Source organism: Pseudomonas sp. BBP2017 (assembly GCF_003024385.1).
GTDB lineage: Bacteria > Pseudomonadota > Gammaproteobacteria > Pseudomonadales > Pseudomonadaceae > Aquipseudomonas.
Map to the genome: position 1 here is coordinate 1 of NZ_PVZN01000024.1, position 52,452 is coordinate 52,452.

The following is a 52,452-nucleotide window of genomic DNA, read 5'->3' on the forward strand; positions in this document are numbered from 1 at the left end:
GGCAAGAGCGCGAAAGTCGCGCTCATTGCCTGCATGCGGATACTGCTGATCAGGCTGAACGCCATGCTACGCGACGGTACCGAATGGCGGTGACGAATAGCATGGTGAAGACAGTTGCTCCCACAGGTTTGATGATTCCGGTGGGAGCGGGCTTGCCCCGCGATAAACGCATTACCATCCCATCGGGACAAATGCTTACTCGGTCTTCAAGCCATCAGCCGAAACGGCCTTCACACCTTCGATTTTCCTGGTGATCGCCACGGCCATATCTTTCTGTGAGGCAGTCAAGGCGACATCCGAAGACAGGGAAACCACACCTTTATTGGTCTCGACCTTGATGTCAGTGCCAGGTACGCCTTTCTCGGTCATCAGGTCAGCTTTGACCTTGGTGGTGATCCAGGTGTCAGTGGTCGCTTCTGTTGCTTTGTCTATTTCACCGGCAGCAACGGTCAGCGGCGTCTGAGCAGGCTGTTGGGCGAATGCCGCGTTAGCCAGGGTCAGCGTCAGGGTGGTGGCAGTAGCCGCAGCGATAGCGAACTTCTTCATACGAGACACTCCTGTTTTTCGAAAAGTCTGCGCCGTCAGTCCTGGCAGCAGGTGTATAACTACCGTAGCAGGGTCTGCGCCAGCTTTCTGAATTAATTATTTCCTTATAAATCAACAACTTGCTAACAACAGAAAAACCGCAATCGTGCAATTTGCAAGCCTCGGTAAAACTCTGCATGCAAGATGCAGGTCCGCAAGGCCATAGCTGCAGGCATAAAAAAAGGACCCCGGAGGGTCCTTCCTTTTTACGCTACGTTCTTAGACGCCGGATGCCTTGGCAGCAGCAACGTCCTTGATCGACAGCTTGATACGGCCGCGGTTGTCGACGTCCAGTACCAGTACTTCAACTTCCTGACCTTCTTTGAGGATGTCGGTCACTTTCTCGACGCGAGCATCGCTCAGCATGGAGATGTGAACCAGACCGTCCTTACCCGGCAGGATGTTGACGAAGGCACCGAAGTCGACGATGCGCTCAACCTTACCGACGTAGATCTTGCCGATCTCGGCTTCCGCGGTGATGCTCAGAACGCGCTGACGAGCAGCTTCAGCGGCGTCTTTGGTTTCACCGAAGATCTTGATCGAGCCGTCGTCTTCGATATCGATCGAAGCCTTGGTCTCTTCGCAGATGGCACGGATGGTCGCACCGCCTTTACCGATGACGTCACGGATCTTGTCGGTGTCGATCTTCATGGCGATCATGGTCGGAGCATTTTCCGACAGCTCGCTACGCGACTGACCGATGATCTGGTTCATCTGACCGAGGATGTTCAGGCGCGCTTCCAGGGCCTGGCCCAGGGCGATTTCCATGATCTCTTCGGTGATGCCGTTGATCTTGATGTCCATCTGCAGCGCGGTAACACCTTTGGCGGTACCAGCAACTTTGAAGTCCATGTCGCCCAGGTGGTCTTCGTCACCGAGGATGTCGGTCAGAACGGCAAACTTCTCGCCTTCTTTAACCAGGCCCATGGCGATACCGGCAACCGGCGCCTTCATCGGTACACCGGCATCCATCAGAGCCAGGGAAGCACCGCAGACCGAAGCCATCGAGCTGGAACCGTTGGATTCGGTGATTTCCGATACCACGCGGATGGTGTACGGGAACACGTCAGCGGCAGGCAGCATGGCCTGGACCGAACGACGGGCCAGACGACCGTGACCGATTTCACGACGGCCAGCACCGCCCATGCGACCACACTCGCCCACCGAGAACGGCGGGAAGTTGTAGTGCAGCATGAAGGGGTCTTTCTTCTCGCCTTCGAGGGTGTCCAGCAGCTGGGCGTCACGGGCAGTACCCAGGGTCGCAACGACCAGGGCCTGAGTTTCGCCACGGGTGAACAGGGCCGAACCGTGAGTTTTCGGCAGAACACCGACTTCGATGTTCAGCGGACGTACGGTCTTGGTGTCGCGGCCGTCGATACGTGGCTTGCCGTTAACGATGTTTTCGCGAACGGTGCGGTATTCGATTTCGCCGAAGATCTCTTTGACTTCGCCGGCCGATGGCTGACCTTCTTCACCGGAGAACCTGGCAATCGCCTGATCGCGCAGTTCGCCCAGGCGAGCGTAACGGTCGGCCTTGACGGTGATGGTGTAAGCCTGGGAAACCGCTTCGCCCAGTTCAGCGCGAATGGCGCTCAGCAGGGAAGTGTTCTCAGCCTTGGCAGTCCAGTCCCAAGTAGGCTTGGCAGCTTCGGCGGCCAGCTCTTTGACAGCCTGGATAACAGCCTGGAATTCGTCGTGGGCGAACAGTACGGCGCCCAGCATCTGGTCTTCGGTCAGCTCTTTGGCTTCCGATTCAACCATCAGCACGGCGTCGGAAGTGCCGGCAACGACCATGTCCAGGCTCGAGGCGGCCAGTTGCTCGTAGGTCGGGTTCAGCAGGTAGCCGGTGCTTTCATGGAAAGCAACGCGCGCGGCACCGATCGGGCCTTCGAATGGAATGCCGGAGATTGCCAGCGCAGCCGAGGTACCGATCATCGCAGCGATGTCCGGATCGGTCTTCTTGCTGGTGGAAACGACGGTGCAGACAACCTGCACTTCGTTCATGAAGCCTTCTGGGAACAGCGGACGGATCGGACGGTCGATCAGACGCGAGGTCAGGGTTTCTTTCTCGGAAGGACGGCCTTCACGCTTGAAGAAACCACCAGGGATCTTGCCGGCGGCGTAGGTCTTTTCCTGATAGTGAACGGACAGGGGGAAGAAGCCTTTGCCTGGATCGGCCTGTTTGGCACCGACCACGGTCACCAGTACGGTGACATCGTTGTCGACGGTGACCAATACGGCGCCGGACGCTTGACGAGCAATACGGCCCGTCTCGAGGGTAACGGTCGATTGACCGAACTGGAATTTCTTGATTACCGGGTTCACGGTTTCCTACCTTCTTCAGTGGCTCTGGGGGAACGGGTTCTTGCGAATTCTTGGGCAGCACAGGGAATCGGCCCTGAGCGCAGTCCAGATAAAACTAGAGGTTGGGAGCCTGCCCTGCCCTTGCGGAAAACCGCTCAGACGAGACAGACAGCCAACCTCATAGATACGCGCGGCGTGCTCATCGCTCCCGATGCCAGGCATCGGGAGCGAAGAATGCAACACGCCGTGCACACCACTGGTCAGGCCGCTATTAGCGACGCAGACCCAGACGACCGATCAGGGCGCTGTAACGAGTGGTGTCTTTGCCCTTCAGGTAGTCCAGCAGCTTACGACGCTGGTTAACCATGCGGATCAGACCACGACGGGAGTGGTGGTCTTTGCCGTTGGCCTTGAAGTGGCCTTGCAGCTTGTTGATGTTGGCGGTCAGCAGTGCAACTTGCACTTCTGGGCTACCGGTGTCACCGGCGGCTTGCTGGTATTCGCCAACGATCTTTGCTTTTTCTTCAACGCTGAGTGCCATCTGGCTTCTCCAAATCAAGGGAAACCGAACAAACGGTTTCCAATAGGCCAGGGACAAATCCCTGTATTTAAAAGTGAGGCGTAACCGTGCCTATTAACAGCCATCCTCTTTGCCACCAGTGCCAGGCTTTCACCTGACACTGAAGGTTTCGATCATTCCGACCGAATCAGTCGACGTGGCGCGATGCGCCCGTCTTCGCTCACTTCACCGATACCGATGAAACGACCGTTGTGATCCTGTACCCGGACCATGCCGAACTTCGGCGCGTCGGGGGCTCTGACCGGCTGACCATGCAGCCAGTAGAAAGCGCTATGCTCGGAGAATTGCAGCAGAGGCCAGTCTTGCAGGCCGCTGTCCGAAGGCATCAGGAAGCGATCAACCGCTTCGTTGCCACCTTCGGCGTGAACCGCTTCGAGTTCTTCGAGGGTCACCGTCTGCGCCAGTTCAAAGGGCCCGGCGTGCGTGCGACGCAGTTCGGCAACATAGGCGCCACAGCCAAGCATCTCGCCGATATCTTCGACCAGGGTGCGGATGTAGGTGCCTTTGCTGCAGCCGACTGACAGCCGAACACGGGTGCCTTCGCACTCGAGCAACTCCAAGCGGTTAATAGTAACAGAACGCGCCTCGCGCTCCACTACTTCACCTGCACGGGCGAGCTTGTACAGCGGCTGCCCGTCACGCTTGAGGGCCGAGTACATCGGCGGTATCTGACTGATTTCACCACGAAATTGTGGCAGGACGGCTTCAACATCGGCACGACCAACGGTCACTTCGCGGGTTTTCAGCACTTCACCTTCGGCATCGCCGGTGGTGGTGGTCTGCCCCAGCTGCATGACCGTCTCGTAACCTTTGTCGGAATCGAGCAGATACTGGGAAAACTTGGTGGCCTCACCGAAGCACAGCGGCAGCACGCCACTGGCCAACGGGTCGAGACTGCCAGTATGACCGGCCTTCTCGGCATTGAGCAGCCAGCGAACCTTCTGCAGAGCAGCGTTGGAGGTAAACCCCAACGGTTTGTCGAGCAGGATGATGCCACTGACGTTACGGCGAATACGTTTGACCTGGGCCACCGCTTACTCCTTGGTGTCCGCGGTATCAGCGGCCTGATGCTGGCTGTCTTCGGCAACAGCACGCTCGATCAGCGCCGACAGATGGGCGCCACGCGTCACGCTTTCGTCGTAGTGGAAATGCAGCTGCGGCACACTGCGCAGTTTCATTTCCTTGCCCAATTGCATGCGCAGGAAACCTGCGGCGCTATTGAGCACTTTAAGGCTTTGCTTGATGTCTTCAGCGCTGTCCTGCCCCATCACGGTGATATACACCTTGGCGTGGCCAACATCGCGGCTGACGTCGACGGCAGTGATGGTCACAAGGCCCACGCGTGGATCTTTGACTTCGCGACGAATCAGCTGCGCGAGCTCGCGCTGCATCTGATCGCCAATGCGTTGGGTACGGCTATATTCTTTGGCCATTTTTGCTACCTGTAACTAAAGCGGCAAACGCCCGACCAGGCTTGAGCCTGACCGGGCGTTGCGTTCAGAGGCGCTGGCGACCGCCTTGCGACGGGCGTTTCGCGCCTCCCATGCTCGATGCTTAGAGCGTACGAGCCACTTGGACTTTCTCGAAGACTTCGATCTTGTCGCCGACTTTGACGTCGTTGTAGCTCTTCACGCCGATACCGCATTCCATGCCGGCACGTACTTCGGACGCATCGTCCTTGAAGCGACGCAGCGATTCCAGCTCGCCTTCGAAGATCACCACGTCTTCGCGCAGAACGCGAATCGGACGGTTGCGGTAAACCACACCCTCGGTGACCATACAGCCAGCAATGGCGCCGAACTTCGGCGAACGGAACACATCACGCACTTCGGCGATACCCAGGATGTTCTCGCGAACATCGCTGCCGAGCATACCGGTCAGGGCTTTCTTGACGTCTTCAATGATGTCGTAGATCACGTTGTAGTAACGCATATCCAGACCTTCCTGCTCGACGATCTTGCGCGCACCGGCATCGGCACGCACGTTGAAGCCGAACAGTACTGCATTGGAAGCCAGGGCCAGGTTGGCGTCGCTCTCGGTGATACCACCGACACCGCCGCCGATAACACGAACCTGTACTTCGTCGTTGCCCAGGCCGCTCAGGGAGCCCTGCAGGGCCTCGAGAGAACCACGAACATCGGACTTGAGGACGATGTTGAGGGTCTTCTTCTCTTCCTGGCCCATGTTCTCGAAGATGTTTTCGAGCTTGCCGGCATGTGCGCGAGCCAGTTTGACTTCGCGGAACTTGCCTTGACGGAACAGCGCGACTTCACGGGCTTTCTTCTCGTCAGCCACTACCGACAGCTCGTCGCCAGCGTCCGGGGTACCGTCCAGGCCGAGGATCTCGACCGGGATAGCCGGACCGGCTTCTTTAACAGGCTTGCCGTTTTCGTCAAGCATGGCCCGTACTCGGCCGTAGTTAGAACCGCACAGGACCATATCGCCCTGACGCAGGGTACCGTCCTGAACCAGTACGGTAGCCACAGGGCCGCGGCCCTTGTCCAGACGCGACTCGACGACAACACCACGACCCGGGGCCGATGGCGTGGCCTTGAGCTCGAGGATCTCGGCTTGCAGCAGAACGGCTTCAAGCAGTTCGTCGACACCGGTACCCATCTTCGCGGAAACCTTGACGAACGGCGTGTCACCACCCCAATCCTCGGAGGTAACGCCTTCGACGGACAGCTCGTTACGGATGCGATCGAGGTCGGCACCCGGCTTGTCGATCTTGTTCACTGCAACAACCAGTGGAACGCCAGCAGCCTTGGCATGCTGAACGGCTTCACGGGTTTGCGGCATCACACCGTCGTCCGCCGCGACCACCAGGATCACGATGTCGGTAGCCTTGGCACCACGGGCACGCATGGCGGTAAACGCAGCGTGACCAGGAGTATCGAGGAAGGTGACCATACCGCGGTCGGTTTCCACGTGGTAGGCACCGATGTGCTGGGTGATACCACCGGCTTCGCCAGCAGCTACCTTGGCACGACGGATGTAGTCGAGCAGCGAGGTCTTACCGTGGTCAACGTGGCCCATTACGGTCACGACCGGCGCACGGGTCTCGGTCTCGCCTTCAAACTTCAACGATTCGGCCAGGGAGTCTTCCAGGGCAGTGTCGCTGATCAGAGTGACCTTGTGGCCCAGCTCTTCGGCGACCAGCTGAGCGGTCTCCTGATCGAGCACTTGGTTGATGGTCACCGGAGTGCCCAGCTTGAACATGAACTTGACCACTTCAGCGCCCTTGACGGACATCTGGTTGGCCAGGTCGGAAACCGTGATGGTCTCGCCGATCTGCACGTCACGGATAACCGGACCGGTCGGGCTCTGGAAACCATGGGCATTGCGCTTCTTCGGCTTGCCCTTGCCACGGCCACCACGACGGAAGCCATCGCTTTCTTCGTCGGTGGTACGCGGAGCGGCACGCGGGGTTGGCGCCTTTTCCTTTTCCTTGACCTTGACCGAAACGCGTGGCGCTTCGTTACGACGCTCACCGCCACGACGATCGTCGTCACGCGACTTGTCGTTGCGACGCACGTCATCTTTCTTGCGCTCGGCAACCGGTGCCGGAGCGGCGTCGGCAGACTCGATCACCGGGGCCGGAGCCGGGGCAACCGGGGCAGCGGCGGCAGGTGCTGCAGCTGGCTGGCGACGGGCTTCTTCCTCGGCACGCTGACGTGCTTCGGTGTTGGCCTTCTCACGGGCAGCGTTTTCGGCTGCGCGGCGCTCTTCCAGCTCGCGCTTCTGCTCGGCCTGGATTTCTTCCGGGCTGCGCTGAACGAATACTTTCTTCTTGCGTACTTCTACGCTGATGCTCTTGCTACCGGCAACACGCAGGGTGCTGGTGGTCTTGCGCTGCAAGGTTATCTTGCGCGGCTCTTCCACCTTCGCCTTGTGGCTGCTCTTCAAATGAGCCAGCAGAGCCTGCTTCTCATTATCGGTCACTACCTGACCGGCGTCGGTGTGCGGCAGACCTGCCTCACGCATCTGCTGCAGCAGGCGCTCTACCGGTGCAGCGACCTCTTGGGCCAATTCTTTCACCGTGACTTGCGTCATGCACTTCTCTCCTCAGGCCGCGCCTAATTACTCGAACCAGTGGGCTCGGGCGGCCATGATCAACTTGCCGGCACGCTCTTGGTCGATGCCGTCGATGTCGAGCAGGTCGTCAATCGACTGCTCGGCCAGGTCTTCGCGGGTAACTACGCCGCGCACCGCCAGTTCCATCGCCAAATCCTTGTCCATACCCTCAAGCGAGAGCAGGTCTTCGGCCGGATGGGCGTCTGCCAGCTTTTCCTCAGTAGCGATGGCTTTGGTCAACAAACGATCCTTGGCACGAGCACGAAGCTCATTGACGATGTCTTCGTCAAAGCCGTCGATGTTGAGCATTTCTTCCAACGGTACGTAGGCAATCTCTTCCAGGCTGGTGAAGCCTTCATCGACCAGCACCTGTGCCAGTTCTTCGTCGACTTCCAGCTCGTCGATGAAGTTGCGCAGGATGTCACCGGTTTCAGCTTGCTGCTTGGCCTGGATGTCCGATTCGGTCATCACGTTCAGGGTCCAGCCGGTCAACTGGCTGGCAAGACGCACGTTCTGGCCACCACGGCCAATCGCCTGGGCCAGATTGTCGGCACCCACAGCGATGTCCATGGCGTGGGCATCTTCATCGACGATAATCGCCGCGACTTCAGCCGGCGACATTGCGTTGATGACGAACTGTGCCGGGTTGTCGTCCCACAGGACGATGTCGACACGTTCGCCGCCCAGTTCACCGGACACCGCCTGGACACGCGAACCGCGCATGCCAATGCAGGCACCTTGCGGGTCAATGCGCTTGTCCTTGGAGCGTACGGCGATTTTGGCACGCGAGCCCGGATCACGGGACGCGGCCATGACTTCGATCAGGCCCTCGGCGATTTCCGGCACTTCGATGCGGAACAGTTCGATCAGCATCTGTGGCGCGGTACGCGACAGGATCAACTGTGGGCCGCGGTTCTCGGTGCGGATTTCCTTGAGCAGGGCGCGCAAGCGCACACCGACACGGAAAGTCTCGCGAGAGATGATGTCTTCACGGGCCAGCAACGCTTCGGCGTTGTTGCCCAGGTCGACGATGACGTTGTCACGGGTAACCTTCTTGACGGTACCGGAGATGATCTCGCCCAGACGCTCGCGGTAGGCATCTACCACCTGAGCGCGCTCGGCTTCACGGACCTTCTGGACGATGACTTGCTTGGCGGTCTGGGCGGCAATACGACCGAACTCGATCGACTCGATCTTTTCTTCGATCACGTCACCGACCTTCGCTTCAGGATGAGTGTCCTGAATTTTCGCCGGCCACACTTCGATCGCCGGATCGTCCAGATCCTTTTCTTCGACGACAGTCCAGCGACGGAAAGTTTCGTAGCTACCGGTGTGGCGATTGATTTCCACACGCAGGTCAACTTCGTCGTCAAAACGTTTTTTGGTTGCAGTGGCCAGAGCCACTTCCAGCGCTTCAAAAATTACGCTGGCCGGTACGCCCTTTTCGTTGGATACCGACTCAACAACCAGCAGTACTTCTTTGCTCATCGTACGCCTCGCCCTTCGCAAGCCATTGGATCCGCGCAGTCCGCGGGATCCGGCACGTCTCAGTCAAAACTGGGAATAATGTTGGCCTTGTCGATCGAATCGATCGGCAACAGGAATTCGTTGTTGTCTACCTGAACAACCACGTCCTGATCCTCCACGCCACGGAGAAGGCCCTGAAAGTTACGACGACCTTCAAAGGGCGTACGCAGCTTGATCTTCACTTGTTCGCCGGCATGCGAAGCAAACTGTTCCAAGGTGAACAGTGGGCGATCCATGCCAGGAGAGGACACTTCAAGGGTGTATTCGGAACTGATCGGATCTTCGACATCGAGGATCGCGCTAGCCTGGTGACTGACTTTTGCGCAGTCATCAACCAGTACGCCATCTTCTTTATCAATATAGATACGCAGGACCGAATGTTTGCCTTGAGAGATGAATTCGATCCCCCAGCATTGATAGCCAAGAGCCTCGACCACCGGGGCCAACAAGGCCTGCAACTGTTCTAGCTTGCTCGACACCTGAACCCCCTCGTGCATGCTATGCAAATAAAAAATGGGCAAAGCGCCCATCCCTGATACGCCGTTGAATACCGGCGTTATGACTGTTCAGCCAAGAAAAAGCCCCTGCAAAAGGGGCTCCGCTGAAACTGGTTGCGGGGGCTGGATTTGAACCAACGACCTTCGGGTTATGAGCCCGACGAGCTACCAGACTGCTCCACCCCGCGACAAAGCTGGGGCGAAAGTATACGACCGAACCCTGTTAGGGTCAATCTAACCTCCACCTACAAGAAAGCCCGCTGTAGCGGGCTGTCTTGTTTCAATTGGTACCGAGAAGGGGACTCGAACCCCTACACCCTATGGGCACAACCACCTCAAGGTTGCGTGTCTACCAATTCCACCACCTCGGCAATACTACTTTGAAACCCGTTACTTCTGCTCTTTAGCGGGAGGAACATCGCCAGTGTTAGTGGCTTCGCTCTTCTGCTCCTGGAGCACCGGTACATCATCTGTTGCCGGTTTTTGCTGCTTCACTTCAAGTACCGCTGGATCTGGCAACCCTACCTGAGTCAGCTCATGAGCTTTCTCTTTAGCAAAGTATCCTAACCCAAGAGCAGTTAAGAAGAAAGAGGCAGCTAGTATAGCAGTAAACTTACTCAGAAAGGTAGCAGAACCTTGGCTTCCGAACACAGTATTTGAAGCACCTGCGCCGAAAGATGCACCCGCTTCCGCACCTTTACCCTGTTGCAGCAACACCAGCACTACCAAACCCAGTGCGCCCAACAGATGCAAAACAACGATCACTGTTTCCAGCATTTTTCAGTTTCCTGCGGCGCGACAAATTGCACCGAATTCGTCTGCGTTCAGAGAAGCCCCACCAATCAGGCCCCCATCGATATCCGGCATGCCGAACAGTTCAGCCGCATTGGCCGCCTTCACGCTGCCGCCGTATAGAAGCCGCACATTCTTCGCGACTTCCGGGTTCTTTGCCGCAAGCTGCTCGCGAATGGCCTTATGCACATCCTGAGCCTGCTGTGGCGAGGCTGTCAGCCCTGTACCGATGGCCCATACAGGCTCATAAGCAATCACCGCACTGGCGAAGACATCAACACCGAACGCTTCGATGACGCTGTCCAGCTGACGCCCGACAATCTCAAGCGTTTTACCCGCTTCGCGCTCTTCGAGGGTTTCCCCTACACAGAGCACTGGCTTCAAACCACAAGCCTGTGCCGCAGCGAACTTGCGATTGAGGACTTCGTCGTTCTCGCCAATGATCTGGCGGCGCTCGGAGTGCCCAATCAGTACCAGCTCGCAACCTGCCTCAGCCAGCTGGCTCGGTGCAACTTCACCGGTCAGCGCGCCTTGCTCAGGCTGTACCGCAGAATTCTGAGCGCCAACGGCGATCGACTTACCCTGCAACCCATCAATCACCTGATTGATGTACAGCGAGGAAGGAAACACCGCGACCTCAACACCGCTCGGCAAGGCCTGACTACTCAAGTCCTTGATCAGCTCAGCGACGCTGGCGCGGGTACCGTGCATCTTCCAGTTACCAGCTACCATAGGGCGACGCATGCTGTACCTCGTCGGTCAAAGTGGGCGCAGATGTTACCCAACCCGATCACTGCTGGCAAGCGTATTTCAAACGCAAACTTCACTTACCAGTTTTGCCAGGGCTTCGGCGTGGGCGCGAACCTGACTTTCGTCATCGCCTTCGACCATTACTCGCACCAATGGCTCTGTTCCGGACTTGCGCAACAACACACGACCACGCCCGGCCATTTCCTCGGTTACCCGGGCAGAGGCCTCCTTGACTGCCGGATGCGCCAAAGGGTCGACCTTGCTGGCGCCAAAGCGCACATTGATCAACACCTGCGGGCATTTGCGCAGGGCCTGGCGAGCCTGAGCCAGGGTTTCGCCACGTCGCTTGAGCGCCATCAGCACCTGCAGCGCTGCGATGATTGCGTCCCCTGTGGTGGTATGGTTGCAGCACACCACATGGCCGGAGTTCTCACCACCGATGACCCAATCGCGCTCGAGCAGCTCAGCCATTACGTAACGGTCTCCGACCTTGGCGCGCACAAACGGAATGTCGAGATCCTTGAGTGCCAGCTCCAGACCGAGGTTACTCATCAGCGTACCAACGACCCCGCCCTGCAATTTGTCACGCTCATGCAGGTCTCGGGCGATGATGAACAGCAGTTCGTCACCATCTACGATCGCACCGGTATGGTCGACCATCAGCACCCTGTCACCGTCGCCGTCAAAGGCAATACCCAGGTCGGCATGACCGACCAGCACCGCCGCCTGCAGCGACTCGATATGGGTTGAACCGCAGTTTTCGTTGATATTCAGGCCGTCCGGCTGCGCCGAGAGCACCGTAACTTCGGCACCGAGCTCGCGAAACACGCTTGGCGCCACCTTGTAGGTCGCACCATGAGCGCAATCGATCACCAGTTTGAGGCCGGCAAAATCGGTACTGGTCGGCACGCTGCTCTTGCAAAATTCGATATAGCGCCCGGCAGCGTCATTGATTCGCGACACCTTGCCCAGCTTGCTCGACTCGACAACCGTCATAGGCTGATCAAGCAACTCTTCGATCATCAACTCGACTTCGTCGGGCAACTTGGTGCCCTGACCGGAGAAAAACTTGATGCCGTTGTCGTCATGCGGATTGTGCGAGGCACTGATAACAATACCTGCCTCGGCATGAAAAGTTCGGGTCAGGTAGGCAATGGCGGGGGTAGGCATTGGCCCGAGCAGCAGCACATCTGCGCCTGCGGCGGACAAGCCGGCCTCCAGGGCCGACTCGAACATGTAGCCAGAAATACGCGTGTCCTTGCCAACCAGAACCCGGCAGGCACCTTGCTTGCGAAAGGCCATGCCTGCCGCCCAGCCGAGCTTTAACATGAAGTCAGGGGTGATGGGGTACTCACCGACACGGCCACGAATACCGTCGGTACCAAAATATTTTCTGCTCATAGATGCTCCATCACGCTTATTCGGCGGCTTGAACCGCTGCAATCATCCGCACTACATCGGCGGTTTCGGCGACATCGTGAACACGCAGGATGCTCGCCCCCTTGGTCATCGCCAGTGCAGCCAGGGCAAGGCTGCCATAGAGCCGCTCTCCGACCGGACGCCCAAGGGCCAGGCCGATCATGCTCTTACGCGAAACACCCACCAGCAAGGGACGCCCCAGCCGATACAGCGCTTCCATGTGTTTGAACAGGCTAAGATTGTGCTCCAGCGTCTTGGCAAAGCCGAAACCCGGATCGAGGATAATCCGCCCGGCCTCGATACCGACTGCTGCACAAGCCCTGATCCGCTGTTCAAGATAGCTCGCTACCTCGGCGGTGACATCCTGATAATAGGGGTTGTCCTGCATGTCGCCCGGCTCGCCGCGCATATGCATCAGACACACCGGCAAACCGGTGGCTGCGGCGGCGTCCAGAGCGCCGTCACGACTGAGCGAGCGCACATCATTGATCAGCCCGGCACCGAGCCTGGCCGACTCGCGGATGACCGCTGGCGTCGAGGTATCAACCGAGATGATCACATCGAGCTCACGATTGATAGCTTCGACGATCGGCGCAACGCGCTCCAGCTCTTCAAGCGCAGACACCGCTCGAGCACCAGGGCGAGTGGACTCGCCACCGACATCGACCAGGGTCGCGCCGGCAGCCACCATCGCCTCGGCATGACGCAATGCCGCATCACGCTGGGTGAAACGACCGCCATCGGAGAAGGAATCGGGAGTGATATTGAGGATACCCATGACATGGGTACGGGACAAATCAAGAACCCGGTTGCCGCAAGGCAACCGGGTTGGGTACTGCTGTGACGTCATAAGAGCCCTTAGATTTGCGCGGCCGGCCCGCCAATCGGCGATTCAGGGCGATCACTCTGCTGTGCAGGCGTACCCGAACCATCTTCCCAGTCACGCGGCTCGCGCGGAGTACGACCCGCCATGATGTCGTCGATCTGCTCGGCATCAATGGTCTCGTACTTCATCAACGCATCAGCCATGGCGTCGAGCTTGTCGCGGTTTTCCGTAAGGATCTGCTTGGCGGTGGCGTAGCACTGATCGATGATGCTGCGCACCTCGGAGTCGATCAGCTTGGCCGTTTCGCCCGAGACGCTGGCGTGCTGAGAACCGGCGCTGCGACCCAGGAACACTTCACCTTCTTCTTCGGCATACATCAGCGGCCCGAGTTTTTCCGACAGGCCCCACTTGGTGACCATGTTCCGGGCAATCTGGCTGGCACGCATGATGTCGTTGGAAGCACCGGTAGTCACACCGTCGAAGCCAAGGGTCATTTCCTCGGCGATACGGCCGCCGTACAGCGAGCAGATCTGGCTGATCAGCGCACGCTTGGACAGGCTATAACGGTCTTCCTCAGGAAGGAACATGGTGACACCCAGGGCGCGACCACGCGGAATGATCGACACCTTGTAGACCGGATCATGCTCAGGCACAACACGACCAACGATGGCATGACCCGCTTCGTGATAAGCAGTATTGCGCTTCTCTTTCTCGGACATGACCATGGTTTTGCGCTCGGCACCCATCATGATCTTGTCTTTGGCCAGCTCGAACTCTTTCATTTCGACGACGCGCTTACCACCTCGAGCAGCGAACAGCGAGGCTTCGTTGACCAGGTTGGCAAGGTCGGCGCCGGAGAAACCAGGCGTACCGCGGGCGATAACCGCAGGGTTGACGTTGTCGCCGACGGGCACTTTGCGCATGTGTACTTTGAGTATCTGCTCACGACCGCGAATGTCCGGCAAGCCAACCACAACCTGACGGTCGAAGCGGCCAGGACGCAACAGCGCCGGGTCGAGCACATCAGGACGGTTGGTCGCAGCGATGACGATGATACCGTCATTCATCTCGAAGCCATCCATCTCCACCAGCAACTGGTTGAGGGTCTGCTCGCGCTCGTCGTGACCGCCACCCATACCGGCACCACGATGGCGACCAACGGCATCGATTTCGTCGATGAAGATGATGCACGGTGCGTGTTTCTTGGCCTGTTCAAACATGTCGCGAACACGGCTGGCGCCCACACCGACGAACATTTCGACGAAGTCGGAACCGGAGATGGTGAAGAACGGTACCTTGGCTTCACCAGCAATGGCCTTGGCCAGCAGGGTTTTACCGGTACCCGGTGGGCCGACCATCAGCACACCACGAGGGATACGGCCGCCCAGGCGCTGGAACTTGCCTGGATCGCGCAGGAACTCTACCAGCTCGCCAACCTCTTCCTTGGCTTCGTCGCAACCTGCGACATCGGCCAGCGTGGTCTTGACCTGGTCTTCGGATAGCAGACGCGCCTTGCTCTTGCCGAAACTCATCGGCCCGCCCTTGCCGCCCGCACCACCTTGCATCTGGCGCATGAAGAACATGAATACGGCAATGATGACCAGGATCGGGAAGCTGGCGACCAGCAGCTGGGTCCAGATGGACTGTTGCTCAGGCTGCTTGCCTTCAACCACGACGTGGTTGTCGACCAGATCACCGATCAGGCCGTTGTCCTGGATGGCCGGACGGATGGTCTTGAAGCTGTCGCCATCGGTCCGCTTGCCGGTGATGACATAGCCATCGACCGCTACGCGCTCGACCTTGCCATCCTTGACCTGCTGAATGAAGTCGGAATAGTTGAGGGTCTGTGGCTCATTCGGGCTGGAGAAGTTGTTCATCACTGTCACCAGGACAGCCGCGATGATCAACCACAGGATCAAGTTCTTTGCCATATCGTTCAATTAGCTACCCTCTGAAGCCGGCTGACGGCGCAGCCGTGCCTCGCATGATATTCACCGGCCTAACTTACTACATAACCTACACATCTGCAGGCGCCGTCTGTAACCCTTTGTGAAACCTAGACTACACGATGTTCATCCAGGTCAGGCAGGACAGTCGATTGGAAAAAACTATCGGACACCCTGAAAGCCACCGGCCTGAAGCCTTACTCGCCGCGATAACCCCTCGCCAGCAAGTACTGCTCGCGGGAGCGATCCCGCGAAGAATCAGGCTTGATCATCTGAACCTTGTCGAATTTCTGACGAGCGTCCTTCAGATAGACGTCAAACCCTTCGCCCTGGAAAATCTTGATCAGGAAATCCCCACCCGGCTTGAGTACTCGGCTCGCCAGATCAAGGGCCAGTTCACACAGGAACATGGACTTGGGGATATCCACAGCGGGCGTACCACTCATATTGGGGGCCATATCGGAAATCACAAGGTCTACGTGTGAATTACCGACCGCCGCAAGGATCTGCTCCAGCACTTCGTCCTGGGTGAAGTCGCCTTGAACAAAGGTAACGTCCGGAATACTGTCCATTTCCAGGATGTCCGAGGCGATCAGACGGCCCTGACCGCCAATCAGACGACTGGTCACCTGCGACCAGCCACCCGGCGCCGCACCGAGATCGACTACGCTCATACCAGGGCGGATAATCCGGTACTTTTCCTGAATTTCCAGCAATTTGTAGCTCGCTCGCGAGCGATAACCATCCTTTTGCGCCTTTTTGACGTAAGGATCGTTGAAGTGTTCTTTCAGCCAGCCAAGGCTTGTCTTGGAACGCGCCACTGGGCACCTCGATGATTAGGGTCGTGATTAACTGGGCGGATCCACGGGCCCTCGGGTAAAATGGCCGCCATTTTTACAGAATCAGACACAAGGGTCAGATTATGCCGCTCAATAACGAGCAGAAGAAACAGTACAAATCCATTGGCCACGATCTGAAACCAGTTCTGATTGTGGCAGGCAATGGGCTGACTGAGGGCGTTATCGCCGAACTCGAACGCGCTCTGGCCGATCACGAACTGATCAAGGTCGAGATTCGTTCGGAAGATCGGGAAGAACGTGCCGCCGCTATCGCCGCACTGTGCAAAGCCGGTCGCGCCGAACTGGTACAGACCATCGGCAAAAAGGCGCTGATCTATCGCCGCAACCCACAGCCGAACAAGCAACTGTCGAACATTCATCGCTACAAGTGATGTTCGCCGCGGTCAGTGGCGCGCCCTGCGCGCCCTGCCCGGCACCGGCTGCATGACCAGCAGCAAGCCGGCAAGACCCAATACCAGGTAGCAGAACAGCTGCCAGCGCAATTCCCCCGGCATGCCCACGCGCAAGGCGAAATACGCCACGCACGCCAGCATTGCCATCGACAACAACTGCCCCCGCATGTCCCGCCACAGGCTGGCCAGGCCCTGCGCCTGAATCAGCACCAGTGCCTGCACGCCTGCGCAAAACGCCGCAAACGCCACCAGCAACGATGCCATCAGGCTGCCAATGTCTTCGATCAGCAGCGGCGCCAGGCCAATCTGCCCCAACGCCGGCAGCAGACCGAAATGCAGCATCCACAGGCCCCCAACCCAGAACACCTGGGCCAGTTGCCAGATTGCCGGGGCGGCAGCAAAGCCCCGGCGACGGTCAGATGTGTTTGACTTCGACAATCTCGTACTCGACCGTACCGCTTGGCGTCTTGATCACCACGGTATCACCCTCTTCCTTGCCAATGATGGCGCGAGCGATCGGAGCACCGACCGAGAGTTTGCCTTGCTTGACGTCCGCTTCGTCCTCACCAACGATCTGGTAAGTCACCTGCTCGCCGGTCTCAGTGTTTTCCAGGTCCACGGTGGTGCCGAAAATAACCTTGCCGGTGTGGGCGATGGTGGTGACGTCGATCACCACCGAGTTCTGCAGACGGCCTTCGATATCGCGAATACGCGCCTCGACCATACCCTGCTCTTCACGGGCAGCGTGGTACTCGGCGTTTTCCTTGAGATCGCCCAGCTCGCGAGCCTCACCAATGGCTTGACTCAGGCGCGGACGTTCGGTCTTGCTCAGGAAAAGGTGCTCTTCCTCCAGGGCGCGAGCGCCCCGGACGGTCATCGGGTACTTGGTAATGCTCATGCTTTGAGTCCTGCATGCAGATCCTGCAAACGGCGAACGGTCTTTTCCGGACCAAACTTCAGCGCTTCGCAGATGGCTTCACCGGCCGCAATGGTGGTGGTGCAGTAAATCTTGTGCTGCAACGCATTGCGACGAATCGAGTAGGAGTCGGCGATCGACTGGCGGCCTTCGGTGGTGTTGATGATCAGCGACACTTCGTCGTTCTTGATCATGTCGACCACGTGCGGACGACCTTCGGTCACCTTGTTCACGCGACGCACTTTCAGGCCAGCCGCTTCGATCACCTTGGCGGTACCGACGGTGGCAACCACTTCGAAGCCCAGGGCGATCAGGTCACGAGCAACACCGGCCACTTGTGGCTTGTCGTCGTCACGCACGCTGATGAACGCAGTACCGCCGGTCGGCAGCACTTCGCTGGCACCCATCTGGGCCTTGGCGAACGCTTCACCGAAGCTGTCGCCGACACCCATGACCTCACCGGTGGATTTCATCTCTGGGCCGAGGATCGGGTCAACACCCGGGAACTTGGCAAACGGGAACACCGCTTCTTTGACGCTGTAGAAGTTAGGAATGATTTCCTTGGTGAAACCGATTTCTTTCAGCGATTTGCCCGCCATGACGCGCGCGGCAATCATCGCCAGCGAAGTGCCGATGCACTTGGAGACGAAAGGCACGGTACGCGAAGCGCGCGGGTTGACCTCGATCACGTAGATCTTGTCGCCCTGCAGCGCCAGCTGGACGTTCATCAGGCCGACAACACCCAGCTCCAGGGCCATTTTCTTGACCTGCTCGCGGACTTCGTCCTGAACATGGGCTGGCAGCGAGTACGGCGGCAGCGAGCAAGCCGAGTCACCGGAGTGAACACCGGCTTGTTCGATGTGCTGCATGATCGCGCCGATCACCACGTCCTTGCCGTCGCAGACCGCATCCACGTCCATCTCGATGGCGCAGTTGAGGAAGTGGTCGAGCAGTACCGGGCTGTCGTTGGACACCTGCACCGCTTCACGCAGGTAGCGCTTGAGCTCGTCCAGTTCGTAGACGATTTCCATCGCACGGCCGCCCAGCACGTAGGACGGACGCACCACCAGCGGGTAACCGATAACACCGGCAGCACGAATCGCTTCGTCTTCGCTGCGCACGGTGGCGTTTGGCGGCTGCAGCAGGTTCAGGCGCTGAACCATCTGCTGGAAACGCTCACGGTCTTCAGCACGATCAATGGCGTCAGGGCTGGTACCGATGATCGGTACACCGGCCTCTTCCAGGGCACGCGCCAGTTTCAGCGGAGTCTGGCCGCCGTAGTGGACGATCACGCCTTTTGGCTTCTCGACGCGAACCACTTCCAGCACGTCTTCCAGGGTCAGCGGCTCGAAGTACAGACGGTCGGAGGTGTCGTAATCGGTGGAGACGGTTTCCGGGTTGCAGTTGACCATGATGGTCTCGTAACCGTCTTCACGCAGCGCCAGTGCCGCGTGTACGCAGCAGTAGTCGAACTCGATACCCTGACCGATACGGTTTGGACCGCCACCGAGGATCATGATCTTGTCGCGGGTCGACGGGTTGGCCTCGCACTCTTCCTCGTAGGTCGAGTACAGGTAGGCGGTGTCGGTGGCAAACTCGGCGGCGCAAGTGTCGACGCGCTTGTAGACCGGGAACACTTCCAGCTTGTGACGGTGGCGACGCAGGTTCTTGTCGGTGATACCCAGCAGCTTGGCCAGACGCTGGTCGGAGAAGCCCTTACGTTTCAGACGCAGCATCAGCTCCTTGTCGATCGCCGACAGGGCCAGGGTCTTGACCTTCTCTTCTTCCTTGATCAGGTCTTCCATCTGCACCAGGAACCAGTGGTCGATACCGGTCAGGGCGAAGATTTCGTCACAGGTCATGCCCGAGCGCATGGCGTCAGCCACGTACCAGATACGCTCGGCGCCCGGCACGGTCAGTTCGCGCTTGAGGATGCTGGCAGCGTCAGGGCTGGCCAGGTCGACTTTCGGGTCCAGGCCGCATACGCCAACTTCCAGACCGCGCAGGGCTTTCTGCAGGGATTCCTGGAAGGTCCGGCCGATGGCCATGACTTCACCCACGGATTTCATCTGGGTGGTCAGGCGAGCGTCGGCTTTCGGGAATTTTTCGAAGGCGAAACGTGGCAGCTTGGTAACGACGTAGTCGATCGACGGCTCGAAGGAAGCCGGGGTGCGGCCGCCGGTGATGTCGTTCTGCAGCTCGTCGAGGGTGTAACCGACAGCCAGCTTGGCGGCGATCTTGGCGATCGGGAAGCCGGTGGCTTTCGATGCCAGGGCCGAGGAACGCGATACCCGCGGGTTCATCTCGATCACGACCATGCGGCCGGTATCCGGGCAGATACCGAACTGCACGTTGGAACCACCGGTCTCGACACCGATTTCACGCAGCACCGCCAGCGAGGCGTTGCGCATGATCTGGTATTCCTTGTCGGTCAGGGTCTGTGCTGGAGCCACGGTGATCGAGTCACCGGTGTGCACGCCCATCGGGTCGAAGTTTTCGATCGAGCAGACGATGATGCAGTTGTCCTTTTTGTCGCGGACGACTTCCATCTCGTACTCTTTCCAGCCGATCAGCGACTCGTCGATCAGCAGCTCTTTGGTCGGCGACAGGTCCAGACCACGGGCGCAGATTTCTTCGAACTCTTCACGGTTGTACGCAATACCGCCACCAGTGCCGCCCATGGTGAAGGACGGACGGATGATGCACGGGAAGCCGAGCTTCTCGAGCACCGCGTTGGCTTCTTCCATGCTGTGGGCGATACCCGAGCGCGGGCACTCCAGGCCGATGGCCTTCATGGCGGTGTCGAAGCGCGAACGGTCTTCAGCCTTGTCGATGGTGTCGGCGTTAGCGCCGATCATTTCCACGCCAAATTTCTCCAGAACGCCTTCGCGCTCCAGGTCCAGGGCGCAGTTCAGCGCAGTCTGGCCACCCATGGTTGGCAGCAGCGCATCAGGGCGCTCTTTTTCGATGATCTTGGCCACTGTTTGCCATTTGATCGGCTCGATGTAGGTGGCGTCGGCCATGGCCGGGTCGGTCATGATGGTGGCCGGGTTGGAGTTCACCAGGATGACGCGATAGCCTTCCTCGCGCAGGGCCTTGCAGGCCTGGGCGCCGGAGTAGTCGAATTCGCAGGCCTGGCCGATCACGATCGGGCCAGCGCCGAGAATCAGGATGCTTTTAATGTCTGTACGTTTTGGCATGGGTTGTCACTCAATTCCGCAGGTCAGTCGGCAAGCCGCATTGAACAATCGTGGGGCGGCACCTGAACGCGGCTTGCACCGGTCCAGGGCCTTCTCGCCAGGTGCTCAGCGGCGCTTGGCCATGGCATCGATGAAACGGTCGAACAGAGGCGCGACATCCGTCGGGCCCGGGCTGGCTTCAGGGTGACCCTGGAAGCTGAACGCGCTCTTGTCGGTGCGCTCGATACCTTGCAGGGTACCGTCGAACAGCGACTTGTGGATGGCACGGACATTACCCGGCAGGGTTGCTTCATCGACCGCGAAACCGTGGTTCTGGCTGGTGATCATCACCACACCGGTGTCCAGGTCTTGGACCGGGTGGTTGGCACCGTGGTGGCCATGACCCATTTTCACGGTCTTGGCACCGGAGGCCAGGGCCAGCAGCTGGTGACCGAGGCAGATACCGAACACCGGGATCTCGGTTTCGAGAATGTCCTTGATCGCCTGGATCGCGTAGTCGCATGGCTCCGGATCGCCAGGGCCGTTGGACAGGAACACGCCATCCGGATTGAGTGCCAGGACTTCGCTGGCCGGGGTTTGCGCCGGCACCACAGTCAGGCGGCAGCCGCGGGCAACCAGCATGCGCAGGATGTTCAGCTTGACGCCAAAATCGTAGGCAACCACGTGGTACGGCAGCTCGGCAGCCTCAATGGTCGCGTGACTGTCGGTTTTCAGCTCCCAGACACTGGAGCGCCATTCGTAGCTGGACTTGGTGCTGACAACTTTCGCCAGATCCATGCCCTTGAGACCAGGGAAACCGCGAGCGGCGGCGATTGCAGCCTCTTCGCTGATGTTGTCGCCGGCCAGGATGCAGCCGTTCTGCGCGCCCTTCTCACGCAGGATGCGCGTCAGACGACGCGTGTCGATACCGGCGATCGCTACTACGTTGTTGGCTTTGAGGTAGTCAGGCAGCGACTGCTTGTTGCGCCAGTTGCTCGCAATCAGTGGCAGGTCGCGAATCACCAGACCGGCCGACCAGACACGATCGGACTCGGCGTCTTCCGGCGTGGTGCCGGTGTTGCCGATGTGCGGGTAAGTCAGGGTAACGATTTGCTGCGCATAGGAAGGGTCAGTCAGGATTTCCTGATAGCCGGTCATTGCGGTGTTAAACACCACCTCACCAACGGTTTGTCCGTCGGCTCCAATGGCTTCACCGCGAAAAATGCTGCCATCGGCAAGGGCGAGTATGGCTGGCTTAGTCAAGAAGACCTCCCGTAAATCTAGCCTGAAGGGGCGATCGCAGGTTGCAAAAAAGCGGAATGACGTATAGATACGTCACCCCGCTTTCTTAATCGAATTATCTGCGCGCTTTTAGTGGACACACTAAAGCTGTAGCTTACAGAAAAACGCTTTTTTGGTCTACCACTGATGTGCCTGAAAGACGCAGGAATGCGACAGGGCGCATTGGGAGGGCATTGTGGGAGCGGGCTTGACCCGCGATAGCGATGTGACAGGCAAACCGCAATCGCGGGTCAAGCCCGCCCCCACAAGGGATGTGACGCAGGTCAACGCAGGTCGAGCACGTCCTGCATGTCGTACAGGCCAGGCTCACGCCCGTCCAGCCACAGGGCGGCACGTACCGCGCCCTTGGCAAAGGTCATACGACTGGAAGCCTTGTGAGTGATCTCCAGGCGCTCTCCCTCGGCAGCAAACAGCACGGTGTGATCACCTACCACATCACCAGCACGCACGGTGGCAAAACCGATGGTCTGACGATCACGGGCACCGGTCTGACCTTCGCGACCATAGACCGCCACTTCCTGCAGATCACGCCCCAACGCATTGGCGACAACTTCGCCCATGCGCAGCGCAGTACCCGACGGCGCATCGACCTTGTGCCGATGGTGAGCTTCGATGATCTCGATGTCGACATCGTCACCCAATACCCGAGCCGCCATATCCAGCAGCTTGAGACTGAGGTTGACACCAACGCTGAAGTTGGCGGCGAAGACAATCGGAATGTCCTTGCCCGCCTCAGCCAGCAACTGCTTTTCTTCGACACTGAAGCCAGTGGTGCCGATGATCATGGCCTTGCCCGCCTTGCGGCAGAACGCCAGGTTCTTCAGGGTTACCGACGGGTGTGTGAAGTCGATCAGCACGTCGAACTCGTCAGCAACCTTGGCCAGATCGTCGGACAGCAGTACGCCGATCCGGCCCAGCGCCGCCAACTCACCAGCATCAGCACCGACCAGCGAACTGTCCGGACGATCGATCGCCGCGGTCAACCCGGCACCCGGGGTTTGCTGCACCGCCTCGATCAGGGTCTTGCCCATGCGCCCTGCCGCACCCATTACCGCTATACGTCGCATGCCCTATTCCTTCTTACAAGTCGCCGAAGAAGCGCTTAACGCCTTCGAACCAGCCATTGGCTTTCGGCGAATGGGAACTGTCGCCTTCCAGCGAATCGCGCAACTCTTCGAGCAGCTCACGCTGGCGACGACTGAGATTGACCGGTGTTTCCACCGCAACACGGCACATCAAGTCACCCGCCCCACCACCGCGAACAGGTGCAACACCTTTGCCACGCAGACGGAACTGTTTGCCGGTCTGGGTACCTTCCGGAATCTTCAGCTTGACCCGACCATCGAGGGTCGGCACTTCCAGCTCGCCACCCAAGGCGGCATCGGTGTAGCTGATCGGCACTTCGCAGTACAGGTGCTTGCCGTCACGCTGGAAGATCGGGTGTTCGCGCACGTTGATCACAACGTACAGATCACCGGTCGGACCACCATGAGAACCGGCTTCACCCTCACCGGACAGACGGATACGATCACCCGTATCAACACCGGCCGGCACCTTGACCGAAAGGGTCTTGTACTCTTCGACACGACCTTCGCCGTGGCAGGAACCGCACGGATCAGTAATGATCTTGCCCTGGCCATGGCAACGCGGGCAGGTCTGCTGAACAGAGAAGAAGCCTTGCTGCATGCGCACCTGACCAATACCACCACAGGTCGGGCAGGTCGAAGGCGACGAGCCCTTCTTGGCCCCGGAGCCGTCACACGGCTCGCAGTTGACCAGTGTCGGCACACGGATATTGACCGTGGTACCACGCACCGCCTCTTCCAGATTCAGCTCCAGGGTGTAGCGCAGGTCGCTGCCACGCTGGGCGCCACCGCGCGAACCACCACGGCCGCCACCGAAGAAGTCGCTGAACACGTCACCGAAAATATCGGAGAAGTTCGCGCCACCAAAGCCGGCACCGCCGCCACCCATGCTTGGGTCAACACCGGCATGACCATACTGATCATAGGCGGCGCGCTTGCTGGCATCGGAGAGCACTTCGTAAGCCTCGTTGGCTTCCTTGAATTTCTCTTCCGACTCTTTGTCATCAGGGTTACGGTCCGGGTGATGCTTCATCGCCAGGCGGCGATAGGCCTTCTTCAGGTCCGCTTCACTGGAGCCGCGCTCAACTCCCAGAACTTCGTAATAGTCACGCTTTGCCATAAGTCTTTTGCACTCTTGAGGACGTTCGGCAAACCTCTGCGCATTCCGCGCTGTGCCGCCAGCACCCGCCTGTTTCGCCTCCAGAAGGCCTGACAGATGCTGTAAAAATTCGGGTATTGCAGACACGCCAACGCGGGAGCAAGCCCCCGCGCGGCGACATCCTACCAGCCAACCGCTAGAAAGCAGTCAACCGGCCGACAACCTGTAGCAATTACTTGTTGTCTTTGACTTCTTCGAACTCAGCATCGACGACGTCGTCGTGCTTAGCTTCTTCGGCCTGCTGCGCGTCAGCCTGTGGCTTGTCGCCCTGTTGCTCGGCGTACATCTTCTGAGCAACCGGAGCCGACACTTTCGACAGCTCTTCGACCTTGGCGTCGATGACAGCCTTGTCGTCGCCCTTGATCGCAGCTTCCAGCGCCACAACAGCAGCTTCAATCGCGGTTTTCTCTTCGGCAGTGACCTTGTCACCTGCGTCAGCGACCATCTTGCGAGTCGAGTGAACCAGTGCATCACCCTGGTTACGGGCAGCGGCCAGCTCTTCGAACTTGCGGTCTTCTTCCGAGTTCGCTTCGGCGTCACGGATCATCTGCTGAATTTCTTCATCCGACAGACCGGAGTTGGCCTTGATCACGATCGACTGAGTCTTGCCAGTCGCCTTGTCTTTGGCGCCTACGTGCAGGATGCCGTTGGCGTCGATGTCGAAGGTTACTTCGATCTGTGGCACGCCACGTGGTGCTGGTGGAATCTCGGCCAGGTCGAATTTGCCCAGGGACTTGTTCTGTGCAGCCTGCTTGCGCTCACCCTGCAGCACGTGAATGGTCACAGCGCTCTGGTTGTCATCGGCCGTCGAGAACACCTGCGACTTCTTGGTCGGGATGGTGGTGTTCTTCTCGATCAGCGCGGTCATCACGCCACCCATGGTTTCGATACCCAGGGTCAGCGGGCTGACGTCCAGCAGCAGTACGTCCTTGACGTCACCAGCCAGTACCGCACCCTGGATAGCAGCACCCATGGCCACGGCTTCGTCAGGGTTGACGTCTTTACGCGCTTCTTTACCGAAGAAATCGGTAACCGCTTTCTGTACCAGCGGCATACGGGTCTGACCGCCGACCAGGATCACGTCGTCGATCTTGCTGACGTCGATACCGGCGTCTTTCATGGCGATGCGGCAAGGCTCGATGGTGCGCTGAACCAGGTCTTCGACCAGTGACTCCAGCTTGGCGCGGGAGATCTTCACGTTCAGGTGCTTAGGACCGGTGGCATCTGCAGTGATGTACGGCAGGTTGACGTCGGTCATCTGGCTCGAGGACAGCTCGATCTTGGCCTTTTCAGCGGCTTCTTTCAGGCGCTGCATGGCCAGCGGGTCACCCTTGAGGTTCATGCCGCTTTCTTTCTTGAACTCGTCGACGAGGTAGTCGATCAGGCGAATGTCGAAGTCTTCACCACCGAGGAAGGTGTCACCATTGGTGGCCAATACTTCGAACTGGTGCTCGCCATCAACTTCGGCGATTTCGATCACCGAAACGTCGAAGGTACCACCACCGAGGTCATAAACGATCACGGTGTGATCACCTTTGGCCTTGTCCATACCGTAGGCCAGAGCGGCTGCGGTTGGTTCGTTGATGATACGTTTTACGTCCAGACCGGCGATGCGACCGGCATCTTTGGTGGCCTGACGCTGACTGTCGTTGAAGTAGGCCGGAACGGTGATGACCGCTTCGGTAACAGGCTCGCCGAGGTAGTCTTCGGCGGTCTTCTTCATCTTTTTCAGGATCTCGGCCGAGATCTGTGGCGGCGCCATTTTCTGGCCGTTGACTTCGACCCAGGCGTCGTTGTTGTCAGCCTTGACGATCTTGTACGGCACCATCTGGATGTCTTTCTGCACGACGTCTTCTTCGAAGCGACGGCCGATCAGACGCTTAACCGCGTACAGGGTATTGTGAGGGTTAGTGACAGCCTGACGCTTGGCCGACTGACCAACCAGGATCTCGCCATCGTTGGCGTAAGCGATGATCGACGGCGTGGTACGCGCGCCTTCAGCGTTCTCGATAACCTTGACGTTGCCGTTTTCCAGGATGGAGACGCAGGAGTTGGTGGTCCCCAGGTCGATACCGATGATTTTACCCATGTTAACTCTCCCGAAACTTGAATTTGGTTGCCGCAGCAGTACTGGCTAACTGCGGTAATACTTGAATGCTTGACACCTAGATGGGGGCGCCCGAAACGATTTCAAGCCTGCTCGTCAATCGACGGCGAAACCGTTGCCGGAGCCTTGCTGACCACGACCATGGCCGGACGCAGCAAGCGACCGTTGAGCTGGTAGCCCTTCTGGAACACCTTGAGCACGCTGTTGGGCTCGACTTCGGCGCTTTCCTGCATAGCCATGGCCTGGTGGTGCTCGGCATTGAAGGGCTCGCCGTGCGGGTCAATGGCCTCAAGGTTGTAGCGCTTGAGGGTGTCGTGGAACATCTTCAGGGTCAGCTCGATGCCTTCACGCATCGGACGAATGCTTTCGTCGTCAGGGCTGGACAGTTCCAGACCACGCTCGAGGCTATCGATGACCGGCAGCAGGTCACCGGCGAATTTTTCCAGGGCGAACTTGTGCGCCTTTTCTACGTCCTGCTCGGCGCGACGACGCACGTTCTGCAGGTCGGCGGCGGTACGCAGGGATTGATCCTGGGCCGCCGCCAGCTGCTCTTCGAGCACCTGCACGCGGGCGCTCAGCTCTTGGTCGCCAGTCGCTTCGGCGTTCAGATTCTGTTCATCCAGCTGTTCGTCAGCCATAAAATCTCTCCTCTCGAATAAGGTCTGCGAGCATTACTCGCGCTTCTGCCGCCTATATGGGGTCGCAAAACCCAGGTTCAAGGGCTACAAAGCAGCGCGCACGCATTCGCTCATAACCCATTGCAATCAGAACCGTGCCCTGATAACCAAATCGAACTAAACGACAGCATTGTCAGCGGATTTGAAAACACTGTATAAATAACCAGACTTAACGCCTGGGAGCCGCCCCAATGCTGGTGCACCTGTCCGTACACAACTATGCCATCGTCGAACACCTGGACCTCGAGCTCGCCCGCGGGATGAGCGTCATCACCGGTGAAACCGGGGCTGGCAAATCGATCATGCTCGACGCCCTGGGCCTGACCCTGGGTGATCGTGCCGACAGTGGCGTGGTGCGCCCTGGTGCCGATAAGGCCGACATCCTCGCCACCTTCGACCTGGCGGACATCCCAGAGGCGCGCACCTGGCTGGCTGAACGTGACCTGGACAACGATGGCCCGTGCATCCTGCGCCGGGTGATCACCGCCGAAGGCCGCAGCCGCGGCTACATCAACGGCACGCCCTGCCCGCTCGGCGACCTCAAGGCCCTCGGCGAGTTGCTCATAGATATCCACAGCCAGCACGAACACCAATCGCTACTGAAGTCCGATACCCACCGCCGCCTGCTCGACGAGTACGCGGGCGCCACCGACCTCGCCCGCCAGGTGCAACTGGCCGCCCAGCGCTGGCGCCAGACCCGCCAGGAGCTGGAGCGCCTGTCCAACTCCGGCGACGAGCAGCGGGCACAGCATCAATTGCTGAGCTATCAGCTTGAAGAACTCGACAACCTCGGCCTGGGCGAGAACGAGCTGGAGCATCTGGAGCAGGAACACAAGAACCTGACCAACGCCGAAGCACTCTTTGGTATTTGCCGCCAGGTGATCGATCACTGCAGCGAAAACGACTCAGGGAACGTACTCAACGCCCTGACTGCCAGCCTCAATCGCCTGACTGCGGTGCAGAATGCGCCGAAAGCACTGGGCGAAGCCGCCACTATGATCGCCAGCGCGCAGATCCAGGTTGAAGAGGCAGTCGGCGAGCTAAACCGCTTCCTTGATCACTTTGACGCCGACCCGGCGCGCCTGCAGCAACTCGAAGAACGTCTCGACAGTATCTATACCCTCGCCCGCAAGCACCGCGTGCACCCGACCGAACTGGCCAACCTGCAACAGCGGCTGATGGAAGAGCTCGAAGGCCTGAATGCCAATGACGAGTCCATTGAGCGCCTTGGCGAGGAACTGGCCGCCTTTGCCCGTCATTACCAGGACAAGGCCGGCGAACTGAGCGCCTTGCGCGTCCAGGCCGCCAGCCAGCTGGCAGGCGCGGTCGAACAGGAAATCCAGCGCCTGGGCATGCCCGGCGGTCGCTTCAGCATCGAATTGCATGCCAATGGCAGCGACGAGCTGTCGCCTCACGGCCTGGAGCAGGTGGAACTGCTGGTCAGCGCCAACCCCGGCCAACCGCTCAAGGGCCTGGCCAAAGTCGCTTCCGGGGGCGAGCTGTCACGGATCAGCCTGGCCATCCAGGTCATCACCGCGCAAACCTCACGCATCCCGACCCTGGTCTTCGACGAAGTCGATGTCGGGATCGGCGGCCCGACTGCAGAGATTGTCGGCCAATTGTTGCGGCGCCTGGGTGAGCGCGGCCAAGTGCTGACCGTGACCCACCTGCCACAAGTGGCCGCCCAAGGCCATCACCACCTGTTTGTCCACAAGGTGCGTAACAGCGATGCCACGCATACCGCCGTGGCCAACCTGGGCAAGCGTGAACGCGTCGAAGAGGTGGCACGAATGCTCGGCGGTATCGACCTGACCAAGGAGTCCCTGGCCCACGCCCGCAAGATGGTGGTCACCAGCAAGGGCTGATACCCAGAAAGCACAAAGGCGACCCCCAGGGTCGCCCTTGATGCTGTGCAGCAAGAAACTTCAGCTTACTTTTTCTTGCGCACGTACAGGACCAGATTATGGTCAACCAGTTCGAAACCGTGCTCTTCCACGATTTGCTTCTGGCGCTTCTCGATTTCACTGTCGAAGAATTCGATGACTTCACCGGAGTCCACGACGACCATATGGTCGTGGTGACCACCGTCGGCCAGTTCAAACACAGCGTGGCCGCCATCGAAGTTGTGGCGCACTACCAGGCCGGCAGCTTCGAACTGGGTCAGAACACGGTAGACCGTGGCCAGACCGACATCCTCGCCTGCCTCCATCAGCGCCTTGTAGACATCTTCAGCACTCATGTGACGCTGCTCGGTAGAGTCGAGCATCTGTAGAATTTTTACTCGAGGCAGTGTCACCTTGAGACCGGCTTTGCGCAGTTCGCTATTTTCAACCATGGTCAGCTTTCTCGCCGATGCTGCTTCGCAGCTTCTCTGAATACGGGTATGATCGGGGTTTACGTTGTCCAGCCAAGATAGTGGAAGTCGCCCACCGATGCAAAACACCAAGCTCTTGCTAACCAGCCTCACCCTTGTGGGACTGCTCGCACTCGCCGGTTGCTCGTTCCCCGGGGTTTACAAAATCGACATCCAGCAGGGCAATGTCGTCACGCAAGACATGATAGACCAATTACGCCCCGGAATGACCCGTCGGCAAGTACGGTTTATCATGGGCAACCCGCTGATCCAGGATACCTTCCACACCAATCGCTGGGATTACCTGTACAGCCTGCAACCTGGTGGCGGCCAACGCCAGCAGGAGCGCATGAGCATTTTCTTCAACGAGAACGATCAACTGGTCAGCCTGTCCGGCGACTTCATGCCAGGCGTCAGCCGCGACCAGGAAATCCTTGGCGGCAGCGGCGACACCAGCGTCAGCCCAGCACAGCCAGACACTACCACCGAGCCGGTTGAGCAGGTCAAGGAAACCCCGGCCAAGCCAGGCTCCCTGGAAGAAAAGATCCAGCGCGAAGTCGATACCATCGAAACGATTCCGGTACCGACCCCTGCCCCACTGGAAAGCTCGCCGCAGTAAGTATTCTGCAGGCAAAGAAAAGCCCGGATATTCCGGGTTTTTCTTTGCCTGCAATTCAGCGCTTGGCTTTCTTGAAAACCCTCGCCACCTTGGCGGCGCGCTGCTTGCGCACCTCCTTGGGGTCGATCAGCAAAGGCCTGTACAACTCGATGCGATCACCTTCAGCGACCGCCTGCTGTGCAGCCTCATTGACGACCTTGCCGAAGATGCCGAGCGGGCACGCATCGACATCCAGACCCGGCACTTGTTCGGCGATACCCGACAAGCGCACCGCTTCACGCAGTGTCGTGCCGGGCGCCACTTCCACAGCCAGCAACCATTGCTGCTCGGCCGTGGCGTAAACCACTTCAACCCGCAAGTTGTTTGGCCCGCTGACAGAAGGCATCGACCAGGGTATTGGCCGCCTGATTGAACAGCGGCCCAAGAGTCGCCCGCACCAGCGGTCCGGCGTAGTCGAAAGACAGGTCCAGGCTGATCTTGCAGGCCTTCTCGCCCAAGGGTTTGAAGATCCACAGACCGTGCAACTGATTGAACGGTCCCTCCTCCAGGTTCATCTCGATGGATTGCCCGGGTGCCAGCACATTACGGGTGACAAACTTCTGGCTCATTCCTCCTTTGGCTACTTCCAGGCTGGCGCGCATCAGCGTGTCATTGACCTCAAGCACCGTGCTGGACGAGCACCAGGGCAGGAACTCCGGGTACCGCGCAACATCGTTGACCAGGTCGTACAACGCCTGGGCCGGATAGGGCAGCAGGGCCGAACGTTGAATATGGGTAGTCATCCAGGTGTCACTTCCAAAGCTGAGCGGCAAACACAACCAGAATGCCGAGGGGCGCCACATAGCGCATCAAGAAGAAAGTCAGAGCAAACAGCAACGGGCTGCGCATTGCCAATTCATCGCGCACCGCCTCACGCCCCATGATCCAACCCGCGAATATCACAAAGCACAATCCACCCAGCGGCAACATGATCCGCGAGGTAAAAAAGTCGATCACGCCGAAGAAGTCCAGCCCACCACTCGCACCCCACTGGTAGAGCTGAAAACCACTGCCGTCATTGACGAAAAAGCGTGCCTGCTGCCAGATATTGAACGAAAACACAGTACCCAGCCCCACCAGCCAGCAACTGAAGGCCAGCCAGGTAGTGATCCAGCCACGTCGCACGCCGGTGCGCTCCACCAGGTAGGCGACCATGGGCTCAAGCAGGGAAATCGCCGAGCTCCAGGCAGCAACGGCCACTAGAACAAAGAATACGACGCCCATCAATTGGCCAAAGGCCACATTACCGAAGGCAAACGGCAAGGCAACAAACATCAGGCCCGGACCCTCGCTAGGATTCAGGCCGGCAGCGAACACGATCGGGAACAGGGCAAGGCCTGCCAGCAGCGAAACAAAGGTATCGAGCAGGGCAACAGCAACGATGGTGCCGCCAATTGAGGCACCTTTCGGCATGTAGGCCCCGTAGATCAACAGCGAGCCAACACCGACACTCAACGAAAAGAAGGCATGCCCCATGGCGGGCAACAAGCCATCGAGCAGGCGCGCGGTGTCGAAGTCGAACATGAAATGCAGGCCCTGCATGAAGTGCCCGGTTGTCAGGCTGTACCCCAACAGGATCACCAGCAGCAGGAACAGCAGCGGCATCATGACCCGCAAGCTTTTCTCCAATCCCGCCACCACCCCACGGGCAATGACCAGCGCCGACAGCAGCATGAACAGGCTGTGCCACAGCATCAGGCGCCAAGGGTCGCTGATCACACCATTGAAGTAACCACCGACCTGATCAGCCGTCACCCCCTGAAAGTCACCCCTGCCCATATTGATGATGTAGTCGAACGACCAGCCACCGACCACGCTGTAGAACGACAGGATCAGCAACGCCGTAACCATCCCGGCGAATGCCCACCAGGACCAGCGCGGCGAGTGCCCGGCTTCTAGCGCCAGGTCACGCAAGGCGTTGGCCGGGCTTTGCCGGGTGCGACGGCCGATCAGGGTCTCGGCCAGCATCACCGGGATACCGATCAAGGCGATACAGGCCAGAAACACCAGAACAAAGGCACCGCCCCCGTAGACGCCGACCATGTAGGGGAATTTCCAGATACTCCCCAAGCCCACCGCAGCACCGGTCGCCGCCAGTACGAATACCCAGCGACTGGCCCAGCCACCATGGACAGAAACCTTGTCCGTCGACATCAACACGCTCAACTGTGGAAAAAAAGAGCGCGCATTGTCCGGGATTCACCTCACAGGCTCAAGCGCACTGCTACCCCGTAGCCGACAGCGCAACGACTGCCTATAATGCCGCCCCTATGGCTAAACAAACGAAACATCCGACAGGGACCATCGCGCAGAATAAAAAGGCGCGACACGATTACTTCATCGAGCACAAGTTCGAGGCCGGATTGGTCCTGTCCGGTTGGGAAGTAAAAAGTCTGCGTGCCGGCAAGGCGCACCTGACCGACAGTTACGTGGTGCTCAAAGATGGCGAGGCCTGGCTGATGGGCAGCCATATCACGCCGCTGACGGCCGCCAGTACGCATGTCATTGCCGACCCGACACGCACCCGTAAACTGCTGCTCAATCGTCGAGAGCTGGAGCGCCTGCATGCTGCCGTGCAGCAAAAGGGCTACACCTGCGTGGCCTTGTCGATTTACTGGAGCAAACACCTGATCAAGTGCGAGATCGCGCTGGGCAAGGGCAAGAAGGAATACGACAAGCGCGATACCCAGCGCGAGCGTGATTCTGATCGCGAATTGCAGCGTGCGGTGCGCAACAAGGGCAAGGAAGACTGATTTCAGTCTGAGACGCCTTCATCGCGGGGCAAGCCCGCTCCTACCCGGATCACTAAAATCCGGTGGGAGCGGGCTTGCCCCGCGATAGCTTCAGCGTCCGCTACGGCGCTCCGCCCGTGCCGTTCGCTGCACTTCCTGACGCACCTCATCGAGCACTTCCTGCACATACAGAATGTGTCGGCTGGACACTTCGCGAGCATCCTCTGCCCGCCCTTCCACGATTGCCAGGTACAGCTCCCGGTGCTGGCTGATCAGCATGTCGCGGGTTTCCACGCGCCGTTTATACATGCCGCCAATGTTGGTCACCACGTTACGCTTGAGCAAATCAAACAGACCACGAATGGTGTGCAACAACACTGCATTGTGGCTGGCTTCAGCGATCGCCAGGTGAAAGCGCGCATCGGCCGCGCCCTCCTCAGCCCGATCTACTTCGCTAGAGCGAGCGTAACAATCCTGCAAGGTATCGAACGCTGCCTTGAGCCGCTGACGGTCAGGCTCGGTTGCGCGGATTGCCGCGTAATAGGCGCATGATGCCTCCAGGGTATGTCGGAACTCCAGCAAATCGCGCTGGGCTTCGGGGTTGCTTTCCAACAGCTGCAACAGCGGATCGCTGAAGGTCGAACCCAACGCCTCAGCCACATAGTTGCCGCCACCCTGGCGACTGACCAGCAGGCCCTTGGCCACCAGCTTCTGGATCGCTTCGCGCAGTGACGGTCGCGACACCCCGAACTGTTCAGCCAACGCCCGCTCGGCAGGCAGCCGCTGGCCGGCACTCAGGGTGCCTTCAAGAATCATCCCCTCAAGCCGCTCGACGATATCGTCGGACAAACGGCGTTGGCGGACCTGATCAAAAACCATCACATGCTCTCCACAATCCCGAGTGCGTTCGGGGCTGTCTATTCTGGCCTATCCGCTCCCTGCCGACACCCATCAGATTGCAACTTTCCCTGCTGCTCAGGCCATTTCGCCGACACCCATCCGACGAAAGTTTTCTTGAGACAAATTGACACACCCACAGCGAGGCTTTTAACCTAGCGCCTCGACATTGTAAATTGGTATTACCAATTATCCAATATCAGTGCTGACCAACAACAATTAGGGGCCACCCCATATGCAAACCTGGCAACAGCTCTACAGCCCGCTTGGTAGTCTTGGCCTGTCCGCGCTCGCGGCAGTCATCCCGATCGTGTTCTTCTTCCTCGCCCTGGCGGTGTTCCGGCTCAAGGGCCATATCGCTGGCAGCATCACCCTCGGCTTGTCGATTCTGGTAGCGATCTTCGCCTTCCAGATGCCTGCCGACATGGCGTTTGCCGCCGCCGGATACGGTTTTGCCTATGGCCTGTGGCCAATCGCCTGGATCATCGTCGCCGCGGTGTTCCTCTACAAACTGACGGTCAAGAGCGGCCAGTTCGAAGTGATCCGCAGCTCGGTGCTGTCGATTACCGATGACCAACGCCTGCAGGTATTGCTGATCGGCTTCTGCTTCGGCGCCTTCCTTGAAGGTGCGGCAGGCTTCGGTGCGCCAGTGGCAATTACCGCCGCCCTGCTGGTCGGCCTGGGCTTCAACCCGCTGTACGCCGCCGGCCTGTGTCTGATCGCCAACACCGCTCCGGTGGCCTTCGGCGCCCTCGGCATCCCGATCATCGTGGCCGGCCAGGTAACCGGTATCGACGCTTTCAAGATCGGCGCCATGACCGGTCGCCAGCTGCCATTGCTGTCGCTGTTCGTACCGTTCTGGCTGGTGTTCATGATGGACGGCCTGCGCGGCGTCAAAGAGACCTGGCCTGCCGCACTGGTGGCCGGTTTGAGCTTCGCCGTGACCCAGTACTTCACCTCGAACTTCATCGGCCCGGAGCTGCCGGATATCACCTCGGCCCTGGCCAGCCTGATTTCCCTGACCCTGTTCCTCAAAGTCTGGCAGCCCAAGCGTTCATTCGCTGACGCCACTGGCAGCGTCGGTGCAGCGGTGGTCAAAGGCGGCAGTCAGCCTTCGCCGTACAGCTTCGGCGAGATTTTCAAAGCCTGGTCGCCGTTCCTGATCCTCACCGTGCTGGTGACTATCTGGACCCTCAAGCCGTTCAAGGCGGCCTTCGCTGCCGGCGGTTCGATGTACAGCTGGGTGTTCAACTTCGCCATCCCGCACCTCGATCAACTGGTGATCAAGACCGCCCCGATCGTCGCTACCCCGACCGCGATTCCGGCCGTGTTCAAGCTCGACCCGATTTCCGCCACCGGTACGGCGATTTTCTTCTCGGCGCTGATCTCGATGCTGGTCCTGAAGATCAACCTCAAAACTGGTCTGACCACTTTGAAAGAGACCTTCTTCGAACTGCGCTGGCCGATCCTGTCGATCGGCATGGTCCTGGCCTTCGCCTTCGTTACCAACTATTCGGGCATGTCTTCGACCATGGCCCTGGTACTGGCCGGCACTGGCGCGGCCTTCCCGTTCTTCTCGCCGTTCCTCGGCTGGTTGGGGGTGTTCCTGACCGGTTCCGACACTTCGTCCAATGCCCTGTTCAGCTCGCTGCAGGCCACCACTGCGCACCAGATCGGGGTCAACGACACCCTGCTGGTCGCGGCTAACACCAGCGGCGGCGTGACCGGCAAGATGATCTCGCCACAGTCGATCGCGGTAGCCTGTGCGGCCACCGGCCTGGTCGGCAAGGAATCCGACCTGTTCCGCTTCACCCTCAAGCACAGCCTGTTCTTCGCCACCATCGTCGGCCTGATCACCCTGGTCCAGGCTTATTGGCTGACCGGCATGCTGGTTCACTAAAGTGTCAGAGGCCGGACGCGTTTCCGCGCGTCCGGCATCCGCCCTTACAATCGACGCAGCGAGACCACATGATCATTTCTGCCTCTACCGACTATCGCGCTGCAGCCCAACGCAAGCTGCCGCCGTTCCTGTTCCACTACGCCGACGGCGGCGCCTACGCCGAGTACACGCTGCGCCACAACGTCGAAGACCTGGCCAGCATCGCACTGCGCCAGCGCGTGCTGAAAAACATGTCCGAGCTGAGCCTTGAGACCCAACTGTTCAACGAAACACTGAGCATGCCGGTGGCGCTGGCCCCGGTCGGCCTGACCGGCATGTACGCCCGGCGCGGCGAAGTTCAGGCCGCTCGTGCGGCAGCCGCCAAAGGCATTCCCTTCACGATGTCGACGGTGTCGGTCTGTCCGATCGAAGAAGTTGCCCCGGCCATCGACCGCCCGATGTGGTTCCAGCTCTACGTCCTCAAAGACCGCGGTTTCATGCGTAATGCCCTCGAGCGCGCTAAAGCTGCGGGTGTCACGACGCTGGTGTTCACTGTCGACATGCCTGTACCTGGCGCCCGCTATCGTGACGCGCACTCGGGCATGAGCGGTCCGAATGCACCGCTGCGCCGCGTCTGGCAAGCCATGACCCACCCACAGTGGGCCCTGGATGTCGGCCTGCTGGGCAAGCCGCACGACCTGGGCAACATCTCCGCCTACCGTGGCAGCCCAACGGGCCTGGCCGACTACATCGGCTGGCTGGGCGCCAACTTCGATCCGTCGATTTCCTGGAAAGACCTGGAGTGGATCCGCGAGTTCTGGGATGGTCCGATGGTGATCAAGGGCATCCTTGATCCACAGGATGCCAAGGACGCAGTGAAATTCGGTGCCGACGGTATCGTCGTCTCCAACCACGGCGGCCGCCAGCTTGATGGCGTGTTGTCCAGCGCCCGTGCCCTGCCGGCTATCGCCGACGCAGTAAAAGGCGACCTGAAGATCCTCGCTGACTCCGGCATTCGTAGCGGCCTGGATGTGGTGCGCATGATAGCTCTGGGTGCCGACACCGTGCTGATCGGTCGTGCATTCCTCTATGCACTGGCCACCGCAGGCGAAGCCGGGGTGAAAAACCTGCTGGAGCTGTTCGAGAAGGAAATGCGCGTGGCCATGGTGCTCACGGGCGCCAAGACCATCAGCGAGATCACCCGCGATTCGCTGGTACGCGAACTGGGCGCCTGATTGCCGCGCCCGCACCGATCACCGCCTGATTGACCGGGACACATGGCGCACCAGACGCCACGGTCCCGCGAGGAGATTGCATGAGTCTGCCCGCCGCGTTCCTCGACACGGTTGAACACCTGATCCCCCGCGAGCGGCGTTTCGACGACCCGCTCTCGACCCTGGCCTTCGGCACTGACGCCAGCTTCTACCGACTGATTCCCAAGCTGGTGATCCGCGTCGAAAGCGAAGACGAAGTCGCCACCCTGCTCAAGGCAGCGCATGCCCAACAGGTTGCGATCACCTTCCGCGCTGCCGGCACCAGCCTGTCCGGTCAGGCCGTGAGCGACTCGGTGCTGCTGGTGTTGGGCGACAACTGGAACGGCCGGGACATCCGTGACGGCGGCAAGCAAATCCGCCTGCAGCCGGGCGTGATCGGCGCCCAGGCCAACGCCTGGCTGACCCCGTTCGGGCGCAAGATCGGCCCGGATCCGGCCTCGATCAATGCCTGCAAAATCGGCGGCATCGTCGCCAACAACGCCAGCGGCATGTGCTGCGGCACCGCCCAGAACAGCTACCACACCCTCGCCGGCATGCGCCTGCTGCTGGCCGACGGCACCTTGCTCGACAGCGAAATCCCCGAGAGCATCACCCGCTTGCGTGAAAGCCATGGCGTGCTGCTCGAGCAGCTCGGCGAATTGGGCCGGCAGACCCGCGCAAACACTGAGCTGGCAGCCAAGATCCGCCACAAGTACCGCCTGAAAAACACCACCGGCCTGTCGCTCAATGCGCTCGTGGACTACGACGACCCGGTAGATATCCTCACTCACCTGATGGTCGGTTCCGAAGGCACCCTCGGTTTTATCAGCGCAGTGACCTACAACACCGTACCGGACCATCCGCACAAGGCCAGTGCGCTGATCGTCTTCCCGGATGTCGAGACCTGCTGCAACGCGGTACCGGTGCTCAAGCAGCAGCCGGTGTCCGCTGTTGAGCTGCTCGACCGCCGCAGCCTGCGCTCGGTGGAGAACATGCAGGGCATGCCACTGTGGGTGAAGAGCCTGTCTGCTAATGCGTGTGCACTGCTTATCGAGTCCCGCGCCGCCACGCAGTCGCTGCTGCACGAGCAACTGGCACACATCAGTGCCTCCATCGCCGGGTTCCCGGTGGAAAAGCAGGTTGATTTCAGCGAAGACCCAGTGGTCTACAACCAGCTCTGGCGCATCCGCAAAGACACCTTCCCGGCTGTTGGCGCGGTGCGCGAGACCGGCACCACGGTAATCATCGAAGACGTCACCTTCCCTGTGGAGAAACTGGCCGAGGGTGTGAACCGCCTGATCGCGCTGTTCGACAAGCACGGCTACGACGAGGCCATCCTCTTCGGCCATGCCCTGGAAGGCAACCTGCACTTCGTCTTTACCCAGGGCTTCGACTCGCCACAGCAGGTGGCGCGCTATTCAGCCTTTATGGACGACGTCGCGCAACTGGTCGCCGTTGAATACGGCGGTTCGCTCAAGGCCGAACATGGCACCGGACGCAACATGGCGCCCTTCGTAGAACTGGAATGGGGTAGCGACGCCTATCAACTGATGTGGCAGCTCAAACGTCTGCTTGATCCGAGCGGCATCCTCAACCCTGGGGTGGTGCTGACCGACGATCCACAACTGCACCTGAAAAACCTCAAGCCGCTACCGGCCGCCGACGAGATCGTCGACAAATGCATCGAATGCGGCTTCTGCGAACCGGTGTGCCCGTCCAAAGGGCTGACGCTCAGCCCGCGCCAGCGCATCGTCATGTGGCGCGATATCCAGGCGCAGAAACGCGCGGGCAACGATACCCGTCAGCTCGAACGTGACTTCCAGTACCAGGGCATCGACACCTGCGCCGCCACCGGTTTGTGCGCCCAGCGCTGCCCTGTTGGGATCAACACCGGTGAACTGGTGAAAAAACTGCGCGGCCAGGACGCCAACCATGTGAAAACCGCCGACTGGCTGGCAGAAAATTTTCACACCGCGCTCAGTGGTGCACGCTTTACCCTACAGGCTGCCAATGGCGCACGCAGGTTGCTCGGCGCGCCGCGCCTGAGTCGCCTCAGCGCCCGCCTCAGCAAGGTCAGCCACGGCCGACTACCGCAGTGGACGGCGGCCATGCCGCAACCGCTGAAGGCCATTTCGTTCAGCCCGGCAAGCAACGATGCGCGACCGCGGGTGGTGTACCTGGCAGCCTGCGTGTCGCGAGTGATGGGCCCTGCTGCAAGCGATCGCGAACAAACCTCGCTGCTCGACAAAACCCGCGCCCTGCTGGAGAAAGCCGGCTATCAAGTGGTGTTCCCGGACAACCAGGACAACCTGTGCTGCGGTCAGCCCTTTGCCTCCAAGGGCTACGCCGAACAGGCCGAACACAAGCGCCAGGAGCTGATCAACGCACTGCTGCATGCCAGCCGAGGCGGGCTTGATCCGATCTACTGCGATACCAGCCCCTGCACCCTGCGTCTGGTACAGGACCTGGCCGAAACCCGCCTGGACCTGTATGACCCGGTGCGCTTCATCCGCACCCACCTGATCGACAAGCTGGAGTTCACCCCTCAGGACGAACCGATTGCCGTGCACGTGACCTGCAGCACCCAGCACCTGGGCGAAAGCCAGGCCCTGATTGACCTGGCACGACGCTGCAGCAAGCAGGTGGTGATCCCCGAAGGTATCCATTGCTGTGGCTTTGCCGGCGACAAGGGCTTCACCACCCCAGAGCTCAATGCTCACTCGCTGCGCAGCCTCAAGGACGCAGTGCAGTACTGCGGCGAAGGGATTTCCACCAGCCGCACCTGTGAGATCGGCCTGTCCAATCATGGCGGGATCGATTATCACGGACTGGTTTATCTGGTGGACCGCGTGACCCGGTCTCGGAGCCTCTGAACTGTGGCAAGTGTCGCAGTCCATCCAGATCGGCCACAAGGATTGCATTGCCATCACCAGCAAGGTGATCGGGCGACTGGAACCGCAGTCGACGTCGCCCGAGCAATGGCGTATACTGACTCCTAAGCGTTGAAAAGCGCTTCAGCTAGAGTGCAACAAATGGGGCCGATTAGGATTCGACGCCGGTAGTGAAACTCTAGGTGCATGCCGAGTTGGTAACAGAACTCGTAAATCCACTGTTGCAACTTTCTATAGTTGCCAATGACGAAAACTACGAGGGTTACGCTCTCGCTGCGTAAGCAGCTGAGCCCGCTCTCCTGGTAGCTTCGGCTCCAGCAATCACTAGGGGATGCCTGTAAACCCGAAGTGATTGTCATACAGAACAGGATCGCCGTGCAGTACGTTGTGGACGAAGCGGCTAAAACTTACACAACTCGTCCAAAGCACCCTGCCCGTCGGGCGGCTGCGGATTAACTCAATAGACACGGCTAAGCATGTAGTACCGACAGCGGAGCACTGGCGGACGGGGGTTCAAATCCCCCCGGTTCCACCAAATTCCTTACACAGGCCCCATTTTATGGGGCTTTGTGCTATCTGGACCTGGCATTTTCGACCAGTGCGCCACAAGGGTGTCACATTCACGTGAGGCATAATTCGGTGCCCCTGAATGAAATCCAGTCCCACATACCTCACCCTGAACCGCCATGGGACCTATTATTTTCGCATTGTGATTCCTACGGCCCTGCGCTCATTGGTGGATGGCAAACGTGAAATCCGGCGCTCACTCAAAACCGACAGCCAACGACTAGCGCTTAAGCGAGCTAGGCAGCATGCTGTGTGCTTTGAGTCTATTTTCGACAGAGCATTGCGAATGACTGAGCAGAAAGACTACGACCCCAGCCCAGAAGACTTTGACTTGTACGAAGAGCTGCATTCCGCCCCTCAGAGCACAGATGCTGGAGTGTGGTCGGCCCCTGCCAGCCTCTCGAAAAGACCTGAAGAAGTTGCTATCCGATGTCGAGATTGAAGAACAGCAGCGTCGGCATTGCATTGCCGAACTGCTGACAGGCAGGTACAACCGCCCCATCCCGACCGCACAAGAGACGCTCGCACAGCGACTGCTGGAAATCTCTCGTTCCTACATGCCAACCGAGTTACGAACCGCTCTGCCCAAGCTCCGGGATGCACTTACACTACGTGACCTCACACCAAATAGTGCACCCGCAGGAGAGGCTTCCTAGCACGCATCAAGCTATGACCCAATAATGGCTAGCTGGACGCTTTATCAGGTATCGGAGCACTAGTTGGAGCGCGATAGAGCCGACATATCCTCAAAAGGCGGGCAGGCCAACCACGGTGGCACCCTGGAGGAGAGAGAGCGTCGTGCCCGCGTAATGACTGTTCTCACGCACCACACCCAAGATGAGCAGGACCTATCCGAAGCACCACAGCAAGCACGACATAGGCTGTCGCCCCCCACTGCCATCCTGACAGCATCTGGTAATCATTAGGTGCAGCCATGTCTATTGCTCCCCCGCCCTTTACCCTCTTCTGCCAGTACTGCTCTTGGAAGATGACCTTCCTTCCACGCAGTGACGTGCTGGTGCTGAACCTCGACTGGTTCACCCACTGCCCCACCTGCAATACCCCTTCGCCTCACCGTCGCACGGCTACCCCCAAGGAAGTGCTCAAAACACGGCTGGAGGAATTCCTGAAGCTCCACGGCTGAATCTTACCCAACTGCGCCAGCCGACCGATGACCCACATTTTCAGAAGGCCTAACGATGAAAAACTTGCTCGCTACCATCGGACTCTTCGTGGTGCTTACCAAAGGTTACGCGTTCTACCGCGAATACAGCGAAATGAAGCGCGAACGCGAAGCGCAACGTGCTGCCACTGACTGAAAAAAAGCGAAATGCCAGCCCACCCCCAGAACAATTGGTGGCACAAAGCCACTCACTTGAGTAGGATTCACGCCACCTTGACGCCAGTTTGCTGGCGCTCAGTAGAGACATTTAACCAGGTAGTTACCATGTCCCAAGCGAAGGATACGCTGCTCAGGCTGTTTGCATTGCTACGCCTGATACCCACCGAACCTCAGCGTATTGCAGCCTCTACTCTGCTCGAAAAGCTCCGTGACAGAGGCTTCTCGGTCACCTTGCGCTCGGTCCAGCGTGACTTGAGCCGGTTGTCGATCCCGTTCTCCCTGCAATGTGACGACAGCGAAACGCCCTTCCGCTGGAGCTTCACCCGTGAGGCACCGCTCAAGCTGGAAGACATGGACGCGCCCACCGCACTGGCGCTGTTCCTCTCGGAAAGCCACTTAAGCCCGATCCTGCCGCAAAGCGTTCTGGACCAGTTGGGTCCGCAGTTTCGCCGGGCCCGCAACTTCCTCAATGGCGTGGGTAGCAACGGCCTGGCCGACTGGGCAAAGCGGGTTCGCTCACTCCCCAACGGCAAGACCCTAATCCCAGCGCAAGTCAGCGCACACACCTGGGCCCAGGTATCGGCCGGCCTAATGGAGCGCAAGCAGCTGGAAGTGGTCTACCGCAGCCGCAGCAAAGGTGACCTCAAGCATTTTCGCCTGCACCCGGCTGGCATGGTGTCGCGCCATGCGGTGAGCTACCTGCTGGCATCTGTGAATGGCTATAGCGACCTGCGCCAATTTGCCCTGCATCGGATCACCGAAGTGAGCGTGCTCGAAGAGGCCGGGCACGAACATGAGAGCTTCGACGTGGATGCCTACATCGCCAGCGGCGTTTTCAGCTATCGAGAGGCCGAGGCCCACGTCGAGCTGATCGCCGATGTTCGCCCGCAGATCGCTGCACTGCTCCACGAAACGCCGCTGAGCCAGCAGCAGACTTTGAGTAGCGTTTCCGAGCAGGGCTGGCACCGCTTGCACGCCACAGTGCCGCTAGACCGCGAAACGCTGTGGTGGATCTTCGCCCTGAACGAAAACATTCGCCTGCATGCGCCCCAGGTGTGGGTGGACGAAGTGCGCGAGCGACTGAACTCGATGCAGGCGCTGTACCAGAACAATCAAACACCCCCGCAAATGCAACCTGCCTGATCTTCAACACTCAAAAGGACATTGCCATGCCACTTCCCCTCATCCTCGGCGCTGCTGCGCTGGTCAGTGCTGCCTACGGTGCCAAGAAAGGCTACGACGGCTACCAGAAGCACTCGGAAGCTGATGACATCGTCAACGCTGCCAAAGCGCGTTATGCCGATAAAAAGGAAGCGTTCGACGTACAGGAAAAAGCCACTAACGCGGCACTTGAGGCCCTGGGCCGGGAAGAGCTAGAGATCGGCAAGAAGTTCGACGAGTTCAAGACCCTCGCCAACGATTTGCTAGACAAGCTCAACGCAGACCGCCAGGACAAACTGAAGATCAATATTCCGAAGCACAAGCTGCAGAGCATCGAGAGCTACAGCTACACTGCTGTTGGCGTGCTGGGTGCCACCGCAGGAGCAGGTATTGCCGGCGCGGCGGCCGGTTTTGCTGTATATGGCGGCGTAATGGCGCTAGGCGCGGCCTCCACCGGCACCGCCATCTCCTCGCTAGCCGGGGTGGCGGCGACCAACGCAACACTGGCGGCAATCGGCGGCGGTTCGCTCGCTACTGGCGGCCTGGGCATGGCTGGTGGTACTGCAATCCTTGGCGCCGCAGTGGCAGGCCCGGTACTGGCCATCGCCGGCTGGGCTTACGACAGCCATGGCGATGAAGCGCTGAAGAACGCTCACAAGGCCGACCGCGAAGTGGACAGTTCGATCACCAAGCTGAAGAACGCCCAGCAACAACTGAGCAAGGCTGAAGATTACGCCTTCGACATCAATGACGTGTTGAGGTCGGTGTACGGGCAGTTCGACAAGTACTTCGAACATCTGAAGTATGCAGCCCGCCGTATCGAAGACATCCGTTCCCGCAAGCTCGACCCTCACGCTGAAATGGCCAGCATGAGCGCAAACATCATGCGCGCGATCCAGAACGGTTATACCCTGGCTGCCATCATGGTCGACCTGATCACCACCCCGCTGTTCAGGGTCAAGGAAGTGAACGGCAATGTGGTCAAGGACAAGAACGACGTCCCGGTCATGGCTACCGATGCCGATGGTTCGATGATCCTCAACAGCACCAAGCTGGACGAGCAGATCAGCGAAACCAAGACCAAGGCGCAGGGCGTCGAACCCGCCTGATGTACTGCGCGGGGCCGAAAGGCCCCGCCTTCGCTTCGCCTTCACTCATTCGTCATGGATGCCCTTATGCACGCCGCAGCGCAAGACTTCCCCTGGGCCGAAGAGCTCGAGAAAACCGTAATCACCAGCCTGACCACCAGCTTCGGCCTGGACTTCCTGCTGTTCAAGGACAAGCTCGGCGGCGAAGTGGACACCATCCACAACGTACGCAACGGCGTATGGGCGACCGAGGCAGAAAAGCAGGGTTTCGAGCAGCGTGGCGAGTATAATTCCACGCCCTACCATCAACATGCGAATTACATCGCCACTGGCCAGAAAGACAAGGCCAGCCAGGCCGCAGGCACACTGAAGGACCCTTACCGCAACAAGGTGATGGCTGCCCATGAGCAGCGCAACCTGGACCACGTGATCAGCGCCAAGGAAATCCACGATGATGCCGGGCGGGTGCTGGCTGGGCTCAGTGGTGTGGAGCTGGCCAACCAGAGCAGCAACTTGCAGACCACCCACGAGACGGTCAACAAGTCGAAGAAGCAAACGCCGATCAACGAGTACCTGGACAAGCTGCCGGGTCTGATTTCCAACCACGAGAAATCGCTGGCCGGCGACCGCGTGCGCCTGACGAAAATGCCGCGCGAAACAGCGCAGCAGCAACATGAAGCCCGCGCACTGGAAGACAAAATCCGCAAAACCGAAAGCAAGCTCAGCGAGCTCAAGGCCGTGGACCCTGAAGGCATGCGCAAACGTGATGCCGAGGCCCGCGCGCCGTACGATCAGCAAATCAACGCGGCCTACTACACCAGCAGCAAGTTCCTGCACCAGACCGCGCGTGTGACGGGCTCTGCCGCATTGGCCATGGGTACCCGGCAAATGCTCGGGCTGGTGATGGCGGAGGTATGGTTTGAACTGCGTGAGCAACTGCCGGCCCTGCTGGACAAGCTCAAGCAAAAGTTTAGCCTGGAGGCCTTCGTCGACAGTATCAGCGAGTCGCTCAAGGGCATCTGGAAGCGGGTACAGGCGCGTTTCAACGACTTCCTAGTGGCGTTCAAGGATGGTGTGTTTGCCGGAGTGCTAGGGAGCCTGACCACCACCGTGTTCAACATCTTTGCCACCACCCAGGCGATGGCGATCAAGATCGTCCGTGAGCTATGGGGCCAATTGGTCAAGGCCGTCAAACTGATGGTGTTCAACCCTGACCAACTAAGCTTCGTGGAGCAGTGCCAAGCGGTGACATCGTTGCTGTCGGTGGGCGTTGCCACGGTGGTGGGCACCATGGCCTACACCCAGCTGATGCCATTCCTGAGCTTCCCGTTCGGCACCGAGCTGGCCGCGTTCGCGGGTGCGCTGGTGACGGGCGTGGTAACCCTGGGGCTGAACTACTTCCTGCTGCACAGCACGATGGCGCGCAAGCTCTGGGCCTTCATCGAATCGCTGACGCCGCACGCGGGCACGGTGCGTGAGTTCCAGGCGATCAACGCGGAGCTGGACCGCTACCTTCTGGAGTTGAGCCGGTTGGAGTTCAACCTGGACGTGGAGGAATTGCAGGCCTTTACCCAGGAGCTTGAGGCGTGCAATGACGAAATCCAGCGCAGTGCGTTACTGCAGCAGGTTGTGGAGGCCCGAGGGATCGAGTTGCCATTCGAGATAGGTAACGCGGCCAGCACACGCAACTGGCTGGCTTCGCTGGTATGACCCTACCAGCGTTTCCCTGTACGCAGTGCGGGCTGTGTTGCCGCAATGTGCATCTGGCGGAACAGACGCAGTATCTGGATCGGGGGGATGGGGCTTGCCGGCATTACAGTGATGCAGACAAGCACTGCCTGATCTACGAGACCCGGCCGGATATCTGCCGGGTCGACCGGCAGTATCAGATGCACTATGCACAACGGTTCAACTGGAAGACGTTTGTAGAGGTGAATGTGGAGGTTTGCAAGCTGCTGCAGCGTCAGGCGCAGGAGTGAACTAAGCCGACACATTCACAAGAGCACTGCGCCCCCTTTCCTGCGCCAGCTACACCGTACTTCGCTGCCCTGCAGCAACCTATCCGCTTGGTCGAAGGTTGAGTCGGCGTGCGGCCAGCCATATTCCGACAGAGTCATGCACCAGCACTCTCATCCAGTTCGCACGGCGGTTGGCGAACAGATAGACGCAGTGCGTGCCTTACAGCACCGAAGACGGTGATGACACGGGCGAGGGCCGTGGTTGCTGTGTTCGCTGAAGATGTTCGACGCAAACGCCTGGAACTTGGCCTCTCTCAGGAGGCGCTCGCAGAGCGTGCTGGCGTACACCGCACCTACATTGGAATGCTTGAGCGTTCAGAAAAGAACGTGACGATTTACAACATCTGGAGGCACGCCTCAGCACTGGATGCCTCGCCCTCAGATCTGCTGATTGGATAGCACCAGCAGAGTGCCTGCCTGCCCTTGATCATATCTATCGCATTGTCCATGAGGGGAGCGACGCCAAATTGCTGCGACGCGAATTTCAAGTGAGAGGGAGTGTGGAAGGAATGGTCGACACGGTGCTCGGTCGTTTTCGTCGCGATGCGGATAGCGGTGACGTGCAGCCTGGGCTACTCAGCATATGGTAAGACCTAAGCCTGGCGTGGCGCTTTTGGCCGTTTGCTGACTGTCATGCCGAGACAGAATCCACTTGTCAGCAGTCTACAAACCAATTGTAAAAACATCGCCAACCTCACCTTTTTGTGGATACCTCAGCGGGTCTTTTTAGGCGATCGTAAGGCGCCAACACTTGCCGTTACCACCAACAAGGTTCCCAGGCATTGCAACGCTGACATTGGCTGCTGCAGGATTACAAACCCAGCCAGAACACCAATTGCAGGCTCCAGGCTCATCAGAATGCCAAAGGCAGAGGTTGTCATCCGACGCAGTGCATTTAGCTCGAGGACGTAGGGAACCAAAGGAACCAAAAGAGCAAGAAAACTCACGTAGAACAGTTGCTCCAACGGGACATGCCCAGCACTTTCGATCAGACCAAACGGGGTCGCTAGAAGCGCGGCCACAATCAGTGCCGAGGATAATCCCTCCATCCCTTTGAAAAGGCTTCCCACACGCTTCATCAACAGAATGTAGCCTGCCCATCCAAGTGCTGCGCCTGCTGCCAGGGTTAAACCCAGTGTATCCGCCGTCCAACTATCATTTTGTCGAGCGATAAGCAAAATCCCGGTCGCGGCCAGAAGTGGCCATAGCAGACCCCAGCCCTTGCGCAGACCTACAGCTGCTACGCACAGCGGTCCGAGAAACTCGATTGCAACGGCGAGGCCCAGGGGCACATGGGCGATGGCGGCGAAGAAGCAAAAGGTCATGCACGCCATTGCTGCGCCCAATCCGACGGCTGCGATCCAGTGTTGTGGTGTGTAACGCATGACCGAAGGACGTACCACGACCGCCAGTATCAGTGCGGCGATGCACAGTCGTAACCAGGTGGTGGTGACGGATCCGAACATTTCCATGACCGGCGCGCTCATCGCAGCGCCGAATTGCACAGAGCACATGGCCGCAACCGCCATCAGCACTGCAATTACTTCAACTTTCGAAGCCGGAGGAGGCGGCAATAAAACATTGTCCTCAGCGAGTCCTACTGAGGGCAAGGGTGAAACTACAGGGCTGGGGGCTGCGCTTTTTTTCACGGCATTTATTCCTATTAGAAAACGTGACTTTAGTAGGACGTTTACTATAAAAATAACTAATAGTTTTTATGTCGAAGTAAGGATTTTTTATGCTGCGTGATTTGGATAGCCACCTGCTTAGGGCGTTCCTAACGGTTATCGAGACCGGCAGCGTGAGTGCTGCCGCGCAAAAACTTGCGCGGACCCAGGCAGCGGTGAGTATGCAACTGCGGCGATTGGAAGAGCAGTTGGGACACCGCCTTTTGGAACGCTCCCCCAGAGGGGCGACGTTGACGGGCGCGGGCCAAATGTTGATGCCGTATGCGCAACGTATCCTTGAGGCGGGGGCCGATGCCCAGCGCGTACTTGGCGACAGTCATGTTTCGGGTACGGTTCGCTTGGGATTGCTGGAGGATGTTGCCGTGGGTCGATTGCCCTCTGTACTGCAGCACTTTTCCGCCAGCTACACCGATGTGGTTCTCGAAATTATCGTGGATTCCAGTACGGCATTATCCCGGATGTTGACGCACGGAGAGTTGGACATCGTTATCGGTGATCCGGGTGTAATAGACGCCTCTGCGGTGAAGACATGGACTCAGCCATTGCGATGGGTAGGTTCACGAAACTTGAAAATCGACTGGCGAAAGACGCCTCTGCCGGTGATTGCATTTGTCGGCACATGTGCATGGCAGGAAAAGGCTTTCGCGGCCTTGAACCGAGCCAGAATACCTTGGCGTGTCGTGTGCAAAAGTACGAGCCTTCTGGCCATTCAGGCGGCGGTCGACGCTGGATTGGGGGTGGCTGTCATGTTGATGGGGCACGTGCGCCACGATGCGGTGAGAGTTTTAGGTGCCAGGGAAGGTCTACCACCTCCGCCACACGCAGATTTTGGTTTGTTTGCCGGCTCCTTGGAGGCTAACGCAAACTCGGCACAGCATGCGCTTCTGGATTTTCTGAGTGAGGACATCGAAAACTTCCTCGCACTTGAAAAAGACCAGGCCTGAAGACGTTTTACCTACGCGCCAGAAATCATTCTGTCTGCGAATGAAGTCTCGTTACAGGTCAAACTGGTCAATGAGAGTTCGGCTTCCATTTACGTAGGACTTAGACACCATCGCCCGGCCTCGTCGCTGGCGAGGAACAGCGCAACATTGGCCAGCTCCTCCGGTTGGCCGACGCAGCTGAGCATTCTACCGGTCAGGTTGATGTCCAGCACGCGACGCCACTCCTCGGTGCTGGTGGCAGTGATGCTGCCCTGGCTGGCGACGGCACGCCAACATCCAGGCCAACCACCTTGGCACCTTCAGCGGCGAAGCGCTTGACGCAAGCCAGGCCGATACCCGAAGCGGCGCCGGTGATTACCGCGACCTTATTGTGCAGACGAGCCATGATGCGACCTCACTTGTGCTGGTGGGAAAGCGTCCCGGCAGTCTAGTCAGGGCAGCACAAGGCTTGATCGTCCATTGGGACTAGGTAAGGCCGACACAGCGACAGGATTCAGGCCTCCCACGCCTGCCTCATAGCCCGGGTTGCCCGCGACAGAGGCAACGGCATTACTGCACCCTCAAACAATATTGAGAATTTCAGGCAATGGCTTGCGAGGTTTTTGCGGCCAATTGCCGCTCGCCGGATAGCCGACCGTCACAATGACAACGGGAATCTCGGCAGCGTCGAGATCAAACGCGCGACTCACCCCTGGCGCATCAAAGCCGACCATGGCGCATGAGCCCAGCGTCATGCCCTGGGCTGCCAGCATCAATGTCATTGCCGCCAGCGATGCCGAACGAATGGCCTCATCGCGCTGCAAAACAGGATCACGCTCATGGGCCGCACTGGCTTGTGCCACCCATCCATCGACCATGTGTTGCTCCAAGATGCCCGCGTCCACGCTAGGTTGAAGCGCCGCAGCCAATTGCGCATGCGCGGCCAGCGTGCCGCACACGATGAAGGCGACCGAAGCATCCTCCACCTTCTGCTGGTCATAGGCGAGCGATCGCAGACGCGCCTTGGCGTCAGCCGATCGCACGGCAATAAACCGCCAGTTCTGCATGTTGTAGGCAGAAGGTGCTCGGCTGGCCTGGGCCACCAGCGAGGCAATGATGCCGTCGTCCAGGGTTCGGCCGGGTTGAAAGTGATTGGTGGAGACACGGGATTCAATCGCGTACTGAATAGGGTTTGTCATGGTAGTACCTGTTGAGAAATAAACCGTTGAATGAGAGCCGCTTGCGCGATACGGGGAAGGCCGCGCGAACCAACATCAATGGCCAGGGCAAGTGCGGTAAACATGCGCCCTGACCGACCAGACCACCGACAGACCTAGCAGCGCCAACGCCACCAGCGTCCACGGCAATGAAGCTGGCCCGCTATGCTCCAGCAGGACAGCGCCGACCACACCACCGCCGGCCACCGCCAGGTTGAAGACCGTCACCAGCATCGACTGCGCGACATCGGCACCCTCGTCTGCCATATCCGCCAGCGCGGTTTGCAACAGAGTCGGCGCACCGCCGAAGGTAAGCCCCCAGGTTGCGACGCCCAACAAAACGAGGGTATTCGAGCCACCCGAGAAACCCAGCAGCAACGCCGCTCCGGCAAACATGCCCAGGCTTAGCAGAGTCAGCGTGCGCAGCCAGCGATCCACCAGCAGGCCAGTGATCAAGATCCCTGCGATCGAGGCCACACCGAACAGCAGCAGTACGGCATCCACGCGATGACCCAAGCCTACCGATGCCAGGAACGGCGCGATGTAGGTGTAAAGGATGTTGTGCGCCAGTATCCAGGCGAACAGCACCAGCAGTACCTGGCGGATGCCTGGCTGCAAGAAAATGCGCCGGATCGGCAAGCGCTGTCTGGCCGCCTGCCCGGCGAAGTCCGGCACCGCCAGACGCACCCAGACGAACAACAGCAGCGACACTGCCGACATGATCCAGAACACGCCGCGCCAATCGAACAGCGTGCCCAGCCAGGCGCCCAGTGGAACGCCGATGGACAGCGCAATCGGCTGACCGGCACCCGCCACGGCCAGTGCACGGCCCTGCAAGCCGTGCGGCACCATACGCCGCACATAACCAGCCATCAGCCCCCATACGACGCCCGCCGCCATGCCCGCGGCGAAGCGAGCGGCGAGGATCAGCCCGTACTGGGCGGACAAGGCGGTGATCGTGTTGAACACCAGCAGACCGCCAATCGCCAACAGGAACAGGCGCCGACGACTCCAGCTGCGCGTGGCGGCGATGAGCGGAATGGCGGCCAGCACCGACCCCAGCGCATAGAGTGTTACCAACTGGCCGGCCATGGCTTCAGAGACGCCCAGGCTCTGGCTGATTTGCGGCAACAGACCGGCCGGCATAGTCTCGGTCATGATGGCGAGAAAGCCCGCCAGCGTGAACGCCAGCAGTCTGCAGATGGGCAGCCCCTTGGTATTACTCGCAGGCATGGCGGTGGTCTTTGCGTGATTCTGCATGTCCATATGGCAATTGCTCCCAGGTAGTTCAGGCGAGGCAGGACGCCGCCATGCCCTTGTCACCGTGCCCCGCATCCAGCGCACGCTCGAAGCGACAGAGGCCAGGCTGCGCCGATCAGAGCTGAACCCAGGACTGCGACTGCAGGCCGTGTATCAATGTTCATTGGAACCCCTTGAAGACGAGGATGATGACGCCATTACGGGAACAATCGTTCCACAATGAGGCAAACAAAAACCCGGCATTGCGGCGCATTTCGGTGCGCCAGAACGACGGGGGAGTGGCTACAACGTATCGAGCGCCACGTCGATCACGTCCAGCAGGCATTGACGGCGCAGCTTGGCTGGGCTGCCTTTGCTCAGTACTCGCAGCCCTTGCACGGTGCTGACGAAAAAGCGGGCCAACGCACGCGGATTCTTCCCGGCGGCAATTTCGCCAGACTGCTGCCCGCGCTGGATCAAGGTTTCCAATGCCTTCTGCAGACGCTGAAAGTTATGCGCCACCAGCTCGGCGACCGCTTCGTCGTGACCTGCCAGCTCCAGCGTGGCGTTAGCGACCAGGCAGCCGCGTCGCTGTGGATCGCCCAGTTCATCCTCGACGATGCGCAACAGCAGTTGCCGGACCAGTTCTTTGGCCGGGCCTGGACCGGATAACAGTTGCACATTGGCCGTGGTCACGGCCTGGTAACTGCGCAGCGCCTGTTGATAAAGCCCTTGCTTGTTCTCGAAGGTGCCGTAGAGACTGCTGCGCGACAGACCGGTTCCTTCAACCAGATCCTGGATTGAAGTCGCAGCATAGCCGCGCTGCCAGAACACGCGCATGGCGGCATCGGCAATCACGTCGGGTTCGAATTCCTTTTTACGCATGGCAATCCAGTCATAAGGAATGATCGTTCCAGAAAATATACGACGCCGCCTCTGTTGCGTCAAGTGAGCGCACACAGCCCGTCAAGAGAACCAATGCCACTTCGAGTCCTGGCGCGCGCCATCGAAATGCACGCACGGGGTTATCGTGAAATAAAAAAACCCGGCCGTAGCCGGGAAAATGACAACCAGGAGCAAGTGGCTGTTCAGTCGGGGAATTTCAGGCGCAGCCGCGCACTCTGCGGGCGCCCCTGGCAGGCCAGGGTCCAGCCCTCGGCAAGCTCGGCAGGGGTAAGCACGTCATTGCGCAACAAACGCACTTCGCCCTCTTCCACCTTGCACATGAGATCGGTTTCCACGACCACCACGACATGGGCAGGGCCATCACCAACTCTCTGGCGGCTATCGAGGCCGGTGCAACGCGGATCGACGGATCGGTAGCCGGCCTCGGCGCCGGGTAACAACGCAAAAAAGGCATCTGACGCGCTGCGCAGATGCCTTTTTTGTTACCCATGTCCCGTCCTGAATATGGTTTACACCTCCCATCCCGAATTTCCGGGGATCCAGATGGCGCAAGGTGTTAAGCGTACTCAGCGTGATTACTCGCTGTCTTTTAAATTGGCAGTGGTTGATCAGATCGAAAAAGGCGAGATGACCTATGGTCAGGCTCAGGAGCGGTATGGCATC

The 52,452-nt window shown here is 59.2% G+C and carries 48 protein-coding genes, 2 tRNA genes, 1 other RNA gene and 2 pseudogenes; 17 read left to right on the forward strand and 36 right to left on the reverse strand.

Annotated elements, in window-relative coordinates; genetic code table 11:
• Positions 1-195 precede the first annotated feature (195 nt).
• The 16 genes from C6382_RS21970 to rlmE all read right to left on the reverse strand — a co-directional run bounded on the left by C6382_RS21970 (position 196) and on the right by rlmE (position 16,121).
• The gene (locus tag C6382_RS21970) at positions 196-546 is read right to left on the reverse strand and encodes a BON domain-containing protein (protein WP_107026427.1); all 351 of its coding nucleotides are present in this window, start codon (positions 544-546) and stop codon (positions 196-198) included.
• A 258-nt stretch (positions 547-804) separates the two neighbouring features.
• A complete protein-coding gene (gene pnp / locus C6382_RS21975; protein ID WP_107026428.1) occupies positions 805-2,910 on the reverse strand; it encodes a polyribonucleotide nucleotidyltransferase in 2,106 nt (701 codons plus the stop codon).
• A gap of 250 nt (positions 2,911-3,160) precedes the next feature.
• Positions 3,161-3,430: a 30S ribosomal protein S15 gene (gene rpsO, locus C6382_RS21980; RefSeq protein ID WP_010222985.1), complete on the reverse strand. Its 270-nt coding sequence runs from the start codon at positions 3,428-3,430 to the stop codon at positions 3,161-3,163.
• 152 nt (positions 3,431-3,582) lie between these two features.
• The gene (gene truB / locus C6382_RS21985) at positions 3,583-4,500 is read right to left on the reverse strand and encodes a tRNA pseudouridine(55) synthase TruB (protein WP_038606780.1); all 918 of its coding nucleotides are present in this window, start codon (positions 4,498-4,500) and stop codon (positions 3,583-3,585) included.
• Between the two features lie 3 nt (positions 4,501-4,503).
• Positions 4,504-4,902, reverse strand: a complete 399-nt coding sequence (gene rbfA, locus C6382_RS21990; RefSeq protein WP_107026429.1) for a 30S ribosome-binding factor RbfA — start codon at positions 4,900-4,902, stop codon at positions 4,504-4,506.
• Positions 4,903-5,023: 121 nt separating this feature from the next.
• Positions 5,024-7,522 carry a translation initiation factor IF-2 gene (infB, locus tag C6382_RS21995; RefSeq protein ID WP_107026430.1) on the reverse strand — a complete coding sequence of 833 codons (2,499 nt, stop codon included), beginning with the start codon at positions 7,520-7,522 and terminating at the stop codon, positions 5,024-5,026.
• A 27-nt stretch (positions 7,523-7,549) separates the two neighbouring features.
• Entirely contained in the window at positions 7,550-9,031 is a 1,482-nt protein-coding gene (nusA, locus tag C6382_RS22000) for a transcription termination factor NusA (RefSeq protein ID WP_107026431.1), read from the reverse strand.
• A 59-nt stretch (positions 9,032-9,090) separates the two neighbouring features.
• The gene (gene rimP, locus C6382_RS22005) at positions 9,091-9,549 is read right to left on the reverse strand and encodes a ribosome maturation factor RimP (protein ID WP_158262118.1); all 459 of its coding nucleotides are present in this window, start codon (positions 9,547-9,549) and stop codon (positions 9,091-9,093) included.
• A gap of 129 nt (positions 9,550-9,678) precedes the next feature.
• Positions 9,679-9,755, reverse strand: a tRNA-Met gene (locus tag C6382_RS22010).
• A gap of 97 nt (positions 9,756-9,852) precedes the next feature.
• Positions 9,853-9,938 (reverse strand) — tRNA-Leu (locus C6382_RS22015).
• Positions 9,939-9,957: 19 nt separating this feature from the next.
• Positions 9,958-10,344, reverse strand: coding sequence for a preprotein translocase subunit SecG (gene secG / locus C6382_RS22020; RefSeq protein WP_107026432.1), 387 nt, complete (start codon positions 10,342-10,344; stop codon positions 9,958-9,960).
• Between the two features lie 3 nt (positions 10,345-10,347).
• Entirely contained in the window at positions 10,348-11,103 is a 756-nt protein-coding gene (tpiA, locus tag C6382_RS22025; RefSeq protein ID WP_107026433.1) for a triose-phosphate isomerase, read from the reverse strand.
• Positions 11,104-11,169: 66 nt separating this feature from the next.
• The gene (gene glmM, locus C6382_RS22030) at positions 11,170-12,510 is read right to left on the reverse strand and encodes a phosphoglucosamine mutase (RefSeq protein WP_107026434.1); all 1,341 of its coding nucleotides are present in this window, start codon (positions 12,508-12,510) and stop codon (positions 11,170-11,172) included.
• 16 nt (positions 12,511-12,526) lie between these two features.
• On the reverse strand, positions 12,527-13,378 hold the full coding sequence (gene folP, locus C6382_RS22035) for a dihydropteroate synthase (protein WP_107026435.1): 852 nt from the start codon (positions 13,376-13,378) through the stop codon (positions 12,527-12,529).
• A gap of 8 nt (positions 13,379-13,386) precedes the next feature.
• Entirely contained in the window at positions 13,387-15,285 is a 1,899-nt protein-coding gene (gene ftsH, locus C6382_RS22040; RefSeq protein ID WP_107026436.1) for an ATP-dependent zinc metalloprotease FtsH, read from the reverse strand.
• 212 nt (positions 15,286-15,497) lie between these two features.
• The gene (gene rlmE / locus C6382_RS22045; RefSeq protein ID WP_107026437.1) at positions 15,498-16,121 is read right to left on the reverse strand and encodes a 23S rRNA (uridine(2552)-2'-O)-methyltransferase RlmE; all 624 of its coding nucleotides are present in this window, start codon (positions 16,119-16,121) and stop codon (positions 15,498-15,500) included.
• 101 nt (positions 16,122-16,222) lie between these two features.
• Between rlmE and yhbY the strand changes: the two genes are divergently transcribed.
• Positions 16,223-16,531: a ribosome assembly RNA-binding protein YhbY gene (gene yhbY / locus C6382_RS22050; protein WP_038606752.1), complete on the forward strand. Its 309-nt coding sequence runs from the start codon at positions 16,223-16,225 to the stop codon at positions 16,529-16,531.
• Between the two features lie 12 nt (positions 16,532-16,543).
• On the opposite strand, the gene C6382_RS22055 is transcribed toward yhbY, so the two are convergent.
• The 8 genes from C6382_RS22055 to grpE all read right to left on the reverse strand — a co-directional run bounded on the left by C6382_RS22055 (position 16,544) and on the right by grpE (position 26,938).
• Positions 16,544-16,990 (reverse strand): MFS transporter, encoded by a 447-nt coding sequence (locus tag C6382_RS22055; RefSeq protein WP_178082822.1) that lies wholly within the window; start codon positions 16,988-16,990, stop codon positions 16,544-16,546.
• Positions 16,968-17,450, reverse strand: coding sequence for a transcription elongation factor GreA (gene greA, locus C6382_RS22060; RefSeq protein WP_178082823.1), 483 nt, complete (start codon positions 17,448-17,450; stop codon positions 16,968-16,970). Before greA ends, C6382_RS22055 begins: the two co-directional genes overlap by 23 nt.
• On the reverse strand, positions 17,447-20,668 hold the full coding sequence (gene carB / locus C6382_RS22065) for a carbamoyl-phosphate synthase large subunit (RefSeq protein ID WP_107026439.1): 3,222 nt from the start codon (positions 20,666-20,668) through the stop codon (positions 17,447-17,449). The genes greA and carB overlap by 4 nt, the downstream gene beginning before the upstream one ends.
• Positions 20,669-20,773: 105 nt before the next feature.
• Positions 20,774-21,910 carry a glutamine-hydrolyzing carbamoyl-phosphate synthase small subunit gene (gene carA, locus C6382_RS22070; RefSeq protein ID WP_010222969.1) on the reverse strand — a complete coding sequence of 379 codons (1,137 nt, stop codon included), beginning with the start codon at positions 21,908-21,910 and terminating at the stop codon, positions 20,774-20,776.
• A gap of 302 nt (positions 21,911-22,212) precedes the next feature.
• Positions 22,213-23,016, reverse strand: coding sequence for a 4-hydroxy-tetrahydrodipicolinate reductase (dapB, locus tag C6382_RS22075; protein ID WP_107026440.1), 804 nt, complete (start codon positions 23,014-23,016; stop codon positions 22,213-22,215).
• A 13-nt stretch (positions 23,017-23,029) separates the two neighbouring features.
• Positions 23,030-24,154, reverse strand: a complete 1,125-nt coding sequence (gene dnaJ, locus C6382_RS22080) for a molecular chaperone DnaJ (protein WP_107026441.1) — start codon at positions 24,152-24,154, stop codon at positions 23,030-23,032.
• A gap of 211 nt (positions 24,155-24,365) precedes the next feature.
• Positions 24,366-26,282, reverse strand: a complete 1,917-nt coding sequence (gene dnaK, locus C6382_RS22085; RefSeq protein WP_107026442.1) for a molecular chaperone DnaK — start codon at positions 26,280-26,282, stop codon at positions 24,366-24,368.
• A 101-nt stretch (positions 26,283-26,383) separates the two neighbouring features.
• Positions 26,384-26,938, reverse strand: a complete 555-nt coding sequence (gene grpE, locus C6382_RS22090) for a nucleotide exchange factor GrpE (RefSeq protein WP_107026443.1) — start codon at positions 26,936-26,938, stop codon at positions 26,384-26,386.
• Between the two features lie 230 nt (positions 26,939-27,168).
• Here grpE and recN point away from each other — a divergent pair, with 230 nt between their 5' ends.
• Positions 27,169-28,842 (forward strand): DNA repair protein RecN, encoded by a 1,674-nt coding sequence (gene recN / locus C6382_RS22095; protein ID WP_107026444.1) that lies wholly within the window; start codon positions 27,169-27,171, stop codon positions 28,840-28,842.
• Between the two features lie 65 nt (positions 28,843-28,907).
• Here the strand turns inward: recN and fur are convergent, their stop codons facing one another.
• On the reverse strand, positions 28,908-29,312 hold the full coding sequence (gene fur / locus C6382_RS22100; protein ID WP_107026445.1) for a ferric iron uptake transcriptional regulator: 405 nt from the start codon (positions 29,310-29,312) through the stop codon (positions 28,908-28,910).
• A gap of 97 nt (positions 29,313-29,409) precedes the next feature.
• Here fur and C6382_RS22105 point away from each other — a divergent pair, with 97 nt between their 5' ends.
• Positions 29,410-29,949 carry an outer membrane protein assembly factor BamE gene (locus C6382_RS22105; RefSeq protein ID WP_107026446.1) on the forward strand — a complete coding sequence of 180 codons (540 nt, stop codon included), beginning with the start codon at positions 29,410-29,412 and terminating at the stop codon, positions 29,947-29,949.
• Between the two features lie 55 nt (positions 29,950-30,004).
• Here C6382_RS22105 and C6382_RS22110 read toward each other — a convergent pair whose 3' ends face one another.
• The 3 genes from C6382_RS22110 to C6382_RS22120 are packed head-to-tail and all read right to left on the reverse strand — an operon-like array spanning position 30,005 to position 32,142.
• Positions 30,005-30,334, reverse strand: a complete 330-nt coding sequence (locus C6382_RS22110) for an RnfH family protein (RefSeq protein WP_107026447.1) — start codon at positions 30,332-30,334, stop codon at positions 30,005-30,007.
• Positions 30,297-30,731 (reverse strand): type II toxin-antitoxin system RatA family toxin, encoded by a 435-nt coding sequence (locus C6382_RS22115; protein WP_107026448.1) that lies wholly within the window; start codon positions 30,729-30,731, stop codon positions 30,297-30,299. Before C6382_RS22115 ends, C6382_RS22110 begins: the two co-directional genes overlap by 38 nt.
• A gap of 7 nt (positions 30,732-30,738) precedes the next feature.
• On the reverse strand, positions 30,739-32,142 hold the full coding sequence (locus C6382_RS22120) for a sodium-dependent transporter (RefSeq protein ID WP_107026449.1): 1,404 nt from the start codon (positions 32,140-32,142) through the stop codon (positions 30,739-30,741).
• A 116-nt stretch (positions 32,143-32,258) separates the two neighbouring features.
• Here C6382_RS22120 and smpB point away from each other — a divergent pair, with 116 nt between their 5' ends.
• Positions 32,259-32,741, forward strand: coding sequence for an SsrA-binding protein SmpB (gene smpB / locus C6382_RS22125; protein ID WP_107026450.1), 483 nt, complete (start codon positions 32,259-32,261; stop codon positions 32,739-32,741).
• 90 nt (positions 32,742-32,831) lie between these two features.
• Here the strand turns inward: smpB and C6382_RS22130 are convergent, their stop codons facing one another.
• Positions 32,832-33,599, reverse strand: a complete 768-nt coding sequence (locus C6382_RS22130; RefSeq protein WP_107026451.1) for a GntR family transcriptional regulator — start codon at positions 33,597-33,599, stop codon at positions 32,832-32,834.
• A 253-nt stretch (positions 33,600-33,852) separates the two neighbouring features.
• Between C6382_RS22130 and C6382_RS22135 the strand changes: the two genes are divergently transcribed.
• The 10 genes from C6382_RS22135 to C6382_RS22175 all read left to right on the forward strand — a co-directional run bounded on the left by C6382_RS22135 (position 33,853) and on the right by C6382_RS22175 (position 45,777).
• Positions 33,853-35,517: a lactate permease LctP family transporter gene (locus C6382_RS22135; RefSeq protein ID WP_107026452.1), complete on the forward strand. Its 1,665-nt coding sequence runs from the start codon at positions 33,853-33,855 to the stop codon at positions 35,515-35,517.
• Positions 35,518-35,585: 68 nt separating this feature from the next.
• Positions 35,586-36,731: an FMN-dependent L-lactate dehydrogenase LldD gene (gene lldD, locus C6382_RS22140; protein WP_107026453.1), complete on the forward strand. Its 1,146-nt coding sequence runs from the start codon at positions 35,586-35,588 to the stop codon at positions 36,729-36,731.
• 80 nt (positions 36,732-36,811) lie between these two features.
• Entirely contained in the window at positions 36,812-39,622 is a 2,811-nt protein-coding gene (locus C6382_RS22145; RefSeq protein WP_107026454.1) for an FAD-binding and (Fe-S)-binding domain-containing protein, read from the forward strand.
• Between the two features lie 161 nt (positions 39,623-39,783).
• Positions 39,784-40,175, forward strand: a transfer-messenger RNA (tmRNA) gene (ssrA, locus tag C6382_RS22150).
• A 114-nt stretch (positions 40,176-40,289) separates the two neighbouring features.
• The gene (locus C6382_RS24805) at positions 40,290-40,649 is read left to right on the forward strand and encodes a DUF6538 domain-containing protein (RefSeq protein ID WP_371919652.1); all 360 of its coding nucleotides are present in this window, start codon (positions 40,290-40,292) and stop codon (positions 40,647-40,649) included.
• A gap of 492 nt (positions 40,650-41,141) precedes the next feature.
• Complete coding sequence (locus tag C6382_RS22155) at positions 41,142-41,351, forward strand: hypothetical protein (protein WP_107026455.1); 210 nt, start codon at positions 41,142-41,144, stop codon at positions 41,349-41,351.
• 303 nt (positions 41,352-41,654) lie between these two features.
• Positions 41,655-42,692, forward strand: coding sequence for a YafY family protein (locus C6382_RS22160; protein ID WP_107026456.1), 1,038 nt, complete (start codon positions 41,655-41,657; stop codon positions 42,690-42,692).
• A 26-nt stretch (positions 42,693-42,718) separates the two neighbouring features.
• Entirely contained in the window at positions 42,719-43,819 is a 1,101-nt protein-coding gene (locus C6382_RS22165; protein WP_107026457.1) for a chemotaxis protein, read from the forward strand.
• Positions 43,820-43,885: 66 nt separating this feature from the next.
• Entirely contained in the window at positions 43,886-45,508 is a 1,623-nt protein-coding gene (locus C6382_RS22170) for a DNA repair protein (protein WP_218276279.1), read from the forward strand.
• Complete coding sequence (locus tag C6382_RS22175; RefSeq protein ID WP_107026459.1) at positions 45,505-45,777, forward strand: YkgJ family cysteine cluster protein; 273 nt, start codon at positions 45,505-45,507, stop codon at positions 45,775-45,777. The genes C6382_RS22170 and C6382_RS22175 overlap by 4 nt, the downstream gene beginning before the upstream one ends.
• A 79-nt stretch (positions 45,778-45,856) precedes the next feature.
• Here C6382_RS22175 and tnpB read toward each other — a convergent pair whose 3' ends face one another.
• Positions 45,857-45,958 carry an IS66 family insertion sequence element accessory protein TnpB gene (gene tnpB, locus C6382_RS24810; RefSeq protein ID WP_146146927.1) on the reverse strand — a complete coding sequence of 34 codons (102 nt, stop codon included), beginning with the start codon at positions 45,956-45,958 and terminating at the stop codon, positions 45,857-45,859.
• Between the two features lie 38 nt (positions 45,959-45,996).
• Between tnpB and C6382_RS22185 the strand changes: the two genes are divergently transcribed.
• Positions 45,997-46,215: a helix-turn-helix domain-containing protein gene (locus C6382_RS22185; RefSeq protein ID WP_107026460.1), complete on the forward strand. Its 219-nt coding sequence runs from the start codon at positions 45,997-45,999 to the stop codon at positions 46,213-46,215.
• A 314-nt stretch (positions 46,216-46,529) separates the two neighbouring features.
• On the opposite strand, the gene C6382_RS22190 is transcribed toward C6382_RS22185, so the two are convergent.
• A complete protein-coding gene (locus C6382_RS22190) occupies positions 46,530-47,465 on the reverse strand; it encodes a DMT family transporter (protein WP_218276280.1) in 936 nt (311 codons plus the stop codon).
• Between the two features lie 89 nt (positions 47,466-47,554).
• On the opposite strand from C6382_RS22190, the gene C6382_RS22195 reads away from it, so the two are divergent.
• Positions 47,555-48,448 carry a LysR substrate-binding domain-containing protein gene (locus C6382_RS22195; RefSeq protein ID WP_178082824.1) on the forward strand — a complete coding sequence of 298 codons (894 nt, stop codon included), beginning with the start codon at positions 47,555-47,557 and terminating at the stop codon, positions 48,446-48,448.
• 176 nt (positions 48,449-48,624) lie between these two features.
• Here C6382_RS22195 and C6382_RS24815 read toward each other — a convergent pair.
• From C6382_RS24815 to C6382_RS22220, 5 genes and pseudogenes are all read right to left on the reverse strand, one after another.
• Positions 48,625-48,833: pseudogene (locus C6382_RS24815) on the reverse strand (SDR family NAD(P)-dependent oxidoreductase); the annotation flags it as partial.
• 175 nt (positions 48,834-49,008) lie between these two features.
• Positions 49,009-49,626: a nitroreductase family protein gene (locus C6382_RS22205; protein WP_107026462.1), complete on the reverse strand. Its 618-nt coding sequence runs from the start codon at positions 49,624-49,626 to the stop codon at positions 49,009-49,011.
• Positions 49,627-49,701: 75 nt separating this feature from the next.
• Entirely contained in the window at positions 49,702-50,877 is a 1,176-nt protein-coding gene (locus tag C6382_RS22210; RefSeq protein ID WP_107026467.1) for an MFS transporter, read from the reverse strand.
• A 309-nt stretch (positions 50,878-51,186) separates the two neighbouring features.
• The gene (locus tag C6382_RS22215; RefSeq protein WP_107026463.1) at positions 51,187-51,768 is read right to left on the reverse strand and encodes a TetR/AcrR family transcriptional regulator; all 582 of its coding nucleotides are present in this window, start codon (positions 51,766-51,768) and stop codon (positions 51,187-51,189) included.
• Between the two features lie 203 nt (positions 51,769-51,971).
• Positions 51,972-52,124, reverse strand: coding sequence for a hypothetical protein (locus tag C6382_RS22220; RefSeq protein WP_256589176.1), 153 nt, complete (start codon positions 52,122-52,124; stop codon positions 51,972-51,974).
• On the opposite strand from C6382_RS22220, the pseudogene C6382_RS22225 reads away from it, so the two are divergent.
• A pseudogene (locus C6382_RS22225) lies at positions 52,110-52,223 on the forward strand (4-hydroxy-2-oxovalerate aldolase); the annotation flags it as partial. The gene C6382_RS22220 and the pseudogene C6382_RS22225 overlap by 15 nt on opposite strands.
• Between the last annotated feature and the right edge of the window lie 229 nt (positions 52,224-52,452).

Bases quoted from the DNA above. Each gene is read 5' to 3' on its own strand.
- C6382_RS22160 (WP_107026456.1), top strand. From the start codon at position 41,655: ATGTCCCAAGCGAAGGATACGCTGCTCAGGCTGTTTGCATTGCTACGC.
- C6382_RS22135 (WP_107026452.1), top strand. From the start codon at position 33,853: ATGCAAACCTGGCAACAGCTCTACAGCCCGCTTGGTAGTCTTGGCCTG.
- C6382_RS22165 (WP_107026457.1), top strand. From the start codon at position 42,719: ATGCCACTTCCCCTCATCCTCGGCGCTGCTGCGCTGGTCAGTGCTGCC.
- nusA (WP_107026431.1), bottom strand. From the start codon at position 9,031: ATGAGCAAAGAAGTACTGCTGGTTGTTGAGTCGGTATCCAACGAAAAG.
- C6382_RS22115 (WP_107026448.1), bottom strand. From the start codon at position 30,731: ATGACTACCCATATTCAACGTTCGGCCCTGCTGCCCTATCCGGCCCAG.
- C6382_RS22130 (WP_107026451.1), bottom strand. From the start codon at position 33,599: ATGGTTTTTGATCAGGTCCGCCAACGCCGTTTGTCCGACGATATCGTC.
- rbfA (WP_107026429.1), bottom strand. From the start codon at position 4,902: ATGGCCAAAGAATATAGCCGTACCCAACGCATTGGCGATCAGATGCAG.
- C6382_RS22105 (WP_107026446.1), top strand. From the start codon at position 29,410: ATGCAAAACACCAAGCTCTTGCTAACCAGCCTCACCCTTGTGGGACTG.
- C6382_RS22155 (WP_107026455.1), top strand. From the start codon at position 41,142: ATGTCTATTGCTCCCCCGCCCTTTACCCTCTTCTGCCAGTACTGCTCT.
- dnaK (WP_107026442.1), bottom strand. From the start codon at position 26,282: ATGGGTAAAATCATCGGTATCGACCTGGGGACCACCAACTCCTGCGTC.
- C6382_RS22120 (WP_107026449.1), bottom strand. From the start codon at position 32,142: ATGTCGACGGACAAGGTTTCTGTCCATGGTGGCTGGGCCAGTCGCTGG.
- folP (WP_107026435.1), bottom strand. From the start codon at position 13,378: ATGACGTCACAGCAGTACCCAACCCGGTTGCCTTGCGGCAACCGGGTT.
- C6382_RS21970 (WP_107026427.1), bottom strand. From the start codon at position 546: ATGAAGAAGTTCGCTATCGCTGCGGCTACTGCCACCACCCTGACGCTG.
- infB (WP_107026430.1), bottom strand. From the start codon at position 7,522: ATGACGCAAGTCACGGTGAAAGAATTGGCCCAAGAGGTCGCTGCACCG.
- C6382_RS22215 (WP_107026463.1), bottom strand. From the start codon at position 51,768: ATGCGTAAAAAGGAATTCGAACCCGACGTGATTGCCGATGCCGCCATG.
- grpE (WP_107026443.1), bottom strand. From the start codon at position 26,938: ATGGCTGACGAACAGCTGGATGAACAGAATCTGAACGCCGAAGCGACT.
- C6382_RS22170 (WP_218276279.1), top strand. From the start codon at position 43,886: ATGCACGCCGCAGCGCAAGACTTCCCCTGGGCCGAAGAGCTCGAGAAA.
- dnaJ (WP_107026441.1), bottom strand. From the start codon at position 24,154: ATGGCAAAGCGTGACTATTACGAAGTTCTGGGAGTTGAGCGCGGCTCC.
- carB (WP_107026439.1), bottom strand. From the start codon at position 20,668: ATGCCAAAACGTACAGACATTAAAAGCATCCTGATTCTCGGCGCTGGC.
- greA (WP_178082823.1), bottom strand. From the start codon at position 17,450: ATGAGCATTACCAAGTACCCGATGACCGTCCGGGGCGCTCGCGCCCTG.
- dapB (WP_107026440.1), bottom strand. From the start codon at position 23,016: ATGCGACGTATAGCGGTAATGGGTGCGGCAGGGCGCATGGGCAAGACC.
- C6382_RS22210 (WP_107026467.1), bottom strand. From the start codon at position 50,877: ATGCCTGCGAGTAATACCAAGGGGCTGCCCATCTGCAGACTGCTGGCG.
- recN (WP_107026444.1), top strand. From the start codon at position 27,169: ATGCTGGTGCACCTGTCCGTACACAACTATGCCATCGTCGAACACCTG.
- C6382_RS24805 (WP_371919652.1), top strand. From the start codon at position 40,290: ATGAAATCCAGTCCCACATACCTCACCCTGAACCGCCATGGGACCTAT.
- C6382_RS22175 (WP_107026459.1), top strand. From the start codon at position 45,505: ATGACCCTACCAGCGTTTCCCTGTACGCAGTGCGGGCTGTGTTGCCGC.
- secG (WP_107026432.1), bottom strand. From the start codon at position 10,344: ATGCTGGAAACAGTGATCGTTGTTTTGCATCTGTTGGGCGCACTGGGT.
- rpsO (WP_010222985.1), bottom strand. From the start codon at position 3,430: ATGGCACTCAGCGTTGAAGAAAAAGCAAAGATCGTTGGCGAATACCAG.
- C6382_RS22145 (WP_107026454.1), top strand. From the start codon at position 36,812: ATGAGTCTGCCCGCCGCGTTCCTCGACACGGTTGAACACCTGATCCCC.
- yhbY (WP_038606752.1), top strand. From the start codon at position 16,223: ATGCCGCTCAATAACGAGCAGAAGAAACAGTACAAATCCATTGGCCAC.
- glmM (WP_107026434.1), bottom strand. From the start codon at position 12,510: ATGAGCAGAAAATATTTTGGTACCGACGGTATTCGTGGCCGTGTCGGT.
- fur (WP_107026445.1), bottom strand. From the start codon at position 29,312: ATGGTTGAAAATAGCGAACTGCGCAAAGCCGGTCTCAAGGTGACACTG.
- C6382_RS22110 (WP_107026447.1), bottom strand. From the start codon at position 30,334: ATGCCTTCTGTCAGCGGGCCAAACAACTTGCGGGTTGAAGTGGTTTAC.
- tpiA (WP_107026433.1), bottom strand. From the start codon at position 11,103: ATGCGTCGCCCTATGGTAGCTGGTAACTGGAAGATGCACGGTACCCGC.
- C6382_RS22205 (WP_107026462.1), bottom strand. From the start codon at position 49,626: ATGACAAACCCTATTCAGTACGCGATTGAATCCCGTGTCTCCACCAAT.
- C6382_RS22195 (WP_178082824.1), top strand. From the start codon at position 47,555: ATGCTGCGTGATTTGGATAGCCACCTGCTTAGGGCGTTCCTAACGGTT.
- ftsH (WP_107026436.1), bottom strand. From the start codon at position 15,285: ATGGCAAAGAACTTGATCCTGTGGTTGATCATCGCGGCTGTCCTGGTG.
- C6382_RS22185 (WP_107026460.1), top strand. From the start codon at position 45,997: ATGACACGGGCGAGGGCCGTGGTTGCTGTGTTCGCTGAAGATGTTCGA.
- lldD (WP_107026453.1), top strand. From the start codon at position 35,586: ATGATCATTTCTGCCTCTACCGACTATCGCGCTGCAGCCCAACGCAAG.
- smpB (WP_107026450.1), top strand. From the start codon at position 32,259: ATGGCTAAACAAACGAAACATCCGACAGGGACCATCGCGCAGAATAAA.